The sequence below is a fragment of the Coleofasciculus sp. D1-CHI-01 genome (genome assembly GCF_040218875.1).
Taxonomy (GTDB): domain Bacteria; phylum Cyanobacteriota; class Cyanobacteriia; order Cyanobacteriales; family Coleofasciculaceae; genus Coleofasciculus.
In genome coordinates, this window is sequence record NZ_JAVJQP010000133.1 from 1 (window position 1) to 57,671 (window position 57,671).

General features: G+C 46.0%; 49 protein-coding genes, 2 tRNA genes, 1 pseudogene and 1 riboswitch (1 of these 53 running past the window's edge). Of the genes and pseudogenes, 22 read left to right on the plus strand and 30 right to left on the minus strand.

Annotation, left to right across the window (positions count from 1 at the left end):
• Window positions 1-105: 105 nt before the first annotated feature.
• From RIB93_RS23560 to RIB93_RS23585, 6 genes are all read right to left on the minus strand, one after another.
• The gene (locus RIB93_RS23560; RefSeq protein ID WP_446376211.1) at window positions 106-381 is read right to left on the minus strand and encodes a hypothetical protein; all 276 of its coding nucleotides are present in this window, start codon (window positions 379-381) and stop codon (window positions 106-108) included.
• Window positions 382-451: 70 nt separating this feature from the next.
• Window positions 452-790, minus strand: coding sequence for a hypothetical protein (locus tag RIB93_RS23565; protein WP_446376213.1), 339 nt, complete (start codon window positions 788-790; stop codon window positions 452-454).
• Complete coding sequence (locus tag RIB93_RS23570; RefSeq protein ID WP_446376215.1) at window positions 787-2,151, minus strand: AAA family ATPase; 1,365 nt, start codon at window positions 2,149-2,151, stop codon at window positions 787-789. Before RIB93_RS23570 ends, RIB93_RS23565 begins: the two co-directional genes overlap by 4 nt.
• A gap of 18 nt (window positions 2,152-2,169) precedes the next feature.
• Window positions 2,170-3,486 (minus strand): exonuclease subunit SbcD, encoded by a 1,317-nt coding sequence (gene sbcD / locus RIB93_RS23575; RefSeq protein WP_446376217.1) that lies wholly within the window; start codon window positions 3,484-3,486, stop codon window positions 2,170-2,172.
• Window positions 3,487-3,806: 320 nt separating this feature from the next.
• The gene (locus RIB93_RS23580; protein ID WP_446376219.1) at window positions 3,807-4,148 is read right to left on the minus strand and encodes a phage holin family protein; all 342 of its coding nucleotides are present in this window, start codon (window positions 4,146-4,148) and stop codon (window positions 3,807-3,809) included.
• Between the two features lie 30 nt (window positions 4,149-4,178).
• A complete protein-coding gene (locus RIB93_RS23585) occupies window positions 4,179-4,961 on the minus strand; it encodes an RNA polymerase sigma factor SigF (protein ID WP_446376221.1) in 783 nt (260 codons plus the stop codon).
• 544 nt (window positions 4,962-5,505) lie between these two features.
• A riboswitch (TPP riboswitch) is annotated at window positions 5,506-5,602 on the plus strand.
• 9 nt (window positions 5,603-5,611) lie between these two features.
• Here RIB93_RS23585 and thiC point away from each other — a divergent pair.
• Both thiC and RIB93_RS23595 read left to right on the plus strand, forming a co-directional pair.
• A complete protein-coding gene (thiC, locus tag RIB93_RS23590) occupies window positions 5,612-6,985 on the plus strand; it encodes a phosphomethylpyrimidine synthase (protein ID WP_446376223.1) in 1,374 nt (457 codons plus the stop codon).
• Between the two features lie 202 nt (window positions 6,986-7,187).
• Complete coding sequence (locus RIB93_RS23595) at window positions 7,188-8,903, plus strand: adenylate/guanylate cyclase domain-containing protein (protein WP_446376225.1); 1,716 nt, start codon at window positions 7,188-7,190, stop codon at window positions 8,901-8,903.
• A 58-nt stretch (window positions 8,904-8,961) separates the two neighbouring features.
• Here RIB93_RS23595 and RIB93_RS23600 read toward each other — a convergent pair whose 3' ends face one another.
• Window positions 8,962-9,261 (minus strand): hypothetical protein, encoded by a 300-nt coding sequence (locus tag RIB93_RS23600; protein ID WP_446376227.1) that lies wholly within the window; start codon window positions 9,259-9,261, stop codon window positions 8,962-8,964.
• A 730-nt stretch (window positions 9,262-9,991) separates the two neighbouring features.
• Between RIB93_RS23600 and RIB93_RS23605 the strand changes: the two genes are divergently transcribed.
• The 3 genes from RIB93_RS23605 to RIB93_RS23615 all read left to right on the plus strand — a co-directional run bounded on the left by RIB93_RS23605 (window position 9,992) and on the right by RIB93_RS23615 (window position 14,521).
• Entirely contained in the window at window positions 9,992-10,828 is an 837-nt protein-coding gene (locus RIB93_RS23605) for a hypothetical protein (protein WP_446376229.1), read from the plus strand.
• Window positions 10,829-10,986: 158 nt separating this feature from the next.
• Window positions 10,987-11,808, plus strand: coding sequence for a tetratricopeptide repeat protein (locus RIB93_RS23610; RefSeq protein ID WP_446376231.1), 822 nt, complete (start codon window positions 10,987-10,989; stop codon window positions 11,806-11,808).
• Window positions 11,809-11,908: 100 nt separating this feature from the next.
• The gene (locus RIB93_RS23615) at window positions 11,909-14,521 is read left to right on the plus strand and encodes a CHAT domain-containing protein (RefSeq protein WP_446376233.1); all 2,613 of its coding nucleotides are present in this window, start codon (window positions 11,909-11,911) and stop codon (window positions 14,519-14,521) included.
• 271 nt (window positions 14,522-14,792) lie between these two features.
• On the opposite strand, the gene pyrE is transcribed toward RIB93_RS23615, so the two are convergent.
• Complete coding sequence (gene pyrE, locus RIB93_RS23620) at window positions 14,793-15,407, minus strand: orotate phosphoribosyltransferase (RefSeq protein WP_446376235.1); 615 nt, start codon at window positions 15,405-15,407, stop codon at window positions 14,793-14,795.
• 141 nt (window positions 15,408-15,548) lie between these two features.
• Between pyrE and RIB93_RS23625 the strand changes: the two genes are divergently transcribed.
• On the plus strand, window positions 15,549-15,953 hold the full coding sequence (locus tag RIB93_RS23625; protein WP_446376237.1) for a hypothetical protein: 405 nt from the start codon (window positions 15,549-15,551) through the stop codon (window positions 15,951-15,953).
• Between the two features lie 46 nt (window positions 15,954-15,999).
• On the opposite strand, the gene RIB93_RS23630 is transcribed toward RIB93_RS23625, so the two are convergent.
• A tRNA-Ile gene (locus RIB93_RS23630) sits at window positions 16,000-16,072 on the minus strand.
• Window positions 16,073-16,614: 542 nt separating this feature from the next.
• On the opposite strand from RIB93_RS23630, the gene RIB93_RS23635 reads away from it, so the two are divergent.
• From RIB93_RS23635 to RIB93_RS23645, 3 genes and pseudogenes are all read left to right on the plus strand, one after another.
• Window positions 16,615-17,382, plus strand: a complete 768-nt coding sequence (locus tag RIB93_RS23635) for a hypothetical protein (RefSeq protein WP_446376239.1) — start codon at window positions 16,615-16,617, stop codon at window positions 17,380-17,382.
• Window positions 17,383-17,760: 378 nt separating this feature from the next.
• Window positions 17,761-19,254, plus strand: coding sequence for a hemolysin family protein (locus tag RIB93_RS23640; RefSeq protein WP_446376241.1), 1,494 nt, complete (start codon window positions 17,761-17,763; stop codon window positions 19,252-19,254).
• Window positions 19,255-19,305: 51 nt separating this feature from the next.
• Window positions 19,306-19,428 (plus strand): annotated as a pseudogene (locus tag RIB93_RS23645) (element excision factor XisI family protein); the annotation flags it as partial.
• A gap of 169 nt (window positions 19,429-19,597) precedes the next feature.
• Here the strand turns inward: RIB93_RS23645 and RIB93_RS23650 are convergent.
• On the minus strand, window positions 19,598-21,259 hold the full coding sequence (locus RIB93_RS23650; RefSeq protein WP_446376243.1) for a DUF6930 domain-containing protein: 1,662 nt from the start codon (window positions 21,257-21,259) through the stop codon (window positions 19,598-19,600).
• Window positions 21,260-22,087: 828 nt separating this feature from the next.
• On the opposite strand from RIB93_RS23650, the gene RIB93_RS23655 reads away from it, so the two are divergent.
• From RIB93_RS23655 to RIB93_RS23670, 4 genes are all read left to right on the plus strand, one after another.
• A complete protein-coding gene (locus RIB93_RS23655) occupies window positions 22,088-22,441 on the plus strand; it encodes a HesB/IscA family protein (RefSeq protein WP_446357802.1) in 354 nt (117 codons plus the stop codon).
• 93 nt (window positions 22,442-22,534) lie between these two features.
• Complete coding sequence (locus tag RIB93_RS23660; RefSeq protein ID WP_446376245.1) at window positions 22,535-22,957, plus strand: tetratricopeptide repeat protein; 423 nt, start codon at window positions 22,535-22,537, stop codon at window positions 22,955-22,957.
• 240 nt (window positions 22,958-23,197) lie between these two features.
• The gene (locus RIB93_RS23665) at window positions 23,198-24,067 is read left to right on the plus strand and encodes a M48 family metallopeptidase (RefSeq protein WP_446376247.1); all 870 of its coding nucleotides are present in this window, start codon (window positions 23,198-23,200) and stop codon (window positions 24,065-24,067) included.
• Window positions 24,046-24,128 (plus strand) — tRNA-Leu (locus RIB93_RS23670). Before RIB93_RS23665 ends, RIB93_RS23670 begins: the two co-directional genes overlap by 22 nt.
• A gap of 156 nt (window positions 24,129-24,284) precedes the next feature.
• Here the strand turns inward: RIB93_RS23670 and tnpA are convergent.
• Window positions 24,285-24,689, minus strand: coding sequence for an IS200/IS605 family transposase (gene tnpA / locus RIB93_RS23675; protein WP_446376249.1), 405 nt, complete (start codon window positions 24,687-24,689; stop codon window positions 24,285-24,287).
• A 76-nt stretch (window positions 24,690-24,765) separates the two neighbouring features.
• Between tnpA and RIB93_RS23680 the strand changes: the two genes are divergently transcribed.
• Entirely contained in the window at window positions 24,766-26,196 is a 1,431-nt protein-coding gene (locus tag RIB93_RS23680) for an RNA-guided endonuclease InsQ/TnpB family protein (RefSeq protein ID WP_446376251.1), read from the plus strand.
• Between the two features lie 491 nt (window positions 26,197-26,687).
• Here RIB93_RS23680 and RIB93_RS23685 read toward each other — a convergent pair whose 3' ends face one another.
• From RIB93_RS23685 to RIB93_RS23695, 3 genes are all read right to left on the minus strand, one after another.
• A complete protein-coding gene (locus tag RIB93_RS23685; protein ID WP_446376253.1) occupies window positions 26,688-27,848 on the minus strand; it encodes a serine/threonine protein kinase in 1,161 nt (386 codons plus the stop codon).
• Between the two features lie 30 nt (window positions 27,849-27,878).
• On the minus strand, window positions 27,879-28,802 hold the full coding sequence (locus RIB93_RS23690; RefSeq protein ID WP_446376255.1) for a metallophosphoesterase: 924 nt from the start codon (window positions 28,800-28,802) through the stop codon (window positions 27,879-27,881).
• Window positions 28,803-28,903: 101 nt separating this feature from the next.
• Window positions 28,904-29,968 (minus strand): two pore domain potassium channel family protein, encoded by a 1,065-nt coding sequence (locus RIB93_RS23695; protein WP_446376257.1) that lies wholly within the window; start codon window positions 29,966-29,968, stop codon window positions 28,904-28,906.
• A 312-nt stretch (window positions 29,969-30,280) separates the two neighbouring features.
• Here RIB93_RS23695 and RIB93_RS23700 point away from each other — a divergent pair, with 312 nt between their 5' ends.
• Window positions 30,281-30,691 carry a hypothetical protein gene (locus RIB93_RS23700; RefSeq protein WP_446376259.1) on the plus strand — a complete coding sequence of 137 codons (411 nt, stop codon included), beginning with the start codon at window positions 30,281-30,283 and terminating at the stop codon, window positions 30,689-30,691.
• Between the two features lie 281 nt (window positions 30,692-30,972).
• Here RIB93_RS23700 and RIB93_RS23705 read toward each other — a convergent pair whose 3' ends face one another.
• The 3 genes from RIB93_RS23705 to RIB93_RS23715 form a co-directional block, all read right to left on the minus strand.
• Entirely contained in the window at window positions 30,973-31,758 is a 786-nt protein-coding gene (locus RIB93_RS23705) for a DUF4058 family protein (RefSeq protein ID WP_446376261.1), read from the minus strand.
• 185 nt (window positions 31,759-31,943) lie between these two features.
• A complete protein-coding gene (locus RIB93_RS23710) occupies window positions 31,944-35,111 on the minus strand; it encodes a PAS domain S-box protein (RefSeq protein WP_446376263.1) in 3,168 nt (1,055 codons plus the stop codon).
• A gap of 9 nt (window positions 35,112-35,120) precedes the next feature.
• Window positions 35,121-39,317 carry a PAS domain-containing protein gene (locus tag RIB93_RS23715; protein WP_446376265.1) on the minus strand — a complete coding sequence of 1,399 codons (4,197 nt, stop codon included), beginning with the start codon at window positions 39,315-39,317 and terminating at the stop codon, window positions 35,121-35,123.
• 249 nt (window positions 39,318-39,566) lie between these two features.
• Here RIB93_RS23715 and RIB93_RS23720 point away from each other — a divergent pair, with 249 nt between their 5' ends.
• From RIB93_RS23720 to RIB93_RS23735, 4 genes are all read left to right on the plus strand, one after another.
• Window positions 39,567-40,310 carry a Uma2 family endonuclease gene (locus RIB93_RS23720; RefSeq protein ID WP_446376267.1) on the plus strand — a complete coding sequence of 248 codons (744 nt, stop codon included), beginning with the start codon at window positions 39,567-39,569 and terminating at the stop codon, window positions 40,308-40,310.
• A 113-nt stretch (window positions 40,311-40,423) separates the two neighbouring features.
• On the plus strand, window positions 40,424-40,606 hold the full coding sequence (locus RIB93_RS23725) for a type II toxin-antitoxin system VapB family antitoxin (RefSeq protein WP_446376269.1): 183 nt from the start codon (window positions 40,424-40,426) through the stop codon (window positions 40,604-40,606).
• Window positions 40,607-40,961: 355 nt separating this feature from the next.
• Window positions 40,962-41,168 carry a hypothetical protein gene (locus tag RIB93_RS23730; protein WP_446376271.1) on the plus strand — a complete coding sequence of 69 codons (207 nt, stop codon included), beginning with the start codon at window positions 40,962-40,964 and terminating at the stop codon, window positions 41,166-41,168.
• Between the two features lie 2 nt (window positions 41,169-41,170).
• The gene (locus tag RIB93_RS23735; RefSeq protein ID WP_446376273.1) at window positions 41,171-41,437 is read left to right on the plus strand and encodes a type II toxin-antitoxin system RelE/ParE family toxin; all 267 of its coding nucleotides are present in this window, start codon (window positions 41,171-41,173) and stop codon (window positions 41,435-41,437) included.
• Between the two features lie 21 nt (window positions 41,438-41,458).
• Here RIB93_RS23735 and RIB93_RS23740 read toward each other — a convergent pair whose 3' ends face one another.
• The 5 genes from RIB93_RS23740 to RIB93_RS23760 all read right to left on the minus strand — a co-directional run bounded on the left by RIB93_RS23740 (window position 41,459) and on the right by RIB93_RS23760 (window position 46,867).
• Window positions 41,459-41,887, minus strand: coding sequence for a type II toxin-antitoxin system VapC family toxin (locus RIB93_RS23740; RefSeq protein WP_446376307.1), 429 nt, complete (start codon window positions 41,885-41,887; stop codon window positions 41,459-41,461).
• A gap of 277 nt (window positions 41,888-42,164) precedes the next feature.
• The gene (locus RIB93_RS23745) at window positions 42,165-43,484 is read right to left on the minus strand and encodes an NB-ARC domain-containing protein (RefSeq protein ID WP_446376275.1); all 1,320 of its coding nucleotides are present in this window, start codon (window positions 43,482-43,484) and stop codon (window positions 42,165-42,167) included.
• Between the two features lie 241 nt (window positions 43,485-43,725).
• On the minus strand, window positions 43,726-45,069 hold the full coding sequence (locus tag RIB93_RS23750) for a TIGR03279 family radical SAM protein (protein ID WP_446376277.1): 1,344 nt from the start codon (window positions 45,067-45,069) through the stop codon (window positions 43,726-43,728).
• 40 nt (window positions 45,070-45,109) lie between these two features.
• Window positions 45,110-45,658 carry a hypothetical protein gene (locus RIB93_RS23755; RefSeq protein ID WP_446376279.1) on the minus strand — a complete coding sequence of 183 codons (549 nt, stop codon included), beginning with the start codon at window positions 45,656-45,658 and terminating at the stop codon, window positions 45,110-45,112.
• Between the two features lie 114 nt (window positions 45,659-45,772).
• Entirely contained in the window at window positions 45,773-46,867 is a 1,095-nt protein-coding gene (locus RIB93_RS23760; protein WP_446376281.1) for an ABC transporter ATP-binding protein, read from the minus strand.
• 12 nt (window positions 46,868-46,879) lie between these two features.
• Here RIB93_RS23760 and RIB93_RS23765 point away from each other — a divergent pair, with 12 nt between their 5' ends.
• The gene (locus RIB93_RS23765; protein WP_446376283.1) at window positions 46,880-47,032 is read left to right on the plus strand and encodes a hypothetical protein; all 153 of its coding nucleotides are present in this window, start codon (window positions 46,880-46,882) and stop codon (window positions 47,030-47,032) included.
• Between the two features lie 148 nt (window positions 47,033-47,180).
• Here the strand turns inward: RIB93_RS23765 and RIB93_RS23770 are convergent, their stop codons facing one another.
• The 3 genes from RIB93_RS23770 to RIB93_RS23780 form a co-directional block, all read right to left on the minus strand.
• Window positions 47,181-48,053, minus strand: a complete 873-nt coding sequence (locus RIB93_RS23770; RefSeq protein WP_446376285.1) for a carbohydrate ABC transporter permease — start codon at window positions 48,051-48,053, stop codon at window positions 47,181-47,183.
• Between the two features lie 111 nt (window positions 48,054-48,164).
• Window positions 48,165-49,070, minus strand: coding sequence for a carbohydrate ABC transporter permease (locus tag RIB93_RS23775; RefSeq protein ID WP_446376287.1), 906 nt, complete (start codon window positions 49,068-49,070; stop codon window positions 48,165-48,167).
• Between the two features lie 44 nt (window positions 49,071-49,114).
• A complete protein-coding gene (locus RIB93_RS23780; protein ID WP_446376289.1) occupies window positions 49,115-50,419 on the minus strand; it encodes an ABC transporter substrate-binding protein in 1,305 nt (434 codons plus the stop codon).
• Between the two features lie 705 nt (window positions 50,420-51,124).
• Between RIB93_RS23780 and RIB93_RS23785 the strand changes: the two genes are divergently transcribed.
• Window positions 51,125-51,844 (plus strand): tetratricopeptide repeat protein, encoded by a 720-nt coding sequence (locus RIB93_RS23785; RefSeq protein WP_446376291.1) that lies wholly within the window; start codon window positions 51,125-51,127, stop codon window positions 51,842-51,844.
• Window positions 51,845-51,944: 100 nt separating this feature from the next.
• Window positions 51,945-52,091, plus strand: coding sequence for a tetratricopeptide repeat protein (locus RIB93_RS23790; protein ID WP_446376293.1), 147 nt, complete (start codon window positions 51,945-51,947; stop codon window positions 52,089-52,091).
• A 113-nt stretch (window positions 52,092-52,204) separates the two neighbouring features.
• On the opposite strand, the gene nadE is transcribed toward RIB93_RS23790, so the two are convergent.
• The 5 genes from nadE to RIB93_RS23815 form a co-directional block, all read right to left on the minus strand.
• Entirely contained in the window at window positions 52,205-53,206 is a 1,002-nt protein-coding gene (gene nadE / locus RIB93_RS23795) for an NAD(+) synthase (RefSeq protein WP_446376295.1), read from the minus strand.
• A gap of 238 nt (window positions 53,207-53,444) precedes the next feature.
• A complete protein-coding gene (gene asnB / locus RIB93_RS23800) occupies window positions 53,445-55,424 on the minus strand; it encodes an asparagine synthase (glutamine-hydrolyzing) (RefSeq protein ID WP_446376297.1) in 1,980 nt (659 codons plus the stop codon).
• Between the two features lie 135 nt (window positions 55,425-55,559).
• A complete protein-coding gene (locus tag RIB93_RS23805; protein ID WP_446376299.1) occupies window positions 55,560-57,083 on the minus strand; it encodes a class I adenylate-forming enzyme family protein in 1,524 nt (507 codons plus the stop codon).
• Between the two features lie 14 nt (window positions 57,084-57,097).
• A complete protein-coding gene (locus RIB93_RS23810) occupies window positions 57,098-57,361 on the minus strand; it encodes a phosphopantetheine-binding protein (RefSeq protein ID WP_446376301.1) in 264 nt (87 codons plus the stop codon).
• A gap of 47 nt (window positions 57,362-57,408) precedes the next feature.
• Window positions 57,409-57,671 carry the end of a condensation domain-containing protein gene (locus RIB93_RS23815; RefSeq protein ID WP_446376303.1) on the minus strand. It continues 2,434 nt past the right edge of the window, so the window shows 263 of its 2,697 coding nt (coding positions 2,435-2,697); its start codon lies off the right edge, out of view; its stop codon occupies window positions 57,409-57,411.

Sequence of the window (57,671 nt, forward strand, 5' to 3'; positions counted from 1 at the left end):
CCCTTAAGTAGCAAAGGCTCTAACAGAATCAAAAGCCTGTTTTATTAGAATTGCTTTTTTTAATCTCCATGATTCTTGCGTAGCAAGGATTATGGAGATTATTTTTTAGTATTTTATCATAGCTAGTCTAAAAGAGCCAACAGTCTTAATCAGTTGACCCGTATCAATTACTAAGGTGGATTTGTCAATAAATTTACTAAAACTTAAGCCTTCAAACTTCAGAGATATATTTTCTTTCAATGAAACCCATCGTAAATATCCAATCCTTTTCCCCCTTTCCAGCAACGTTAAACGGATATCTTGACCAAACTTATTTATCTTGTCCTCTGAACCACGTTCGGACATAAATTTTTCCAAAGCCAGTGATTTAATCAGCATCATTTCCAGATCATGCTCATCAGTTACAGCGCTTTGCGCTGTAATAAAGTACAGTAGATCAAAGTCCCCCTTTTTAAGGGGGATTTAGGGGGATCGACAATGTACCGCATAGCAGAGAAAACTGCTGTAAGAGTAAGTTGGAACTAGAAGGTAAATTCCCCTCTAGTCTGCAAAAGTCTGCATCTACAATGGCGAGAACACCCGCAAAATTATCTTGTTCAAGAATCCTTATGGCAGAAACAGCATTCTCTTTGCCACTAGCGATAGAAAATTCACAGTTTGTATCATCTATAAAACGTTCATACACGAGCTTATCACTGCGCCCCTCAACGATTAGAAAACAACCTTTGTGACTACTACGCCGCATCCGAATTTGATTCGCAATCCGATCCGGGGTAATAAATTCTCTCATTCGGCTGGTCCTTTTAACTCAACTGTTAAATCCCAGCGATCGTGGATAATGTCGGGCGAATGCGTTGCAATTAAAACATTAATATTAGATAGTTTAGTTATTTCTTGTAAATCTTTAAGGAATTGCACTTGCCACTCGACGTGTAATGACAATTCTGGTTCATCAATGAGAATTAAGGAATTTGGTTTCACTTTAAATAATAACTCATAAAGAAGAACCAGTTCATGCTGTTCTCCAGACGACAAGTTTGTCGGAGATAATGATTTACCATCATCAGTGGTAAAAGTAAACCCCTTGTCTTTACTAATGTTGATCTGCTTGTAAGAAAATTTATCATTAATAATCCTTTTAATCAAATCAGTTTTTCTGGCTATCTCATTAAATACACTGAGTTTTTTATCGACATCTTCGATATAAACTGACAAAATTTTCTTGGTACTTTCGTCTATATCTCCTTGAATTTGAAAATTTGGATCTTCATCTCTGTTTAAAAGTCCAGCTTCTATTAATTTAGAACGTTTTTCCTCAAGATCATTGAGTTTCTGTCTTAATTCTTCGTCCGTTAGTTCAGGTAGTTTTTTTTGTTGAACTACTCTTGCTGGAAAAGTTCTATCAAGTGACTGAGACAAAGTACCGTATTCAGTCAGCTTAGCTTGGATATTTTCGGCAAGTTCTTTGGCATAACTTGCAACAGAAGGTGACATTAATGGGGGACGGTTATTGAATAGTTGTGATCGTTTATTATATGCTGAATTTAACAAACGCTGGTATTCTATAAAACGAACATTGATAGAATTGGTTAATTCTTTTAACCAATCTTCGGTGGGTGTGATAAAAGTTTCTCCTGCTCCAGGAATACCTTCACCGAAACGATCTAAAACTTCTATCAAAGATAGTTCTTCACTAGTAGGCATATAGAACCACCGACTCCCTCCTATTCTTTCAAGTCCAGGTATAATATCTTCGATTACTCTGACAGCATTCAAAGCTCTACGCTTTTCTTCTTTAATGATAAAGTCTGTGGAAAATTCCTTGGTATTATTATGGCTTTGGTTTTCAAAATAGAACGTTAGTCTATTTCTCTCATCAGAATCAGAGTTTCCTTTTTTAATGTTTTTTTTATTTGCCTTATTTACTTTGATATAATCATCATTGTCAAAGTTTATTTTTAGATGACTAAATGGGATAGCACGAAGCTCTGAATACCGCAATTTAAAAAAGCCATTAATCAGCTTTAGTAATGTGGTTTTTTCTACTCCATTTTTACCATGAATAATGGTGATATGTTCTTCCATATTTAGAGGGATAACATATTCAAAAACACCGAATAAATCAGTGACTGAAATTTCCTTAATTCTCATACGTGTTTCTCCAAACCCCTAAAGTAAACGCAATTGAGTCTTTTGATTTCCTTTTCCCCCCTGACTCGCTGACTGCTTATCGTCTCCAGACTCCTCTACCTCTAACCAACTATCTCCTTGCCCATCCAATAAATATTGCGCCGCTTCTAACATATCTGCGGCAATATCTTTTAAATTATCTTGACTGTCTAAATACGTCTTCAGCGCATCCATAGGATTCATGCTGCTACCCACGCCCAATTCGGGTAAACGTGGACGGGCTAACTGACTGGCTAATTCGGGGCGAATCGTATAACTGTGCGCTTCACTCAAGGCTTGGTGAATTGTACTATTATCAATTAAATCCAACTGATCAGAACGGACTTTATAAATCAGCCGAACCACAGCATCATCAATCGCTTTTTTCTTAATCGTTTTAAGTAATGCCGCTTCTGGATCAGCTTCCTCAGCCAGATTCACGTTAATCGTGCAGAATGGACGCACAGGTAAGGGACAAAACTGCCACTCAGCCTTACCTTTCTCTAGCTCAATTAACACATAACCCTTATCTTCCTTCTCTTCACTAAAATCAACCCGTTCAATACTACCCGGATAAATCACTGGTGGGTTATTGGATGGATTCAGATTTTGATGGCGGTGAACATGACCTAATGCTACATAATCAAAACACGATCGCGCCATCAGCGACAGGGGAATGGTAAAGCCTTTACCCACCGCTAAAAAACGCTCTGCCCCAAAACTAGCACGGTCTGCCATTAAATGGGCTAAGAGTATGGTTGGTGCTTGGGAATCCAGCCGCCGAATTTCTCCTTCTAAAATCGGTTCAAGGCGTTGAATTAATAACTCATTCACCTCGCCTAAAGCTAACCCTTCAGTTTCTGGGCGTGTCAGTAAACTGGAACGAGTTAACCAAGGTAAAGTAATCACTTGGACTAAACCATTCCGGGTTTGAATTTGATGAGTCGCCAAAGTATCACCAACAATAAATCCTGGCACACCTAGGGTACGATAAAGACATAAACTCGCCCCGCCATTTCCTTGGGAATGTTGGTCATGATTCCCGACTAGCAATACCGTGGGAATTTCTGCATCGACTAAGCGGCGAAATTGAGTAGCAAAGGCTTCTTGCACATAAGGTGCGGGTGTGGCGTCAGGAAACGCATCGCCGCCAAATAAGACTAAATCCACGGCTTCAGCAATGGCGCGATCAATACATTGAGATAAAGTATTGACAAAATCTTCCAGTCGTGTGTTTAAACCCGTTTCTGGGTTAGTTCGCCCATGGGAGAAGCCACTACCCAGATGGATATCTGATAGGTGAAGAATTTTAATCATCAGCGGAAACCATTTTGACGTTGTAGGGGCAAGTTTATCTAGTTTTGTCTCCCGATCAGAGATAACATTAATACAAAACCCGTCCTGTCTCAATGTAGGGACGGATTGATATATTTTCGTTTCCCTATTGATGATAACGTTAATTCAAAACCCTGATCGACTGTAGGGGCGGGTTTCACGATTAACATTTTTTTGTCACCCCGATGTTACTAAAACCGCCCCATCCAAGGGCAAATTTCACAACTACCATTTTTTGTCACCTCGATGTCACTAAACCCGCCCCCACAAAGGACGAATGACCAATGACAAATGACAAATGACTAATCCGCAAATTGGTTAAGAATACTTGCAACGACAGACAACACAATTGAACCAATCAAGGCGTCAAGAGGTCCACTAATGGTAAACATAGCACCCGTTAGGTAGGCGACTAAGGACAAGGATATGGCATTAATCACTAACAGAAATAGTCCCAATGTCACAATCGTCAAGGGTAGAGTCAGCATGATCAGAATCGGTCTGACAATAGCATTGACAATCCCTAAGATAACCGCCGCGATCGCAGCCGTGGCAAAACTCCCGATCGCAATACCCGGTACGATGTAGGCAGTGATGATTAATGCCAGTGCCGTAAATAGCCACGTTAAGAGAAAATGTTTCATGGGTTTTGTCGAATATCACACATCCGAATTCTAACTGGCGAGACGTTCTGGTGTTTGCGGCTGTAGTAAGGATACCAATTCATTAATCCCCCGTTGTAGGTGTCGGCTGACTGTCATCGGACTCACGCCAATGTGTTTAGCGGCTTCTTTACGGGGGAGATCCCGGAAAAAGACGAACTCAATCGCCGCTTGGGTTTTGGTTTCCAGTTGCGCGATCGCACCTTGTAACTGTTGTCGGTCTTCTTCCCAGTGTTGCAAGGTTTGGTCATAACTATCCGCTAGCATATCACCCAACGTGACCGGATGATCGACATTATGACCCACCGTTAAATCTAAACTCAGGGGTAAGCGATTTTTCGAGGCTAATTTACTCTCCTGCCATTCTTGCATAGAAATATTCAGCGCTTGGGCAATTTCCGCCTCTTTTGGCGGACGTCCCAATGTAGCGGTTAACCGTTTACTGACGCGCTGTCCTTCCTGCTGAAGTTCTTGCCAACGGCGAGGAATCTTGACAATATTTCCTTTATCTCTAAGAAAATGTAGCATCTCGCCGCGAATAAATGGCACAGCAAAGGAACTAAACGCATACCCTTGATCCGGCTTAAACCGTTCAATCGCCCGAATCAAACCCAGATAGCCAAGTTGTACCAAATCGTCATACGGTTCGCTACATTGCTGGCTGACGCGATAGGCTATTTTCTTCACCAATCCACTATTTAACCGGACAAGCTGATTACGTAACTCAATGGAAGGACTTTGGGAGTACGCCATCAATAATTCCATTCCGCGAACATTAATTGATTGAGTTGTCATGATGAATAAACCAACACCTGCGCTAAGGTGTCCTCTAACAGGGCTTGAATATTTAGTCGGTAATCTTGACCCTATTGTCGAAACAGATGAACAATTCAACCATCGTTGTTTTACGGAAATTTAAAGGAGGGGTGGTGGGCGTCTCCGCAAAAATACTTAGGGTCTGCTGAATAAGTATTGTGGGGGGTAGGGAGCAGGGGAAGCAGGGGAAGCAGGGGAAGCAGGGGAAGCAGGGGAAGCAGGGGAAGCTAGGGAAGCAGGGGAAGCAGGGGAACCAGCTTATGAGTTTAAGTTTGGTAAACCTCTAGTGTTCTCAGCCGCAGAGGATGTTATTCGTGAACTTCAACTTGCTGTAGAAGAACACGCGAACTATTCGACAAGGAGATGGAGCGATTTGAACTTTGAATTCGTTCGTAGTAAGGGCTTTAGCCCTAGATTGTGTTAGGTAACATACATCAACCCCACCGACGTGCGCCCAATTTAATCCAAACGTAAACTTTTATAACGCTTTATCCTCTCACCCAAGCCTAGTGGTACGATGAACAACTAAAGCTAGGGGTGCCTGAGCAACCAGGCTGAGATTACACCCTGAGAACCTGAGACTGGTTAAGACCAGCGGAGGGAAGCGGTTTATTAAAAGGAATCTAAATATGAGATCAGAATGGGTCGCCAAGCGGCGCGGACAGGGTAATGTTACACAAATGCACTACGCCCGCCAAGGTGTGATTACCGAGGAAATGCAGTATGTCGCCAAGCGGGAAAACCTTTCCCCAGAACTGATTCGGGATGAAGTGGCGCGGGGACGTATGATTATTCCTGCCAATATTAACCATACCAACTTAGAACCGATGGCGATCGGCATCGCCTCTAAGTGTAAAGTTAATGCCAATATTGGGGCGTCTCCTAATTCGTCCAATATTGACGAAGAAGTCGCCAAGTTGAACCTGGCGGTTAAATATGGCGCGGATACCGTGATGGATTTATCCACGGGGGGTGGAAACCTGGATGAAATCCGCACGGCGATTATCAACGCTTCTCCTGTACCGATTGGTACGGTACCCGTGTACCAAGCCCTGGAAAGCGTTCACGGTACAATCGAAAACCTGACAGCGGATGATTTTCTCCACATTATTGAGAAACACGCCCAGCAGGGAGTTGATTACCAAACCATCCACGCCGGACTTCTGATTGAACATCTACCCTTGGTGAGAAATCGCCTCACCGGGATTGTCTCTCGCGGTGGCGGTATCCTAGCGAAGTGGATGCTGCACCACCATAAGCAGAATCCTCTCTATACCCACTTCGACGATATTATCGAGATTTTCAAGAAGTACGATGTCTCGTTCAGTTTAGGCGATTCCCTGCGTCCAGGTTGTACCCATGACGCCTCTGACGAAGCGCAATTGGCAGAACTGAAAACCTTGGGACAACTAACTCGCCGCGCTTGGGAACATGATGTACAAGTGATGGTGGAAGGTCCGGGTCATGTGCCGATGGATCAAATTGAGTTTAATGTCAAGAAGCAGATGGAAGAGTGTTCCGAAGCACCGTTCTATGTGTTAGGACCTTTGGTCACCGATATTGCTCCCGGTTATGACCATATCACGTCCGCGATCGGGGCAGCTATGGCAGGGTGGTATGGGACAGCGATGCTGTGCTATGTGACGCCGAAAGAACACTTAGGATTGCCCGATGCTGAAGACGTGCGAAATGGCTTAATTGCTTATAAAATAGCTGCCCATGCTGCCGATATTGGACGCCAGCGTCCCGGCGCACGAGACCGAGATGATGAACTCTCCCGCGCCCGTTATAACTTCGACTGGAATCGCCAGTTTGAGTTGTCACTAGACCCCGACCGAGCAAAAGAATATCACGACGAAACGTTGCCAGCAGATATCTATAAAACGGCTGAATTCTGTTCAATGTGTGGACCCAAGTTCTGCCCAATGCAAACCAAGGTTGATGCGGATGCGTTGACCGAATTGGAAAAGTTCTTAGCCAAGGAACCAGTTAAGCAAAGCTAACTTTATATTATAACACATAGAAAAAAAGGGTGGGTAATACCCACCTTTTTTTCTTTTTTATTAGTCGGAATTGATTCTTGGGACTTATGCATGTTTTCGCGGTTTGAGTCAAAATAGTTATCAGTAAGTCATGAATCTTCATCCTTCAAGTCATCTGGCTATTATTTATATAAATTGTGCAGCGTCTTAAGACCGTTAACCCTTGTTTAAATCGAATCGTCAACGTAGAAGGTTAAAAAAAAATCTGATTAGAGGAATTGTCAGTATCATCAGATGGCTGGCAAAACTCGGTAAAGGTTTATATAACACGATAGCATCGCTGCGATCGCATCAGCCGCATCAGCGTTCCTCTGCCCAACCTCCAATGCAAGCTGCACCCGTACCCCCCAACGAAGCCGAGCGGATCGAGGCTCTTCAAGGGTACAACATTCTTGATACTCTACCCGAACAAGATTTTGATGACCTGACGACGTTAGCCTCGCACATCTGTGGGACTCCCATCGCCCTGATTAGCCTGATTGATCAAAATCGCCAGTGGTTTAAATCCAAAGTTGGTATCGATGCGACACAAACACCCAGAGACCAGGCATTTTGCGCTCATGCTATTCTTAATCCGGAAGATATCATGGTTGTACCCAACGCCTTAGAAGATGAGCGGTTTGCGGGGAACCCTCTGGTAACGTCTGATCCCAATATCCGATTCTATGCTGGCGCTCCCTTGGTGACAAAAGATGGTTTTCCCCTGGGAACCCTCTGTGTGATTGATCAGATTCCTCACGATCTCACACCGCAACAGATCAACGCCCTACAAGCCCTCAGCCGTCAGGTGATTAACCAAATGGAACTACGGTTGAATATAACTCGGTTAAATCGCCAAATTGCTAGGCGCAGAGAAGTCGAAGCCAAACAGCGAGTCTCAGATCAGCAAGTCGTCGAACTCCTGGAAAGCATGACTGATGGGTTTTTTGCCTTGGATAGGCAATGGCGGTTTACCTATATTAACCAAGTCGGCGCTCAAATTTTACAGCGCCAACCTGAAGAATTACTGCGCCAGAATTTCTGGGATGCTTTTCCCGATGCGGTGGGTTCAAAATTTGATCGGCAATATCACAAAGCAATGGATCAACAGACTCCTGTCACGTTTGAAGCCTTCTACCCACCGATCAGATGTTGGTTTGAAGTGCGAGCTTTTCCCTCCTATGAAGGACTCTCGGTTTTCTTTCATGACATTACCCAACGCAAGCAAACCGATGCGGCTTTAAAACGGGAAAAGCAAAAAGTTGAGAACTTGTTACTGAATATTCTGCCCCAACCCATTGCCAAGCAGTTGCAACATGAGCCAGGATTAATCGCCCAGAAACATGAGGATGTGACAATTTTATTTGCCGACTTGGTAAAGTTCACTCAACTAGCGGGTCAAATTTCTCCCCAAGAGCTAGTTAGCTTGCTCAATATGATCGTTTCGGCGTTTGATCGATTAGCCCAAAAGCATGGCTTGGAAAAAATTAAGACCATTGGTGATGCTTATATGGTGGTTGGCGGACTGCCTACCCCTCAGATCAACCATGTCGATGCGATCGCGCAAATGGCACTGGATATGCAACAAAGCCTTGAACAAATCAACACCTCAACGGGTAAGAATTTTCGTTTGCGGATTGGGATTAATACCGGAGTCGTTATTGCTGGCGTCATTGGCACGACTAAGTTTAGCTATGACATTTGGGGTGACGCGGTGAATATCGCTAGTCGCATGGAATCTCGCGGTAAACCGGACAAAATTCAGGTGACTGAGACAACGTACCAACGTTTGCGAGACAAGTATGAGTTAGTCGAACGGGGGTTTATCCGGGTTAAAGGTAAGGGTAAGATGAAAACCTATTGGTTAATGGGTAAAAAGCCGTCAATTGTGCAACCGTAAGAAGTAGGCGAACCGCTCGCACTCCTATTCCCTTCTACCTTCTACCTTCTGCCTTCTACTATAAATCATGACCAATTTGAGGGTTAATGGATGTCTCACAATCTACAGAGGAAGCAGGAAAACTGAATGATATCGCTAACGCCATACCAGAAATAATTAAGAACATGAGCAAGGATTTGCGGCGTTGGCGTTCATCAGATTGCGTCTTCTCATCCATTAGCCAATTCCACAGCAGAAAGCAAAGACTCACTCCCGGTTCCAGGTTGGATTTGAACAACCAGCCGATGAGATTAGGAATTAGGAATTCGGCTAATAGCCAGAGTTTCTTTTTCCAGGTTTTGGATGTTGAGAATTTCATGGCTTGACCTCGTTAATTTTGGGGTTATAAGGTCTAGTGTGGCGATGGGAAAAATAGATTGAAAACTGCAAGTAGATAGTTAGAAAAAATTATTTGATTGGTGTGGCGCTAAATTACAGATAATCATCTACAAATAGGGCGCAACGGTTTATAAATAGAGGGAAATAATCGGAAATAGCTGGAAATAGTAGGTTTTATTTTTTAGGGTATTTCTACTGACAAGTTACATCGGTTTTGCTACGTTAAATGGAGGGGCGCAAGGCTTGCTATCTAGGTCAAGTTAAGCCAGCCCTCACCCCCAGCCCCTCTCCCAACCCCCCTCATTCCCCCCTGCGAGGGGGGAGGACTAAGGATGTTTTACTTGTATGGCACGGGAGAGGGGAGCAAGAGGGGAGCAAGAGGGGAACAAAAAGGGAGCAAGCAGCTAACTTTTCACGGTATGTGAGACAACGAAGGGAGGTAAGTTTTGATCCTTTGCTTCGTTCAAGGAAACCTGGTTTTGAGTGAGAGATTGTGTAGGGGCGGGTTTCACTACTATCTTTTGGGTTGCATCCAGATGTGACTAAACCCGCCCCGACTCAGGTTTCTAGACTTCTCCTAAAAAGTTAGGCGCTGAAGGGAGACGGGAGGGGGATAAAAGCGGGTTAGGGGATGAGGGTGAAACTGTCAAAAATATAGGGTTAACACTATGAATTAAAATCAAAACTTTCTGGACGATATCAACCAGCAGTTGTTTCCACAAAACTTTACTGATAAACATCTTAGAGAACGCATCTTCTTTCCGCTGCGGTTTCAGCGTCGGGAGTCTCAGCCGTCTCATCGGGAAATCGCTAAACAAATGAGTCAGACAGAACCGTTACAGGGGGTTAATTGTCAAACCTCAATTAATACAACCGTACAAAATGTAATTCGGCGGCTGGTGGAGGTGTTTGGTGAAGAAATGGCACAAGATGGCGTGAATACAGCGCCGTTAATTCAGCGACAACGGGGTAAAAAAGGCGCGTGGGAGGTGGTTTATCAGTGGTTGTGGGAGGATAAGTTTCCCCGATGGCAATTGGATTGGATTTGGCAGGGGTTGGTAAAGCAGGCGGATTCTCCAGCAGATTGGATTCGATTTACTCCGGTTAATCCGGGGGATAGAAAATTAGTGGTTCCTGTGGGGAAGACGCGAGAACAACCTGTGATTGGGGTAAATATTCCCTCAATGATGCATATTGATTTAGAGGGTGATGCGGGACATTTATTATTACTGAATCGCGGCAGTGAGAGTCAGTATGTAATGTGTCCATCAGCCGCGTTTGCGCCACAGAATCGACTCACGGGAGAAACAATTCTTGTGCCTCAGCTTGGGGCAATGTGTGAAGATATGACATTCGATAGTCTAGGCAAAGAGGAGTTTCTGGGGATTGTGGTGAATCGCTGGTTAGAGTTTCCCTGGTTAAAACCGAATCAGGAGGAACCTGCACCGATTTGGGATACTGAACGGTTGTATCAATTGTGGGTTAACTTGGAAGCAGAGGAAAATTGGCGGGGGTTTTATCAGGCGTTTAAGGTGGTGGAGGTGTAGATATGCCTCTAATCCTTCTAACAAATGGGAATTCAATTTCTCCCCCCTTTTGAAGCAGCAGGGGAGATAAACGACTAAAACTTAATCATTTCTGTTCAATCTTTTGTTTATGTAAACGTTCTGAATACCGAGGATAAATACTAATGGACGAACAACGAATGACTGCCTATATTAATCTGATTCAATCCCTGTTAACTTGTCCCGATGGGGAAGAATTATCATTATTGCAGGTGAACTCCGAATTAGTGAATGAGGAGTTCGTGCAGGTAATGGTAGTATTTGCGGCACAAATGGCAGAGGCGGGAAATGAGAATGCCGCGAATTGGTTACTAGCGTTAGCAGCAAAATTAGCGGAAATGTTGGGGATTTATTCAACCTCTCCCCCTGCCCCTCTCCTGCAAGGAGAGGGGAGAAATACTCCCCGCTTTCCTAGTGATGAAGGGGGGTTGGGAGGGTTGGGTTCAACCTCGGTAACACCTCAAGATTATCTCAAATTCTTGAGGTCTGTATTAGAGGCAGTCGCAACTGATGATAGTCCTCAGTCAATCTACCCTCTGCTACACAATAATCTGGATAAGCTGGATGATAACTTCGTCCAGATATTGGCAGCGTGGGTAAAGAAAACCTTGACTGAAGTTGAACCAGGCGCGGCTAAATTTATCGCTGCGACTATTGGCAATTTCAGTATTTTGATTCAAGAGTTTCCTTTAGGGAATATCGCGAGTAACAAAGAAATTGCTATTGCTGGATATCAAGCCGTTGCTACTGTTTTTACCCAGTCAGACTTTCCCCAGCAATGGGCAACCACTCAAAACAATCTGGCGATTGCCTATAGAAATAGAATACGCGGGGATAGGGCTGACAATATAGAAACGGCGATCGCACATTATCATCAGGCTTTACTTATCCGTACCCAGTCAGACTTTCCCACAAAATGGGGCAGCTACTCAAAACAATCTGGGGATTGCCTACAATTATAGAATACGCGGGGATAGGGCTGAGAATCTAGAAGAAGCGATCGCCCATTTTAAGAACGCTTTACTTGTCCTTACCCAGTCAGACTTTCCCCAAGATTGGGCAATGACTCAAAACAATCTGGCGGCTGCCTATAGTGATAGAATACGCGGGAATAGGGTACAGAATCTAGAAGCCGCGATCGCACATTATCATCAAGCTTTACTTGTCCGTACCCAGTCAGACTTTCCCCAAGATTGGGCAATGACTCAAAACAATCTGGGGAATGCCTACAGTAATAGAATAGGCGGGGATAAGGCAGAGAATCTAGAAGCAGCGATCGCACATTATGATAACGCTTTACTTGTCTATACCCAGTCAGACTTTCCTCAATATTGGGCAATGACTCAAACCCATCTGGGGAATGCCTATAGAAATAGAATGGGCGGGGATATGACAGAGAATATAGAAGCAGCGATCGCACATTATCATAACGCCTTACTTGTCCGTACTCAGTCAGACTTTCCCCAAGATTGGGCAATGACTCAAAACAATCTGGCGGCTACCTACAGTTATAGAATACGCGGGGATAGGGCTGAGAATCTAGAAGCCGCGATCGCACATTGTAATAACGCTTTACTTGTCTATACCCAGTCAGACTTTCCCAAAAATTGGGCAATGACTCAACACAATCTGGGAAATGTCTATAGTAATAGAATACAGGGAGATAGGGCGGAAAATATAGAAGCCGCGATCGCACATTGTAAAAACGCTTTACTTGTCTATACTCCTAATAACTTCCCAATTGAGTGCTTCAGAACTAGCCTGAATTTAGGCAACCTCGCCTGGGATGATCACGATCTTATATTAGCGATTAAAAGCTATGAACTAGCCATCAAAGCTGTCGAACAAAGCCGTAACTGGATGATTGATGAAGAACGACGCCAAGAGATACTCGCGGATTCAATTTATGTGTACGAAAGAATCATCCAAGCTTATCTGAATATCGGTAAAATTGGCAAAGCTTTAGAATATACCGAACGCTTCCGTTGTCAACGCTTAGTTGACTTGATGGCGAGTGATGTGCTTAACCTAGGGGGAGAAATTACTCCAGAAGTCCAAGAATTGTTAATCGACTATGAGGAATTACACCAGCGGATTAATGCCCTACGGTTTAGTTCTCAAGCAGAAGCGACGCCAGTATTAACCGGGAGTCGTCGATTGCCCGATGGGAAAGCACTATCAGCAAACCAAGCAGAAATTCAGAGATTAGAGGCACAAAAACAACAGATTTGGCAACAACTACGCCGTTATGATCCGGTATTAGCGGGACAAATTCAGGTGGAACATCTGAATTTAGACCAGATGCAGGAGTTAATCCCAAATGATACTACTGCTTTGCTGAGTTTCTATACTACAGATGATGATACTCATATTTTTATCCTGCTTAAGGATCAGAGTCCACAAGTTTATACCTGTAAGGGACAGGGAATTGAAACATTCCAGAATTGGATACTTGAAAACTGGTTCGATTCCTATATTGGGGCAAATGCAGAATGGCGAGGAAACATGGGGGCATTTCTGCAAGAACTTGCCCAGCGTTTGCAGTTAAAGGATTTAATTTCTCAGTATCTCACCGGAATTGAGGAATTAATTATTGTGCCATATTTGTGGCTACATCAAATGCCCTTTGCCGCGTTACCGATTGATGGGATAGAGACGTTCTACCGGAAGGAGGAAAATTCAAAGCCTCTCTCCTTGCAGGAGAGAGGTTTGGAGAGAGGTTTTCTAAATCCCGTGAAAAGTAAGGAAAATGGAGAAACACGGGGGTTAGTGACTAGCAAAAAACCTCAACCCAAAGTAACCGTAACTCCCACCACCTATTTAGGCGATTTATTCCGGATTCGCATTGTACCAAGCTGCCAAATTCTCTATTATTGCCACCAACGCCCGCCAATCCCAAATCAGCCCACTATGGGTATCGTTGAAGATGCTACAGAAGACTTACTCTTCACCCGCTACGAGTGCGAAACCCTTGCCCAATCCTACGGCGTTTCTGCTGACAAACGCTTGCAAGGGCGCAAGGCGACAGTAACCGAATACAAAACCCTAGCGTCACAGGTGCAAGTTCTCCACTCTAGCCATCATGCCACATCGAATCCGATGCAACCCCTAGACTCTTATTTAGTATTAGGGGATGGTTCTCTAACCTTGAGTCAACTCATCAGCCCCGGTTGGCGAATGCCCAATTTATCAGATGTATTTGCCTGCTGCTGCGAAGTCAATTTTAGTGTTAACGAACTTACTGATGATTTACTCAGTTTAGCCACAGGATTTCTCTGTGCTGGAGCCAGGAGTGTGGTGAGTACGCAGTGGTCGGTAGAGGACTTAGCCAGCGCCCTATTAGCGATTTTTTACTACAATTTTCGTCAGGCGGGGATGAGCCGTTCTCAGGCGTTACAGCAGGGGCAGATTGAATTGCGGAATTTAACTGGAGAGGAGTTTGCCAGGAATTATCAAGGGGAGATGGGTCAGTCGTTGCAACAGCAGTATGATCAGGCGGTGACTCGGCGGAATGATGCCAAAATTAAGGGTGATGTGGCTGAGTGCCAGAAGTGGCAGGATTTAGCGGATAAGATTCAGGTACAACAGCAGCGTTTGCACTTGTTGGCAAAGGAGAAACAGCCTTTTTCTTATCCCTATTATTGGGCAGGTTTTGTCTCTCAGGGATTGGCTTGATGATTGTCATTTGTCATTTGTTCTGACTTTTCACGGGAAGTCTAGAAACTATTGTAGAGACGCGCCATGGCGCGTCTGGGCGGGTTTAGTCACATCTGGATGCAACCGAAAAGATAGTAGTGAAACCCGCCCCTACACACATTGCCCCAAATACCGTGGAAAGTCTGGTCATTTGTTTTACTCGCTCCCCCAGCTCCCAGACGTGCCATGGCACGTCTCTACACCGCTTCCCCAGCTCTCTACCCCCACCACCAGACTTATTCAGCAACCTCTACTGATGTAGACGATGCTGATAGCGTTGTTGGATATCCTGAATCGTAAACACCGCCTGAAACTCTAACCCAACCGACTGGTAAAATTCAGCACCGCCTTGCTGTCGATCAACTAAAGCCAGCACCTGATTCACCTGATACCCCGCCTCTCGCAGCCGCTCAACGGCTTTCATTGCCGATTGTCCTGTGGTTACCACATCTTCTAACACCACAACCTTAGCGCCGACTGGCAAAGAAGGACCCTCAATATATGCCCTTGTCCCATGTCCTTTGGTTTCTTTACGGATAATTAAACCAGGAATAGGTCGATTTGCGATCGCGGACACCACACTCACAGCGCTGACAATCGGATCAGCGCCCAAGGTTAAACCTGCAACAGCTTGAGTATCTTGGGGAAGGAGAGACAGTAGCAATTGTCCAATTGCTAATCCTCCGTGAGGATGCAGCGTAACCTGTTTGCCATTAATGTAATAGGAACTGGGCTGTCCCGACGAGAGAACGAAGTCTCCCTCTTTGTAAGCCAGTTGACAAAATAAATCCAGCAGTAACTGACGTTGAGAGGTTAATTGGGGTGAAGTATCCAGAGAAAGCAATGGTTTACTGTTGTCAGCCATGATAGTCAGATGGTGAAAATCCAATCACTACTATACTGAATTCAAATATCAGAATATGATTGAGGAAAAGTGAGGCGAAGAATTATGCATAAGGGGTTGAGGATATTGCTCAGGGGGTTGGTTGTTGCGGCTTCCACGATAATGGCAAGCACAGCACTGGCACAAACTGAACCCTCAGACTTTGAGCCAGTCCGCCTAGAAACGATTCCCGATACCTTTGAGCGAGCTTTTTTCAACGAATCGGGAACGTTTTACGAAAACCGCAGTCTCGGACGTCAGCTCAACTATATTATTGGTCCAGGTGGAATAGGGAATGCGGGGTTTCCAGATTTGGAACTGGAGCGAGATGCCGAATTGATTAATATCCTCTACGAGGACATGTTAAACCAACAGTTTGCCAGTGATCCAGTGATTCGCACACCGGATTTACCGAATCCTTTTGACACCTCAGTACGCTTATTGCCTGTCTCTGATCGCTTTAGACCCCAAGGCAGCCCCCGAATTGAAGGGACTGAGTTTTTCTTTGAAGCTCCATTGCCACGGTAGCGGCTAGATATAAGCCACTTGAGCGGGGGAGGATGTCAAAATAAAATCCAGGGTGCAGGAGTTGAACCTGCCTAGGGCGAATTATGAGTTCGCTGCCTCAACCGCTCGGCCAACCCTGGTGAATCTGTCTCTTTACTATATTATAGTAATCGGAGTTGGATATCCTGTAGCAACAGTTGAGTGATATTCCCTTGCCGCCCATTCTAGAAGGATTCTCCTAGTAGAGGCTCTAGGGCAAACAGCAGCCGGCTGACAAGTTTTATGTTATCGGCTTTGTCGCCTCTTGTTAAGGGGTGGGTATTTGAAGCTAAACTCCACTAGGAGAATAATGGTGATGTTGGCAGATTCACATAGCGATCGCGCCGCCGATCCAGCGTCTTAATTAAATGCAACATTTGCCATCAACTTTTTTTACATCAACGCGGCGACAAAAACTAAAATGGAGAGGACTACTCCGTGGAGTAATCTAGTCCTGAGATTTATGATAATGCTGTATAAAGGTCTGTGAGCTGTCATCTGGCTTTATGCTATTCTTGACAAATCTTGCCCACCTGATGATGGCTTCGGGGGTATTACCTTCAGCGTTAGTGTAATCTGTCACTTATCTCGATGCGCTATAACCATAAGTCGTGTTACTCTTCTTCTATAACTTGAATCAGTAATGAAATTCAACTCGACTGTAGCACTCACTCTGATTCTGCTGGCAATGATGTTAGGTGCCGGCTTTGTGAGTGCCATGTGGGGATTTTCCCTAGGTCATGAAGCTCTTAAAGGTGTGACTCAGCCCGATGTTCGCCCGACGAAGAAGCTGGCAAATAACCAGGAGGTTGAGCCGGGTGACAAAGAGGTTGCGCTGTTGAGCGAACGGGAGATCCTGGTCAACGTTCACGCCTATATCCATGACCAAGATAAGGATGAAGATTCTAATTCCGATAATAACGACTCTGAGTCAAAGAGCCAGACTGAGACGGATAAGCCAGACGAGTCAGCCGCAGAGAATCAGCAATCTGAACGTGAAGAAGAATCATCTGAATCGGATGTATTCGACACAGAGACATCGTTTACCAGTAATGGCTCGAATCAAAATTTACCGCTCAAAAGTCAGGATCGGGGGGTCACGTTGGAGGTTCGTTCCGCCAATCTTCAGGGAGGCTCGTTGTTGCTGGATGTTAGTTTGAAGAATGAGGGCGATAATCCGGTTCGGTTTCTTTATAGTTTTTTAAATGTTACCGACGACAAAGGTCGAGCCTTGAGTGCGATTACCGAAGGGTTACCGGGAGAATTGCCGTCCAATGGTGAGGAATTTTCGGGTACGGTGAGTATTCCTACAGCATTGCTGGATGACGCCAAAGCGCTTTCGTTAACCCTCACTGATTATCCCGATCAAAAACTTAAGCTGAAAATGTCCGAAATCCCTGTCGCCAGGTAAATGGTAACGGAGCAGGTTGGGATCATTAAGCATGAAAGCATATAAAATTCCAGTAGGTTGGGTAGAGCGATCGCCAAACCTAAACGGTTAACCCTAACATTGGGTTACTCTACCCTTCGAGTTCTCCTATTCGAGTTCTCCTAGGCGAGTACGAGAAGGTTCCGCCTACGTCTCTCAACTCAACTGACAAAGGTAATATGCTCCCAGCAGGTTTAGTGCAAATGTTTTTCTTACGTTCAGTTCTATTGCTCGCTGTATGTTAAACGGTATTTGTCAATCAATACAGTCCCCTAGAAAGAGGCTGTCTGTGAAGTACCGTTGTGGATCTGCTCAAAGAAGCAGTAGAACTGCTTTTGCTGGTTACCTGCTACCGTTCTTATGGTTGCCCACTTAATTTTTCTGACTGCGAGTGCTTCTACTCCCCTTACCAGCCGGGACATGCTGTTGCGATTATTATTAGTCCTGCTTTTGATTGCCATCAATGCCTTTTTTGTCACGGCTGAGTTTTCCATGGTTTCGGTGCGGCGATCGCGGATTAACCAATTGGTTGATGCGGGGGATGTGCAAGCTAAAACCGTTCAATCCTTACAACAGAGCATTGAGCGTCTACTCTCAACGACTCAGTTAGGCATTACTCTATCCAGTTTAGCCTTGGGCTGGATTGGCGAGAATACTGTCGCCGTTTTCGTTGCTGCTGTACTGACTAAATTGCCTTTACCCCCAGAGATGGTTCAAGGAATCGCTCATTCTCTGGCAATTCCGGTGGGATTTTTCCTGATTGCTTATCTGCAAATTGTTCTCGGTGAACTCTGTCCGAAATCTGTGGCGTTGCTGTATTCTGAAGAGTTGGCTCGGTTTTTGGGTCCTCCGAGTCTGGTGATTGCCCGATTTTTCAATCCGTTTATTTGGATTTTGAACCAATCAACGCGCTGTTTATTACGGCTGGTTGGTGTGCAATATACGGGAGGATGGTGGAATAACCAAGTGACCCCCGAAGAGTTACAGTTAATTATTACCACCGAGCGGGAATCCACGGGTTTAGAAGCCGAAGAACGAGAGTTACTGAATAATGTTTTTGAATTTGGCGAAGTTTTGGCAACTGAGGTGATGGTTCCGCGCACCAGCATTGATGCCATTTCCAGCACAGCAACGGTGCAAATGGTGTTAGAAGAAATTGCCAATACCAACCATTCTCGCTATCCGGTAACAGGGGAATCTCTGGATGATATTCGCGGGATTATCCATTTTAAAGAGTTAGCTAAACCCTTATCGGAGCGAAAATTAACCTTAGATACACCGATTGAACCCTGGATTCGTCCCGCCCGATTTGTCCCGGAATTTACCCCCTTGAGCGAACTCCTACCCTTGATGCAGCGATCGCACTTGGCAATGGTGATGGTGGTGGATGAGTTTGGCGGTACGGCTGGCTTAGTGACGCTGAAGGATTTGGTGGCAGAAATTATTGGTGATAACCCGGAACCGGAAAGCCCTGAAGAAATACCGATCCAACTTGTGGATGAACAAACCTTTTTAGTTCAAGCTCAAATGGATTTAGAAGAGGTTAACGAACTTTTGGATTTAAATTTACCAGTAACCGATGAATATCAAACCTTGGCGGGTTTTTTATTATATCAGTTCCAAAAAATTCCGCTGCAAGGGGAAGTTTTAAATTATGAGAATCTAGAGTTAAAAGTTATCTCCGCCGCAGGCCCCCGCCTGAACCGAATTTGCATTCATCGGTATGAACCTCCAACTGTTCCGGTTGAAGATTTGTCTGAAAGCGATGTAACGTCAGACATTACGGCAACTGAGAATACAGCGAATGAAACGCAAGATGATACGCCAGATGCTTCTACCAATGATTTAGAGTAAAGGGTGACCCGATCCAATTAGGGGCTGCTGAATAGCGCGTCTGAATCATTAGAGGGTATTGCCAACCGATTAGTCAAAATGGGAGTACCGAAACAAGATATCGTTTTAGCCTTCCATGAACCCGAAGTGCGTCAGTTTACAGATTTTGGTACAGGTGATGCGATCGCACATTAATCCAACAGGACTTACGCAGCTACACCACATATCGTGGCAAAGGTGGGTTAGGCTACGCTCTCCCCACCCTACACATAGAGGCTTTGCGTAAGTGTGATGCCTTTACTCCCCCGTGCTGGATTTATCTGAGCAGGGGGTTTGGGGGAGTTGTCAGACCCACGCTGTAATTTTAAAATTCAAACACAGGCATAAGCTGTAACAGCCCTAATCCTAACTCTTTAACCGAGAGCGATCGCGCTTCAAAGAATGCCATCATATCCTTGGGTTGAGGATTACCACGGGAAGCACCTTTGAGTCCTCTGGCGATAATTAACCCACAGTAGCCCTTCGTTTTTAGACACCGTTTTTCCCAATGCTCACGATTCGCCGTATGAGTCGGATCAGCTTCAGGAAACTCACCAAATAGGTATAGATAATTATCTCCTGTTTGCAAAATGCCCAAATCGTAGCGATCGCCAACTAGAGGATCTTCTCCAGGGTTAAAGCCAATCCCCTTGAGTCCCCCGGCTGTTTGAATTTGCTCGATTAACACTTTGGCTTTTGGGCGAGTGGTTTGAATTAACACCACAGGTAAGCCTTCTCCTAGGGGCGGGGCGTCTTGAGACTGATAAAAATCAATATCCTCCTGTAGCAGTGCTATACTCTCCCAGGGCATCATCCCCAAACTCAGGTAGGAATCTTTCGGGATTAAGTCATCCCGTAGCGGAAGTTCCAGTTCCTCCTCATCCTCATCCTCATCCCAGTCCTCGTCATCCATATCATCATCAATCGCCATCTCCCATAACTCAGAGGCTACCTCTGGTCGTGTAGACACTTTAATAGACGCGATTGATTTTGACTCCGTATCTTCCTCTTCCGTATCTATAGGGATAGGGATGCGGAAGCGCTTGTTCATCGCCGGAAAATCATCCGCCGCTAATTTTCGGGATGATCCTTGGAAAAATCGATGCAGGGCTTCCAGCGCCATATAGACAAGTAGGGCTTCTTCCTCATCCAGGAAGGGGCGCATTCCCTCTAATGGATGCACCGCACCAAAACTCGGTAAAATCTCTTCAACGGATAAATCGGCTAAATCTACATCCTCATCATCTTCAAAGTCCTCATCCGCCGCTTGATAGGTAATAAACAAGCAATCTTGTCCCAAAAATGCCTGTTCCATCGCCTCGACCGATTCCTGATTGACGACCGACTCCCGAAACCGTTGCAGTGAATCCAAGGAACGATAGAGCAGAATTCCATACTCCACACCCAGCATCCCCATAACCGAGACGTAAAACTCACCCACATCCCAGCGATTTAATTCCACACTCAGGATCTGATGGTCAGCCAAGATATCCCAAGGCGCATCTTTCCATAAGTCATACGCCTTACCAATCAATAGATCCGCATACTTCGGGGGTAATGGCGGCTGGCGCTGGAGGGCAATTTCCTCAAACCCGCGAAATAACTCATCAATCAGGGGTAAATCGGGGACATAATCGATCGCAATCTCCAACTCTTGCAGCACCCCGCGCAATAAAAACTGAACTTCGCGATCGCGTACCACAATTTTAGAGGGACGGGCGGGTCGAGCCGGACTTTGGGGATGTTCCATGGCTCGTAATAACGTGCGAACAATCGCTTCAGGTCCCATTTCTGAGGAGACGATATCCATCGCCCGGACAATTCCTTCTGAGCCATCCACCCAAAGAATGCACTCATTATTACCCTCAGCATCAAAATCACCCTGATCGGATACAGTCACTAAAGAACGGCGATCCCCTTCCCAGACGCTGGGTATTTGGGGTAACCGTTTGAGCCGACGACGAGTATTGCGATTGAGAGCAGACATAGGGTATTTGGCAATAAGTGCAAAAATCATGGCAGGTCAGCCATGATTAATAATAGATTAATAATAGATACTCCTAGTGAAGTACTCCGGCAAGATCCGCTGAAGCCGCAGCTTCATTGAAACAACCATCATCGCTTCCTGTCTCGCTTGCCGTTGCTAATTTGTAGCAATACAAATTGGTCTTACACAGCATCTCTAACTCAAAGGAGTCTTTATCACCTCAACAAAGGGTGAACCCAGGCAGCAACCCGCCTTCCGCAGGTCGTTATTCTTTGTTCGTACAACATGGCTTGGCTTTTCTTTTACCCCTGAGCGTAGTCGAAGGGAACCAGTGGTCATATTCTTTCCTTGGCTGCGATGTTTCTGCGGCAAGCATATTACTGCTACTTCGGAATTAGCCTGTCTGATGTCCATACGCCCAAGGGGGTCAGCAACCAATATACATGATAGTATTAGCGTGCTAATAGTTGCAACGCAAAATAATAGGGTTACTCAACTGATTGAAGACTGAATTGATAGACTGCCGTTGCCAGATGTATTGGAAACTTCCGTTCCTCCGGTTTCTCGCTAGTCATCCCCACCCTACAGCCGTTCATTCTCGCCTGACGGCTACGAAAATCCGTCTGTTGAGGGTGGAGACTTCCGCGATACGCTAAACCGCAATACCTTCCGGGCTGCGCTTCATTGTTTAGAGAAAGGAGTTCCCCAGAAAATTTTTATGGGGTAAATACACGTTAAGGGGTCAGTCTCGATAAACTTGATCCATAAGCGTCGAACATCAGTCGTTCATCATCCAAGTTTAACCTAACCAGGAGTTACAACATACTCATGACACAAGCAACAACACAGCAACGAGGTATCCAACTGACCGAACAAGCCCTCAAGCATATTGTGGCGCTGCGAGACCAACAAGGACAAGACCTATACTTGCGGGTTGGTGTCCGTCAGGGGGGCTGTTCCGGGATGTCTTACATGATGGATTTTGAAGATCCGAGTAAGGTACGGGATAACGATGAAGTGTTTGACTACGAGGGCTTCAAAATAATATGTGATCCCAAAAGCATCCTGTACCTGTACGGTTTGGTCTTAGATTACAGCAATGCCATGATTGGGGGAGGCTTCCAATTCACCAACCCCAACGCTAATCAAACCTGTGGCTGTGGTAAATCCTTTGGCGTTTAGTTAAAAACGGGGGAATAGGACGGGAGTAGGGGTTTGGTAACCAAACCCCTACTGCATTTAAAATCAGATCGCGGTAAACCTAAAATTGAATCTATGACCGAAACTGTTAATTCTCTGTTCGAGAGTGGCTTAGAACGCTACAACGCGGGTGAGGGACCTGATTCCCTGATTCCTGTATTTAAACAACTGTGCGATCGCTTCCCGAAAAACGCCGCTGCTTGGAGTTGTCTGGCTTGGTTGTATTTGCTGGATGACCAAGCGGAACGGGCATATAAAGTAGCGCTTAAGGGGACGAAAATTGATGCCAATGCGCCCCAAGCGCGAGTAAACCTAGCGGTAGCGATGTTGGAAACCGGGCAAACTGGGGTGCGTAAACACATCGACATCGTTAAGCAGATGATGGCGACGGATTCTCAAGTTCGTCAGGATGTCTTTGAGAGTATTGAGGATGGACTGAATAGGAAGCCTGACTGGGACAGTTTAAAGCGGGTTAAACAATGGCTATCTGAAGGGTGATACCTTGCACTTGCAGATAAGGGAAGCTGGGGGAGCTGGGGGAGCTGGGGGAGCGATCGCTTATCGATCAAATCGGAGGGAATTTTGTATCTGAGATGACCGTTTTTTCGTAATTTCCGAAGATGATTCGACAACTGAACCGATGTTTTAGGCTCAGCTTCTCGATACACTAGAGATTAGACGTCATTGGAGCAACCAATGACTTCAGACATAAGATCCATGACCCACGACCAATAACCTATGACCCAAACACTGTTAGTTGGTCTAAAGGCAGACCAGTTCCGTCATCCCCTTGATTTCCAAGCCACCCAAGCCTTGAAGCAGTTCCCTGGACTGGACTTGATGGTGCGAAATCTCCTCGGACCCTTGGCGGAACAATTCTTTTACCTGAATAATATTGCTGCCAGTGTTTTGGTAGGCGAAAATCAGCTACCACACCTGCATAATTTACTGCTAGACGCCTGCAAAACCCTGGACTTAGAACCCCCTCAACTATACGTGCAGCAGCATCCCGTGCCAAATGCTTATACCTTTGCCATGCGGGGTAAGCAGCCATTTATCGTCCTGCACACCGCTTTAATCGATATGCTGACCCCCGAAGAAATTCAGGCGGTGATTGCTCACGAATTGGGACATCTCAAGTGTGAGCATGGGGTTTATCTGACACCGCTTAACATTATGATTTTAGCGGCGTCTTTACTGCCAACTTGGGGCGCTGTAATTGCCCAAAGCCTTCAGGAACAGATGCTGGAATGGTTAAGGTGTGCGGAATTTTCCTGCGATCGCGCAGCGCTGCTGGCAACTCAGAATCCCAGAGTGGTGATGTCGGTGCTGATGAAACTCGCTGGCGGTTCACCAACCCTAGCTCCCCAACTAAACCTCGACGCCTTTATCGCCCAAGCCAGAGCCTATGATGATATCAGTAACTCGGAATTGGGAGAACTGCTCAAATCCGCTCAAACTGCCCAATTAAGCCACCCCGTCCCCGTGTTAAGGGCGCGGGAAATTGATCAATGGGCAAGTTCTCAAGCTTATCAGTCCTTGCTACAACCGACATCTATTGGCTATAATGAAAAGGTTGCATCCAAGGGCGGATGGCGAAATTGGTAGACGCACCACACTCAAAATGTGGCGACCTCTGGTCGTGAGAGTTCGAGTCTCTCTCCGCCCATTCAGATTCAGAGCCCATTTAGATTCAGAGCCCATTTAGATTCAGAGCCCATTTAGATTCAGAGGTGGTGATCATAGGAAATCTTCCGTTGCGTTCCTCCCCGGTCTAAAGACACGGGGAGGAACGCACGGTAGTGGCTTTAGCCACCTATTGTGCTTAGGCGTGGTGCGGGTCATTGATATATCTTTGAATGGTTGTTGCACTAACATTACCTGCGGTAGAGAAAAAGTAACTGTTTGTCCACAAGGAGGGTAGTTTCTTGAGTTCAGGGAATTCCTTTCTCAGGTAATTAGCACTGCGTCCTTTGAATGCTCTCGCCACCTGATATATTGCATCTGTCGGATGAATCTCAACAAACAGATGAATATGGTCTGGTGCTACTTCAAGCGCTCTGATATGCCAACCTTTTTCTGTAGCTAACTCGCTAAATATCTCAAATATTCTATCACTAATCTTGCCTATTAGCACTTTCTTGCGCCGTTTGGGTACCCAGACTAAGTGGACTACACACAAGCCGATGGCATGGTTATAGTGCCTATACTCGTATGACTTTTTCCGCATTTTATCTCTCCGGATTGACAGTTGATTTAATTGTAGATTACAATAGTGCAAACAACAAAAGTCAATTGCCAATATAATGGCTAAGACCGAAAAGCCTAGGGGAGTACAGCAAATGCTGCTACATCCCGACAAAGAGACAAAAGCGATTTTAGAGTACCTGTGTGAACAGTCAGGAAAACTCTACAACATGGGCGTATACTTTGCTCGTCAGGTCTTTTTCAAGAGAGCCTTGCTCCTAACGGGAAAGTTTGATTTAATCTATGAGCCAAGTATAGGTAAAAGCCAGATTGCTCAGTCTCTACCCTCAACACCAGCCCAACAAACACTATTAAGTGTCGCTGAAGCGTTCAAATCCTACAAAGGATTACGTCAGGCTTGGTTTAAAGGGCGATTGCCAAATAGACCTAAACCACCTGGTTATCTCAAAGGGTCAAAGTTGTTTAAGATAGCTTATCCGAATTCAGGGGGACAAAAGCCCAAGCTAATTGGTGGTCAACTTCAGTTTTCTCTGGGGGTGACTGTTAGACGTTGGTTTGGAATTGATAGCTTTAGACTACCTGTTCCGACTAACTTAGATGTTACTAAAGTTAAAGAGTGGACTATTCTACCTAAAAACGGTGTATTCTATTTGGAAGCTTCCTATGAAATACCCAAGCAGAAGACATTCGTAGGTATTGATGACCAAGCCTTAGCAATTGACCTAGGTACAACCGATAATCTAGCAGCTTGCGTTGACACCTTGGGCAATTCTTTCCTGATTGATGCCCGTGCAATGAAAGCATTCAATCAATACTGGAACAAACAGGTTTCAACCAGGAAAGAAGGAAAGCCACAGGGATACTGGGATGGCTGGCTTGACCGAGTGACCCGCAAGCGTAATCATCGGCTCAAAGACGGTATCAACAAAGCGGCAAGGTTAATTATCAATCACTGCCTTAAATACGGCATAAGTAAGATTGTTTTAGGCTGGAATGAAGGGTTTAAGAACAACGCCAATATAGGTAGATTGAACAATCAGAAATTTGTTCAAATACCCCTAGGCAAACTTAAAGACCGATTGCAGCAACTGTGTGAAATTCATGGTATTCACTTAGAAGTAACAGAAGAAGCCTACACCAGCAAAGCTAGCTATCTTGATGGAGACTCCCTGCCTAAGTTTGGCGAAAAGCCAGACGGGTGGAAAGCATCAGGAAGACGAGTAAAGCGTGGTTTGTATCGTAATAGGAATGGCTCGATTGTAAATGCCGATTTAAATGGCAGTGCCAATATTTTAAGAAAAGTAGCCAGAAAGTTAGGCATTGACCTAAACCGACTGGGTAGACGGTGTTTGACTACCGTAGCGAGAGTTAGATTGTGGGAATTACCACAATCTACTCTGTCAGCAGAATCCCCGCGTATGCGAGACCGGGGAGTGTCAAGACACAACGACTCAAGAGTTGGGAGTCTCCTCGCCGTCAAGGGCGAAATGACAAAGGCAAAGGCGGTTCCGCCAGAGCTAGACAACTGAAGAAGCAACGGCAAATGTTGCTCAAGAAGTTGAAAGAAAGCGGAAAAGCCAAACAACAGAATCAGCAAGGGGGCAGAGAAAAAGACACTCTTCCCTCTTTTTTTTAGGTTCGTAGTTGCGCTTTCATATCAAGTCCGGTTAATTAGGGCTGGCTGCACAAGTCGAAAACCCTTATATTTGAAGGACCCTCAGGAGTTTTCCGGCTGAGGGAGTGCAAGAAAATAAGATAGGATTTGTGAAAAACCTAGCATCACTAGCGAGCGAGACGCTCGCACTACCGTTTTGTTCTTTCCTCCTGAACTCCTGAACTCCTGAACTCCTTTCCTCCTACTCCCTACTCAAATACTTATTCAGCAGACCCTAATTAAATTAGGGTCTGCTGAATAAGTGTTGTGATGGGGAAAGGCAATAGGGAATAGGCAATAGGCAAAAGAAAACGGCTCTGTATTATAGCAGTCGCCAGGGTGATTAGGACATCGGATGAATTTCTTTCAACTTCTCTGCATGAACAGAACATTCCCTTGAGGAGATAACTGCCGCTGGTGCTGTTGGTAGGCTTGTAACCAGAGGACTCCGGATACTAATAAAATTGAGAAAATGACAAGATTGAGAATCATTAACCCTAGGGGAAGTGGAGACGTTTTGGGTATATCTGGATGAGGGAGGGGTTGTTTCTGGAAATGCTGCAAAATAAACGCCGCATTTGGCGGTCTACGATGGACAAATGGAGCCATAAAATAGTTAAGCCAATCGACTAAGGGTTCAGAGATTTTGTGCGTATGCTTGCGCCACATTAATTCACCTGTTTTATGGTTGGTTTCTAGTTCTAAAGGATGTTTACCCGTCAGTAAATGGACAAATGTACGTCCTAAGGCATAAAGATCCGATTGAGGAACCGCATTACCGTTGATTTGCTCAGGAGGGGTATAACCGGGTGAAAAAACTCCTTCTCCGGTTACATCTTTTCCCATCAGCCGTTGGACAACTGTACCGCTCATTTGGCAAACTGTCCCAAAATCAATTAGCACCAGTTGACCATTAGGTCGCAGCATAATATTCGAGGGTTTAATATCCCGATGGAAATATTGTTGTTGGTGCAACGTATCTAAGATATCGAGCAACTGTTTTAGCCATTCAATGGCTTTGGCTTCGGAAATGGGTTGATTATGTTTGAGCCATTGTCGTAAATTTGTCCCCTCCACTTTTTCCATCACCACACAATGTAAAGGTCTGGCACGGCGGGAGACAGAAACGGTAAAATAATTGTCTTCAGGTTGAACTTTAGGAATACCCGGATGGTTAAGTTTCTTTAAAATTTCTGATTCTTGTCTGAACAGGCGAACTAAGGTGGAATTGTTCCGGGTTAAAACTTTCAGTACTTTATGTTTTGTCCCTTTGATTGCCGCCTCTGCTGCCAAATCCTGGACTTCAAAGATTTTGGTGGGATTGGGTGCGTCTAGGGGTCGAAGGGGTTTCAACAGCCGATATCGACTGTTGATGGTTAATGGAGTGTCACAGCCTTGGCAGTATTCCAGATACTCCGGGTTTTCCCGTTGGTCGCACTTGGGGTTGATACAGTAGCTCATCGGATTTCCAGGGGTGGGTTGAGGTGACTTCTTAAAATTCACATCTACCTCCCGGAATAAATTCATCGTAGTTCCCTGTTCCCTGTTCCCTGTTCCCTAGTCCCTGTTCCCTGTTCCCTGTAGTGTAAATAAAGTGACCTCTGGAGGACAGTTGAGTCGTATGGGCAGATCACTAAAACCAATCCCACGATTAACATACAGTTTATTACCTGAAGCGCCGTAGCCGTCACTCCAACCATCGACATGTTCCCAGCCTTTAGCTAATGCTAACCAAGACCATTGGGGTGTGAAGGGTAAGCGAATTTGCCCGCCATGAGTGTGTCCAGCAACGGCTACGGGTGCAGTATTGGCAGGTAAAGCCGGAAAGGATTTGGGATTGTGCATCATCACAATTCTGGGATTCGTGGATGGCACTTGCGCGATCGCCTCTTTGGGTCGATCGTTGTTTGCCAGATGGGAACCTATGCCTACCAAATAAAAGGAGTCGGTATTTCCATCACTGAGATTTTCTTCAGATTGTCCCGGTGGAGATAATTTGACGGCTTGGTTTTCCAGAACCTCTATACCAATGTCTTCTAACGCCGTCTCCAACCGCGCTGCTAAGTTCTCTTTGGGTGGAGTATCCAGGCTAATCATACCGTAGTCATGATTCCCTAATACGGCATAGGTGGGAATATTGGCTTCGGGTAAGGGACGGACTAAATCAACGATGTTAGCAATTTCTGGGTCTGTGCCTTTAAAGGCATGGTAAATAAAGTCACCGCTAATCAGGACGACACTAGGGCGTTCTTCAACCAGTTTGCTGATACTACGACGGACAGTAGCGGTATTATCTAGCCACATTCCGTATTGAAAATCGGAAATTAATCCAATTCGTTGGTTTTGCCAAGCTGTAGGAAGATTGGGAATGACGGCAACTTCTTCTTCTGTGTCGAGGATATAAGGCTCAACCAAGCCCCAAATTATCAGGAAACAGAATAGTCCGACTAAGCCTAAGAGAATGTACTTGATTTTTTTCATGGTTCATTGTTGATTGTTCATGGTTCATTGGTAATCTTCTCCCCCAGCTCCCAGACGCGCCATGGCGCGTCTCTACAAGTTCCCCTTCCTGTTTTCCCTAATCAATGCAATATTACTTGGTCAATCGTCGTCTGGTCATCTAAGGGGGTAGCCCGATTGGTGGTTTGGCTGGAGCCGATCGCATCCCAAACCCAGCCATCATTGTGAATCAGCGCCAACAGCAGCCGTCGGCGTTTGGTGACGTGTTTGGTGGCGTCCCAAAATTGGCGATCGCTAACCGTGGGAATCCCGTGTTTCCTGAGTCGTTCTAGGGGTGGAAGCGGTGGGTTTTCCGAGGCGGGTTCTAAGTAAGCGGATTTGAGGGTTTTCAAATAAGCCGCACTAGCCCGACGTGCTGCACCTAGCGCCGCCGGATCAGGTTGATGTGACTTTTTGATGCCATATTCCAAGATAGTTAGTGCTTCATCAAGAGCCACTAAACTCAGCTTGATCGAGCGAGAACGTTCTATGCTGTGGAAATAATGAAGAATCGGGTAAGTTAGATGGCGTTCTCCCTGTTGGGCTAGCATTGGCGTCAGCGCAATTAAATGCTGGTCAAACTGCCCAAAATCTTTGCCATTCCAGGCTCTGACCAGAATTTCGTCAGCCGTACCACCAAGAGCGGAAATATAAACCGCCAGTTGGCGTTGCTGAGTCGCGGCTGAAACCACAGGTAAGAGATAGGCGATTGCCAAAGTCACTAAAAAGAAACCATTCACCGAAGCAATTGCTGTAGCAATTTGCCAAACTGCACCTTGAGGGTTATAACTCCCCATGCCTAGGGTTGAGATAGTATAACCGACAAAATAAATTCTTTCTAACGTAGTGGCGGGCAGTTTGTTCGGTGTCACCACAGCCGTCTCATAAGCGCTAAACAATAATGTCCATCCCACCCACGTTAAGGCAAACCAAAGCACAGTTACACTCACCACAACTATCCACCCTGTAACTAGCAATAAGCGGTGATGGGAACGCCAGCGATGAATCTGAAGCGCGATTTTCCACAGCCAAGCCGAGAGTCTGCTGGTTAGAGGTCCTCCTCCCCCTACTGTCAGGGTTGTGATCAGGACATCAATGGAGACAACGATGAGAATGAGCAGTCCGGAAATGACTAGCAGAATTGACATAAGGGAAACTAAAACAGTCCATGCGATCGCAGATTACCTCACCACGAGGCAAAAAACCTGCATCTGAGGGAATAGGTAGGGCTTGCTGAATAAGTGTTGTAGCAGGGGGAGCTGGGGGAGCTGGGGGAGCTGGGGGAGCTGGGGGAGCTGGGGAAGCTGGGGAAGCTGGGGGAGCTGGGGAAGCAAATCTAAGCCTAGAGAGAGGGGATTCCTGACTAGGGATATGTCTAAGCTGAGATAGGTAATGCTATCGGAATTGCAGTCATTGAGAGGTCAACGTAATGGTTCGGGAGTTTTAGGGAAGGGAAAACTATGGCAAATCAGAATTTCCGTGTAGTCGGCTACATTAGTCCAGTCACATACGGCAAACTCAAGGAGTTTATGGAGGCTCAGACGTTAACTGAAGCCGAAGCGATCGATAAGATTTTATCAACCTATTGGGGGACAGCTCCCCTACCTAAACCCCCTAATGGCTTTGATACAAGCGAAGGTGGCGACTCAACAGCCGAATTATCCCCACCTGTTTCCCCATCAGCGATTCCTAAAGACAAAAGCCTGACTCAGAACCAATTAGCCGAACGCCTCAAGTGCGATACGAAGAAGTTAACCGACATCCGAGGCTATCCTGTGGTTTTATCGGACTACACCAGAACTCGTGATCCACAGGGAATCGCGTGGGAGTATGAAGCTGAATTTGATCGCTATTTTCCTCTCGATCAATGAATAATTAAGTAGTTGGACAAAACTAAAGTTAACGGTTGAGATGAGGGAACAGGGAACAGGGAACAGTAAGGGGTTTTAGGCTGGTTAACATTTCTTAGTAAGCTTTCATGCATTTCAATGGGGAATGGGTAGCGAGCAAGATGCTCCATGTAGCGAGCAAGATGCTCCATGTAGCGAGCAAGATGCTCCATGTAGCGAGCAAGATGCTCCATGTAGCGAGCAAGATGCTCGCACTACTACGGCAAAAATTTCGGCATTATTGACAGCTTCCCCTGCTAGCATTATCGCAGTTGTTGCTCGGTTAATAATGTATTTACCCAAACGTGATCATCCGCTAATAATGGCGGTATGGGTTCTTGAGTATAATCGATCGCTAAATCATAACTGGCTTGGTCGTATACATTATTCAACAATACCTGTAAGTCTACGAAGGGTTCGCGATCGCCCGACTTCAAGGGTAAGGGAAATGAGGGAATCGCATCTCGTAGATTAAAGGCATACAAATCAGCTTGAGGACGACGGTCTCCTCGACTGACTAAAATTCGATAATGAGTTTGACTATTGCTATGATACATTGGCAAAGGTTTTCCCTTACGCAGTAAATCAATTTCCACTAAATGAGTTGAACTGCCAAAGATTTTATTGCGTTTAGTTTCATAGTCTTGGCGACCTTCTCCCGAACGTTTATTAATTGGAGAGAGGATTTCAATGACGGTTACGACTTCACCTGTGGCGACTTCTCGTACTTCTAAATAACCTTGTTTAATTGTTTCAGGTACGGGAACTTGTACTGTCTGGGGTTGAGGTGGGGACGGGGCGACAGCAACATTGGTCATTGGCTGTTCAATTGTCGCCTGTGAACCTTTGACTGTTAAATCGGGAATACCAACCAGGAGTGATTTTTCGCCCATGGTTTCATACAGACGCACTTCAACCGCAACTCTGTATTTGGGACGCAGTTGAGGAGACAGAAACTTAGTCAGTTCACTAATTAGTAATAAATGTATTCCGGGCCAGATTTCTGGGTGTTCTAGGTAAGGGTTCATCCCAGGAAAAGGGTTTGGCATAAAAATCCTTCCTCGGCGTTCGATTCTCGTTACTTAGATTTTAACGGTGAAAACTTGGGAGCATGTCACCTTTGTAGGTTGGACTTTTGGAACGAAACCCAACGAGAGTAGGCTAACTTGGACATTGTGTGCTTTCCTTGACATGCTCCCGAAAACTTGACCAAATAGCGAGCGAGACGCTCGCTCTACGGCGATTCTCTTTTGCCTCTTTCCTCCTGTCCCCTGCCTTCTGCCTTCTGCCTTCTGCCTTGAGGAAAGATGGGAAAACGCACGGTGAATGTGGCACCCTGACCTGATCCGGGACTTTCTGCCCACACTGTACCGCCTTGTAGTTCCACTAGGTAACGCACGATCGCTAATCCCATCCCTATACCACCATGCGATCGCGTCAGTGAACCGTCTCCCTGACGGAAGCGATCAAATACATAGGGGAGAAACTCGGCATGAATCCCAATCCCGGTATCACTCACCTGGATTTGTGCCTGATCCTCAATCTGTGCTAAGCAAACCTGTATTTGTCCCCCTTTAGGTGTGAATTTGACCGCATTGGAGAGTAAGTTCCAGACAATTTGTTGTAAGCGGCTGGCATCCCCTAGTATGGGAGCAACTTCAGTATCTAACTGAGTTTCGATTTGCAGTGTCTTTGCCTTAGCCGCCACCCGGATGGAGGCAATTGCCCGTTCGATAATCGGCAGTAGTTCCACAGGCGAGACATCCAATGTCAATTCTCCGCTGATAATATCCGACATATCCAGGACATCTTCAATCAGTTGCGCTAAGGATTGAGTATTGCGAGAAATCGTCTCCAGCGCCCGCGCCATCTTCTCTTCATTCAAGCGGCGCATGGGTAGAAGCTTGGCTAAACCTAGGATTGAGTTGAGGGGAGTGCGGAGTTCGTGGGAAAGGGTAGCGAGAAACTCATCTTTGAGGCGGTTGGCTTGGGCTAATTCCTGGGATTGTCGCTTTAAAGTGGCTTCAGATTGTTTGCGATCGCTAATATCGAGAATAAACGCTACGGCTTCATCCCGCGCCTTACCCAGCAACACATAACCCACCAATACCCAAACGCGAGTCCCATCTTGGCGAATATACTCTTTTTCATAAGGGGTACACCGTCCTTTTTCCTTTGCCTGGGCAATGTTCACCTCATCTAAGGGCAGATACTCCGGTGGCGTGATGTCACGCCAACTCAATCGCCCTGCTTGCAGATCCTCGCGGCTGTAGCCGACAATATCCAAGAAGGTATCATTGGCGTCTTGGATTCCCCCATACACGTCGCCAAAGAGAATCCCAATCAAATCCGATTCCGCAAATCGCCGCAACCGTTCTTGGCTAGCTTTCAGCGCTTGCTTTGCTTGAGATGATTCGATGGCAATCTCGGCTAAATGCGTGAATTGGTCGATTAAATTCCAATCCTGGGTGCTGGGATGGCGGGGCGTGGGATAATACAGGGCGAAGGTACCCAAAACGTCACCATTGCTCGAGTGCAGGGGAATCGACCAACAGGCTGCCAGATTCTGGGCTAGGGCAATGTCTTTGTAGTCTGCCCAAAGTGGGCTGCTGGCAATGTCACAGACAATTACCGGTTCGTCACGATAAGCGGCTGTGCCACAACTTCCCGCACAAGAACCGATCGCTAAACCGTGAGTGACCTGCTGGAAACGTTCGGGTAAACGACTCGCACAACCATAGTATAATCTCTTCTTTTGCTCATCTAACAGCAACACCGCACAAATTGACTCATCTGCGTGAGACTCAATCCGTTGGGTGATCGTATCAAGGATATCAGACAGGGGAACATTTGTGGCAATCGCTTCCAGAATCTGCTTTTGTCCCCGGAGTAACTCTTCTGCCAATATGCGATCGCTAATATCGGTGGCGATGGATATGACAGTACGCCTGCCATCGGGTAGTTGTCCGAGGGGGGCGGAACTAAAATCCCAAATCCTCTGGCTACCCTGTTTTGTGGCGATCGCGAATTCTCCCTCATGGAATTTATCATTCAACGCATATAACTGATCAATCCGCTCTCGCACAACCTCTCGGCGTTCACCATACGCTTTTTCCGTCCAATCTGCCATGGTGGGAATATCATCATGAGTATATCCCGTCAATTCCGCCCACATTTGGTTAACTTGCAACACTTCCCCATCTTCGGCGTGAATAATCAGCGGATAAGGGGCATTAATTACCGCTTGTCGGAATCGTTGTTCACTGTGTCGCAGCGCTTCCTGCATCTGCTGGCGTTCGGTGATATCCATGGACATCCCGGCTAACCAGCGTTGTCCAGAGGCGGTTTTTAGAGGAAACTTATAGGAAAGCCAGTAGTGAGTGCCATCATCATTTTCTGTGGTTTCTAGCCGTTCAATCGCGTGATCACCCGCTAATGCCTTGAGATCATTATCGCGGATTTGCTGCGCGATCGCATCCGAAAAGAAGTCAAAATCGGTTTTTCCCAGCCAATCCATTAAAGGACGATGGCAGGTTTTTTCCACCATCCTGTTCACAAAAATATACTGTCCTGATTCCTCTTTAATGTAGGCGGCGACTGGGCTATAGTCCATAAAACTTTGGAACAGTTCCTGGCTTTCCCGCAGTTGGGCTTCTGTTTGCTTCTGCTGGTGAATCTCCGTCGCTGTGCCAAACCATTTGATAATTTTACCGTGGCTATCTCGGAGGGGAAAAGCGCGACTCAAATGCCAACGGAATTCCCCATCGGCGCGTCTGAGTCGATGCTCACATTCGTATAACTCACCCATTTCTACAGCGTGATTCCAGGTGTCGATTGTCTTTTGTTCATCGTCGGGATGGAGGACAGGTTTCCAGCCCCAACCTTGACCCTGCTGTTGAGAAATGCCACTATATTCCGCCCAGCGTTGATTATAATAATCTACTGAAGCATCGGATTTAGCTGTCCAGACAATTTGAGGTAGGCTTTCTGCCACCAAGCGAAATTTTTCTTCGCTTTCTCTTAACGCCTCTTGTCCGGATGCAACTTGCTCTCTAGCAACGGTTAAACCGGAGATTGTGCTACTAATAAATAACCCTTCTAGGACAAACAAAAATAACCGCAGGGTTTGTCCTGCACTATCCACTACACAAGAATAGGTTGGCGATAAAACCAGATACCCGCCACTTAACGCCGCCAAAACCGTTGCCAAGATTCCCGGTCCCCTGCCACCATACCAGGCACTCACCATCACGGCGGCTAAAAATAGCAAAAATGGGCTTTCTAGTTCCCATAAGGGTGTCAGGAATAGCTGAAGGGAAAGAGTGATCGCTATGGCAAGTATAGAAACACTGTAACGCCACCCAAGGTGACAAAGCGGTTTAATTCTGATCGTCCTATTCATCGAATCCGTTCAGGAGATCTCCAGTAGCCGAACAATGACCTTCAGTAAATGCCTCGGTTCAACCGGCTTAGGAATGTGCATCTGGAAGCCTGCTGATAGGGCTTCAATGCGGTCTTCTTCTCTAGCATAAGCGGTAACAGCCACCGCTGGGATTTGTCCCCCTTGGGCTGACGGTAATGCCCTGATTCGGCGCATCAGACTGTAGCCATTTTCACCGGGCATACCAATATCACTGAGTAGCAAATCATAGTTCATTTGTTGCAGCCGTTCCAGGGCTTCAGTTGCCGATGCTGTGGCAGTTGCCATCGCCCCGTACTGTTCCAGGATGGCGATTAAGAAATCACGGGCATCGGCATCATCATCGACCACTAAAACTCTTATCCGACTTAAGATAGATGCATCAAAGGTCAAGGATGAATTGATTCCATCGTCGGCAGTTATTGTTTTGCCGTCATCGTCCAAAAGGGGTACCTTAACAATAAACGTCGCCCCTTGTCCTTCTCCGGGGCTTTCGGCGTGAATTGTACCGCCTTGCAATTGCACCAGATTTTGCGCGATCGCTAATCCTAATCCTAAACCGATTTGTTTTCTGACGGTGGTGCTATCGGCTTGGCGGAAGCTTTCAAAAATATGAGGTAGAAACTCTGGATTAATTCCTTTCCCTGTATCCTTAACCCGGATTTGGGCAAAGTGATCCACGGGTTCTAAATAAATCTCCACTCGTCCCCCGGCTGGGGTAAACTTGACCGCATTGGAGAGGAGATTCCAAATCACTTGCTGTAAGCGATTGGCGTCACCCGAAACCCAAGCCACAGCATCTAACCGGGAGTCCATTTGAATCTGTTTATCCGTCGCTGTGGGGCGCACCGTATCCAGCGCCGCTTCAATCACAGAAACTAGATTCGTGGGACAGATATTCAGGCGAATGTTACCGCGAATAATCCGGGAAATATCCAGTAAATCGTCAATCAGTTGGGCTTGGGCTTTGGCGTTGCGTTCAATTGTCTCTAGGGCGCGATTCGTCTTTTGTTCATCCAACTGGCGGATGCGGAGTAACTTTGCCCAACCCAAAATCGCATTGAGGGGCGATCGCAATTCATGGGAGACTATGGCTAAAAACTCATCCTTGGTGCGACTCGCCGCTTCCGCCACCGCACGGGCTTCCTGTTCCCGCACCAGTAGCTGATTGCGTTCAGCTTCTGCAAGTTTTAAATCAGTGATATCCCGGGCGATACCCAAGACTGATTCGATGGTGCCATCTTCAGCCAATTCCGGCACGATTCGGGCTTGATAGTATCGAGTTGTATTATCGGGGGTGAGGAAATCGAACTCCGTAATTCGCTCTTTCCCAGTCGAAAATATTTCTCTCAAAGTGGTTTGCCACTGGGTACTTATGGGTTCGGGAATGCCTAACTCCCGATGAGTTTTACCCAAAAAAGCTTGAGGTGATAATCCGGTTGCTGCTTCTATGGCTGGGTTGACATAAACGTGACGTAACTCTTGATCAAGTCGGGAAATAATATCTGGCGAATTTTCCACCAAGGCTTGGAATTCCTGTTGGCGACGATACAGTTCAGCTTGGGTTTGCTGGCGTTCGGTTACGTCTCTCCAAGTGGCAATAAACCCATCGCGAAAGGGAGTAATGGAAATATCAAAGACTCGACTCAGGCGTTGCTGATCATAGATATCGGTATACGCAACCGATTCTTTCACGAACGGTTGTCGGGTTTCCACCGCCTGACAGTATTCGGCAAATAGCCCTGTTTCTCGATGGGCGGGGAGGATTTCACACAGTCTTTTACCGATTTGCTTGTCCTGGTTTAAACAGTTATTTTTACAGACAGCTGCATTAACATAGTCGATGCGAAAATCAATAATTTGACCTGATTCATCACGCAGGGCGGAGTAAATGCCAAAACAGTCCAACATCGTCTCAATTGAGGTGCGGAATAATTCCTCCCGTTCTTGGAGTTGGACTTCAGCTTGAGTCAAATCCGTGATATCCCGCGCTATCCATAATACCGATGGAATTGAGCCATCTTGCGCCAACTCTGGAACTAAACGCGCCTCATAGTAACGAGTGACATCATTTTGGTCGAGAAAATCAAATTTAATTGTTGTTGATTCTCCCGTAGCGAAAACCGTTTTCAGGGCGCTATCCCAGACGTCACACTGCTGGTGAGGCATCCCTAACTCCCGGTTCGTTTTGCCAATAAACTCCGCCGCCGCCCGCCCCGTAACCGATTCTACGGCTGGGCTAACGTAAAGATGGCGCAATTGACGGTCAAATCGAGCGATAATATCGGGTAAATTCTCAATCAGGGTTTGATACTCCTGTTGACGGCGATAGAGTTCTGCCTGAACCTGCTTACGTTCTGTAATATCTCTCACTGTAGCCACCACTGTCTCAATCGTACCCTCAGCATTAGCAACGGGTGAGAGAATATATTCATACTGCCGAATTCCCTGCACTGTTGGGAAGCTGATTTCATCCGTCAAGGTTTGTCCGGTTTCAAATACCCGTTGGCGTTGAGCATCAAAGGATGCCATCAGGGGTGCTGGTAAACCTAAGTCTCGCCAGGTTTTCCCCACCATATCACTCGGCTGTCGTCCTAACGCCCTAGCTGCTGATACACTAACGTAGAGGTATTTCCCGTGACGGTCATACAGGTAAATGTGATCCACAGACGCACTCAGAATACCCTGTAACAGTCCCACCTGCTGCTGTACCTGGTTTGCCAGGTGTTGCCGTTCGGCTTCAATCTGCTTACATTCTGTGATATCCCGCCAAGTAGCGATAAAGCCATCTCCTAACTTCGTCGCCCGGATATCATAAGCGCGACACAGGCGTTGCTGACCAAAATTATCCTCGTAAATCAGGGATTCTTTAACTAAGGGTTCACCCGTTTCCACCACTTGACAGTAGTCGGCAAATAGCCCAGTTTCCCGGTGAGCCGGGAAGAGTTGGCATAACGACTGACCAATTTGCTCTTGTTTACTTAAAAAGTTATCACGGCAAGCGGCAGCATTAACATAATCGATGCGAAAATCCACAATCTCACCCGATTCATCGCGGATTGCGGTATAAATACCAAAACAATCCAGCATATTTTCCACAGAGGTACGAAATCGTTCTTCACTCTGGCGCAATTTTTGGTTAAATTCTTGTAAGCGAGTATAGGCTTTGGTTAATAAAGTATTCAGTTGAGCGCGAGTGGGAGAGTCGCTATCTGCCGCAGGTTTGGTGGTAAGGGTTTCCGGTTGTGCGATCGCCGCTCCCAGGAGTAAACTGACAATACCTTGCATCAGTAGACTCAGTTGGTGCAGCGATAAAATGTCGGCGGAAATGGGTAATGGGGACAGGGAGAGGGCGCTAGGATAAAAAATTAGGTAGTCTAATAGCGTCACCCCGATAGAAAAGCTAACCAAAAGCATTCCACCCATCGCACCAAAGCGGATAGCAGCCCAGAGAATCGGCAGAAAACCAATAAACAATAATCGCTCGAATGTCAAGCCTAAATCAAGAGTTGCCCAAACGGTGAGGGTAGCGATACAGGTACTCAAGAATCCCAGTGCTAGGATTTCTAGCCATTGATGCAGCGAGAGGTTCCAAACCGAGGAATTTTCTTGGTCTGAAATGGCAAGCCAACCTTGATTTTGCCAGAATCGGGTGAGAAATAAAAGAGCCGTTGGCGCTACGGCGAGGATACCAATCGCCTGCCCTAACCAGTTGTAGGATAAGTGTGGGAGTAAAGTAGATGGCGTTATTTTACCCCAAGCCAGCAAACCGAGACTGTCAACCGTGGCGGTAGTGCAAGAGGCGGCGATGATAGCACTGGCAATAAAGACAACCGCATCAGCTCGGCGTTTAAGTGACAGCGAACCTTGCCAGAGTTGGCGATAGAGAAGCCAAGTGATTAGGGGGACTATTATATCAGTGAATCTCAGTAATCCCGTCCAATCACCACTTCCCCAAAACGGGGCGATGACGAGTGAGGTGATTGCGGTTAAGATAATTCCTATCCATTCAAACCAGAGCGTCAGTGCGATCGCGACTCCAGAAGGGACAAAGCACAGCGATAGTCCTGGTTGCACCTGATAGAGAAGTGCCAACCCATGAGCTAAAATTAGGGCGAATCCAGATAAGACAATGACAAGCCACCAGCGCTGGCGAGTCAAGGGCGTAGAGTTGGGAGCAAAACGCATAGAGAAACTTTCCTCAGACTTGCCATAATCTGTTTATTTTAATCCTAAAATCGATCTTAAGGGATGAGGGAGATATCCCCTAGCCAATCGCTGATATCATATCCGGTGGAATACCATCCTCTAGGGTAGAGGGTTAGAGGTTAAAGAGAAAGGTTATAAGGTTACAAAAAGGGATTTGGCAGCAACGTGCGATCGCTCATCAGCGAATCTGACCATTAAACTAAAGATAGCCGTTTATCGTCTCTCCCAATGACCCTTGCCAAGGATTCACAACCAACCGATCAAATTACTTCCCTTAACGACACAGAGGATATTATTATTCCTCCATGTGATTTGTTGAGTGATGAACCTCCCTGGGAAAGTGACCTACATCGAGATCAAATAGAACTTCTACTAGCTTGCCTCAAGTGGTGGTGGCGAGAACGCACCGACTTCTATGCCACTGGCAATCTTACCATCTACTTTAGCCCAGAACACATCACCACACGAGACTTTAGAGGACCCGATTTTTTTGTCGTGTTAGGAACAGAAAATCGACCCCGCAAAAGCTGGATATTATGGGCAGAACAGGGAAAATACCCGAATGTAATTGTGGAACTGCTTTCTGACAGCACCGCTACAGCTGATAAAAACTTTAAGAAAAAACTTTACCAGGACACCTTCCGCACTCCCGAATATTTTTGGTTTCATCCAGATACGTTGGAATTCCAAGGGTTTATACTTATGGCGGGTGAATACCAACCGATAGAACCCACTTCTCAAGGGTGGTTATGGAGTTGTCAGTTGGAACTGTTTTTAGGAATTTATGAGTCAAAACTGCGTTTTTTCAGCCCAGAGGGTCAACTCGTCGCCACACCAGAGGAGAGGGCAGAAGTTGCCCAGAAACAAGCGGAGATAGAACGACAGCAGCGGGAACTTGCACAACAGCAGGTAACAGAATTACGAGCTAGACTCAAAGCGTTAGGTGTTGAAACCGATTTGCCAGAATCGTAAGCGTTTGTCAATGAATAGCCGCACATCGGTGATCAGAGTTGAAAACTTTCTCAAACTGTCCTCTGGCTTAAAATTGAATATATTGTCATACCTTAATTGTACTAGATAAATCCATGGCAACCAATCTTGAAATTGACGAAAAGCTTCTTGAAGAAGCACTTTCATTGTGCGAGCATTCAACAGCAGATCGGTTGATTAAAGCAGCTTTGCGAGAATACATTCAACGTCGCAAACAACTGAAAGTTTTGGAGTTATTTGGAACGATAGACTATGAAGAAGATTATAATTACAAGTAACAAAGACAAACAAGATGAGCGTTACAGGGGGTAACGGCTGTATTAACACATCCTGCTACCGTTAAAGTCCCCCTTTTTAAGGGGGATTTAGGGGGATCAAACGTATCCCATAAGAGCGGAAAGTGCTGTATTGTTGACAAGGGAGGGTTCATAGGGGGAGAAGGTAGGAAGGGTGACGAGAGGTGCGTCAGTGATCAGGTAGATTGTATTGTACTGTCGAAGCAAGTGATGGTATCGAGAAAGGTTAGTTTTGCTGAGTAGAGGAAAGCAGGAGTTGGGTGAGGTTGAGGATTGAGGTATGAGTATGCCATAGTTAATGTAAAGAATAGGTCAGTATGATGAGGTATGATAAATTATGACTTTTAATGATGTCGTTGAGGCGATCCAGAGTCTTTCCACAGATGAAAAGCTGGAAATTCAACTGTTGTTGGAGCAATACATCCGTGAAGAACGCCGTGGCGAGATATATAGGAACTTCAAGTCAGCGCAGGTTGAACAACAAAAAGGGGAACTAAAGTTTTCCGCCAATATTAACGAACTAAGACAACTGATAGAGGAATAATCGTGGAAGTCAGTTTCAGTTCTTCGTTTAAACGTGCATTCAAAAAACGCATTAAGGGTAATCCAGATTTAGAAACAAGGTTTTGGCAAAAATTGGAACAGTTTACGGTAGATCCCTTCGACCCAAGTTTGAAAACACACAAATTATCAGGCAAGCTTAAAGATTTATGGAGTTTCAGTGTAGATTACGATGAGAGGGTATTGTTCTACTTTACAGAAGATGGAAAGGCTGTTTTTGTAGATATTGGCAGCCATGATGAAGTGTATTAATGCATTAAATAGTGTCTATGTTCAAATATGACGGGGATCTATGACTTCAATTTGAGAACACCAAGAAAAATCATTTACATTAAACGTGTAAATACTAGTGACATGATGAGCTAACATAATGGCAATATGAAGTAAGTCGAAAATTCCCCCATTAGTCACGGGTCGTTCTTCCAGTAAAATCAGCCAACGTTCAAATAGATCGAGAGGAGTTGGGAGCAAACAGACGTGAGGCATTTGGCAAATCCGTTTAATCCGGATCATGGCTTCTGTTGGCTCTAGGGGTTTGGCTAAGATGGTAGGATTTGTGATATAAGAGTAAAATTCTGCTAAAACTTGCGATGAGACGCATAAAATTTCTGTTTCACTGGGTCTAAATATCTCTAATGCTGCTCTGTGTAAAGGTGCTTTAGTATTGACAACGTAGGCGAGTACATTGGTGTCGATATAAATTCATTTAGGCTCTGTTTCCATAGAGCATACGGCGACTAAAGGATTGTAGGATTTCGCTTTCAAAGAATAACGGAGTGGGATCGAATTCTGACAGTTGAGCCTCTGTTAATGGATTCTGATATCTATTTATAGCTCTAAATGTATCTATCATTCCATGGATCTGCTCGATTTGTTCAGGAGTGAGTCCGGTAACATCAAGAGTTGTAGTCATTTTGGGTTACGATTAGGGGTTATAGATATTTTAGCTGAACTAGGCGGACTGGCTCAATTGCTATCGTTAATCTTCTAACGGAGTCATTAATTGCAGCGTCACTTCCCGAACGGCTGGTGGTAAAATAAATCGACCCTCCGATTTTTCCACCAGCGATCGCTGACTCAGAGAACCCAGCGCCCGAATCACTTCTTGGGGTGATGTATCACTAAAATGCTGTTGCAATGCTTTAAACGAAATCGCCTCTTTTTGATGGGCAAGATAAACCAATAGTCTTTCTTCTAATTCCGATAAGCGGTCTAAAACTTCCTCAATAAAATCACTAACATCATGAGTAAACAACGTCGTTGATAAAAAATCCGTCACGTCACCATCAAAAACTTCCTTAATTGTCGTCGCCACCAGTTTGAGCATAAACGGATTACCGCGATACCCTTGAATTAACGGTTGCCATTTTTTCTCGCCCGATAATCCTTTTTCCTTTAAGATTAATCTAGCCGCGTCTCCCAACCCCTCTAACTTAAAGGAACGAACTGGTGATGTCTCACCTTCTAATAAGGAAATTTCATTCAGTTTTTCCTGAGAGGTAATTAATACACAGCTTTGGTGCGGTTCTTCTCCTAAACGTCGGAAAAAATCACCATATTCTTCATAGCCTTCTCGGTAAATCCCAGCTAGCTTCCCACTCTGCAAAATCGACTCGACACCATCCAAAATAACCAAACAACGATGCTGTCGAAAATAGTCAATCAGCCAAGAGATGCGCTGATCAGGGGTTTTGGGTATTACCGTTTCCGGTTGCTGGGACAAGTCTGGAATTAAAGCGGCGAGAAGATCAGACACAGAAGGGGATTGACGTAGCGATCGCCACAGGACAACCTCAAATTTATCCTGTAACTGTTTCGCCAACTTCACCGATAACGCTGTTTTACCAATACCACTCATCCCCAACAGCGCCACCAAGCGACAACGTTCCTGACTAATCCAGTGTTCCAGGGTTTTCAGTTCATCGCCACGCCCGTAGAATACAGAAACATCGGGTGCTTCCCCCCAATCGCGGCGATTTTGCGGCTGGGGTGAGGTAGGGGGGGGACTCGGCGAAACAGGGGAACGGTTTGGGGTATTCTTTTGCTGCTGGAGATACTCTTGATAGCGGTTAACCAGGATTTGTTGCAATTTGGTCAGCTTAACCGGACCTCTACCCGGAATTTTAAACTTTTGGTAGACTTCGCTAAGCCGCTTACGCACAGCATCTCCACTAATCTGAAGGTGAGACGCGATCGCAGCCGTTCCATGACCCTCCATCGCCAGGGACAACACCTCTAATTCCGATTTGGACAGATTGCGTTCAGTCGCAATGGTTTTGAGAAAATCCTGAGAAATCACCGTCTGATGCTCACACTTATAACCTATTTCATCCTTCAGGTTAACTCATATTCATGAGGAGAAATAGATTTTGCTCACATCAGTCACTTGAGTACGCACCAACTGGGGTAGTGGCGTGACCCAGCTAAAATGGTGGGATAGGTTGTAGGTTGGGTTTCGACTTCGCTCAACCCAACGGAGTCTAGGGCTGAAGCCCTTACTACAAGCCAAAGATGACAAAATTTAGGTCAGTCCTGATCAATTAACTTAATTGTTTTGCCACACAACGTTCAAGCAATTCCTCAATACCACTAACCACCCAAATTGGTGTTTCTAACTGACGACTTACCTCAGCCACCGTCATATCATCTAAAAATCGCGTATCATCATGTTTAAGCATGACTGAAGGCAGTAAAATCCCGTCACCGAAGTCTTTTCCTGACAATGACCCAAGCAAATCTTGTCCAGTTAACAACCCCGTAACGGTAATTTCTTGTCCCCAATACTCACTCCGTAGCGCTGCTAGTTTGACCTCCAATCCCTCAACCTTATTCAACTGCTGCACTAGGGGCATAAACGCCGTTTCCACCGCATTACCGACCACCCAGGTTAATTCTCGCTCAGGTTCTACACGAGTGGGTAATATCCGCGTAGCCGTATCTTTAAATTGTTTAATAAACTGGCGAATTGAACCCACACCATTACCAATTTGCGGATAATCTTCGTAATGGGATTCTGGCGGTAATTCTTGTTGAGCAATTAAAAACCACTCATCGGCTAACCAAGCAAAAGTAGAGCCGAATTGTTGACGAAATTTTGTTTGCAGGGATTGAACTTGCTGGATAACCTCTGCGGCTTTTTCTCGACTAACAGGAATTAATTCATCTTCTGCGGGGCGAAAGCGAGTTAATCCCACAGGAACGACAGCGACTGAAGCAACAGCCGGGACTTCATTCTGTTGGAATTGGGCTAAATCTATGAGGGTTCGTTCTAAGTGGACGCCATCATTAATACCAGGACAAACCACAACTTGAGCATGAATTTGCAATCGTCGTTCCTGAAACCATTGCAACTGGTCTAAAATCTGCCCAGCACGAGGATTTTTGAGGAGTCGGCTGCGAACCTCCGGTTCGGTGGCGTGGACAGACACATACAACGGAGATAGACGTAGGCGTTCGATGCGATTCCATTCGCTTTGAGTGAGGTTGGTCAGAGTTAAGTATGAGCCATAGAGGAAACTGAGGCGATAGTCATCATCTTTAAGATATAAACTCTGTCGTTTTCCGGGAGGTTGTTGGTCAATGAAGCAAAAGGGACAGCGATTATTACACTGAATTAAGCCATCAAATAAAGCGGTTGCAAATTCTAAGCCTAAATCCTCGTCGTAGTCTTTTTCAATTTCTACAGAATGGGTTTTTCCCGCCGCATCTCGGACTTGTAATTCCAATAGTTCATCGGCACAGAGAAATTGATAGTCAATTAAGTCACGGGGAGGTGTACCATTAATTGAGACAATGGCGTCACCGGGTTCAAACCCCACCTCAGCCGCGATGGAGTTGGGAATGACGTTGTTAATTAAAGCTGGACGGATAGAAGTTTCACTCATTGGAAAGGGAACAGGGAACAGGGAACAGGGAACAGGGAATTCAAAATTCTAGTTCTTGAACGCCATTGGGTGTAATTTCATACCCCCATTCTGGATGCTGGGAAATTGCCCGTTCGATTTCGGGTCGAAGAATGGGATCTGCCATGAATTGGGCAATGGTGGTGGGATCAGGTCGTTGACCATAGAGGCGCAGACGGCGCAGGGGTTTCAGTCCGGTGGATGGTCTGGAGGAATGGCAAGAATGTTTCACCAAGTCACACAATCGGCGGTAGTTCTCTTGTCGTTGTTCTGGAGTATGTCCAGTATCAAAATCAGCCGCCGTGAATACAGGTAATTCGGGGGGATTTGAAATATTTCGCGGTTTCCAACCGTAGCGTAGGGCTTTGATTAGATAATCATTTGGCTTCTCAAGGAGTCCCTTGGCACAATACTCGATGAAAGCTTGAATTGAGGGTTCTAAGTTGTGGGCATAGTTGTAGATTGTTTCTTTTAGATGTTCATCATTGAGTTTAACACCTAGCTTTTCTAACTTAGCTTTGTATTGGAGAATGATATCGACGTGACCGGGATCAAGTTCTAGAAAGTCCATCTGATGATTTTTCGACTAGACGCCCACTTCTAATCATAAAGGTATAGGGAAAACCTGACTCCACCGTGTAGAGACGTTGCATGCAACGTCTCTACGGATAGATGATAGGGTTGGTTAGGAATGATGCGTTAAGCGATCGCCTGATTCGACATCAAACCAGTGCATCGTTTTCTCCGGTAGGGTGAGAGTCACCGTATCTTCTTCACCATCCCAGTAGTTATCAGCGGCTAACAACGCCCGAATCGTCTTACCTTCTGACCCGTCTGAACCCTGCACTCGCACGCTAATCAGTTTTTCTTTACCCATATCTTCGACCAAAAACACGTTACCCTTGATGGTCTGTTCATCTCCTTGCTTGGCAATCCGCACATTTTCGGGACGAACACCCATGATAATTTGGCGCGGTTTGTTCCGCAGGTCGGGCAGTTTCAGTTTAAAGTTACCCAGAATGGCATAATTCTCCTGACAGCTAAGGGTTAGCAGGTTCATTTGCGGACTGCCCATGAAACTGGCAACAAAACTATTGGCGGGGTAGGTATAAATCTGATAGGGGGTGTCAAGCTGTTGCAAGACGCCCTCATACAGCAAGGCAATGCGAGTTGAGAGGGTCATTGCCTCGGTTTGGTCGTGGGTAACATAGACGACGGGCTTGTTTTGGGATTTAAACAGTTGCTTGAGTTCCGCCCGAACTTGTTCTCGCAGTAAGGCATCTAAGTTACTCAAGGGTTCATCTAATAGAAAGACTTCCGGTTCCCTAACTAAGGCGCGGGCAACCGCCACCCGTTGCCGTTGTCCACCGGAGAGTTGACCGGGTTTACGTTCGAGTAAGGAACGGTTTAAATCTAGCTTGATAATCACATCATCAATGCGCTTACGGATTTCCTCGCTAGGAGTGTTACGGATTCTCAGCGAGGCGCTGATATTTTCCTCCACCGTCATGTGAGGATAGAGGGCGTAACTTTGGAAGACCATGGCAATATTGCGATCGCCTGGGGGAACGCCGTTAACTGTTTGTCCACTGATCACTACTCGACCCTTGGTTGGCGTCTCCAATCCGGCAATTAATCGCAGCAATGTGGATTTACCACAGCCAGAGGGTCCAATAAATGTCATGAACTCGCCATCTTCGACATCTAGGCTAATGTCTTTAATCGGTACCGTTTTGGGATTGTATTCTTTGCGTAGATTCTGGAGTTCGAGTTTTGCCATGATTTTTACCTATTGAGTTTTGAAGAAAAACCTGTCAAAAAAGGGGTAAAAGGTGACCCGCTTGGTGATAAACAGTCTGAAACCCTTAAAAATGAAGCTTTGAGTGACATTAGTATCTCCAAAGATGAAGCCTTATTGACAGATTTAGACCACCAGATGAGATAGTCACAAGCGAAGCGTTGCGCAGGGGGTATGGGGGAGGCGCTCGTCCCCCATCGGGGGGTCTGGGGGGCTGGTCCCCCAGATAAAAACCTATCTGTGACCCTATCTGTGACAAGAAGAAATGGGTTAAAAGCAGGTCGCCCCTATAACCCTACCCTTTAACTGCCCCAGCCGTGATGCCCTGAACAATCCGACGCTGGAAGAACAGCACTAACAGAATCAGGGGCAACGTTCCCGCTACTGTCGCTGCCGCGATCGGACCATAAGGAATTTCAAAGACAGAGGTTCCACCAATTTGAGCCACGGCTACGGGAATGGTTTTCATTTCATCTCGTGTAATAAAGGTTAAGGCAAAGATAAATTCATTCCAAGCAAAGATAAACGTGAGAATCCCCGTCGTCACTAGGGCAGGTATAGTCATCGGCAGGACGATTTTCAACAGCATTTGTACTGTGTTATAGCCATCAACCTGGGCGGAATCTTCTAAATCCTTAGGAAGCTGTTGAAAGAAACTTCGCAGCACCAAAATAGTCAGCGGTAAATTAATTCCGGTATAGGGGACAATTAGGGCAATATAGTTATTCCCCAACCCTAACAGTTTTACCACCTCTAAGAGTCCCAGAAACAGGAGTACGTAGGGAAAGAGACTGACGATAAGAACGCAGGCTAAAACAATTCGCTCTCCGGGAATTCTTAACCGTGCTAATGCATAGGCAGCGGGCGCTCCGGCGATTAAACACAAGAATGTAGAGGTTAATGAAACAATGGCACTATTCAGGATATAACGCCAAAAGGGATACCGTTCAAATAACTGCGAGTAGTGCGTCCAAGTGAGTTGATCTGGCGTCGGTAAATAGACCGTAGGAATTGCCGAAATTGCATCATTTATCTTGAACGAGGTCAGCAGTTGCCAAAGGGCTGGCGCTAGGCAAAAGATTAGGGTTAATACCACACCAACCCAGAGGAGAATTTGCTTGCTATTGATTTTGAATTGTTTTTTTGATGAGTCTTGAGCGATTGCCATGGTGCATCTAAGTAGTCGGACTTGTATTAAAGGTAACGGTTGAGATTAGGAAACTGGGAATAGCAAGGATTTGAGAGGTTTTAACATGTCCTGGTATTTATGTCCAGGTACTTATTGATCTCCTAAAACATTAATCCGGGTTTTGGACAGCAAAAAGCCAATAATCGCCACAGCGATAACTAGCAAGAGGAAGGTGACGACAACTAAAGCTGCACCGTAACCAAAGTCTAGATAACGTCTCACTGTGTCGTAAATATACAGTGAAATCATTTCCGTGGCATTCGCTGGACCGCCCCCTGTCATTACCAGTATGAGGTCAAAAATCCCGAAGGCTTGAGCGAATCGAAACAGGAGGGCAATTAAGATTTGAGGGGTCAGTAGGGGTAATGTAATTTGTACAAAACTTTGGACTGGAGACGCCCCATCAATTGCATGGGCTTCGTAAAGATCCTTGGAAATGGATTGCAATCCCGCCAGCAGAATAATCGCGAAAAAAGGTGTTGTTTTCCAGACATCAGCGGCAATTAATGCAATCATGGCCGGAACGGGTTCACCTAACCAAGTGATCGGATCAACGGCGGGCAAGAATCGCAAAATATCATTAGCAACGCCAAACTGGTCATTAAAAATCCACGCCCATGCTAATCCCATGACGGCGGTTGGTAACGCCCAAGGGATTAGGGCGGCGGTGCGAACTAAACCGCGTCCGAAAAAGGCTTGATTGAGAACTAAGGCAATTGCCATTCCCAATACTAATTCAATCACAATCGAGGACAGGGTAAACACCGTTGTGTGCCACATACTTTGCCAAAAGCGTCCATCACCGACAAGCCGCACATAATTGGCAAAGCCAGCAAATTCTGGCTTTAACTCAGTTCCTAAATTTTGATTGAATAAACTTAACCAAAATGCCCGTCCAATGGGATAGGCAAACACCATGAGCAAGATCAGGATGGCGAGTAGGGTGAGTAACCAACCTGTTCGTATCTCTCGTTGCCGAATTGAAGCTTGTTTCATCGTAATCTGATTGACTTACACGCCGTTAAACGTACTACAGAATCTTAATTGCCTAAAAGTCTTCGCGTTTCCTGGGCGGCTCGATTCATCGCTTTTTCAGGCGTCAGTGTTTGCGTAATTGCCGCACTGAGATAACGCTGCAAAATATCTGAGGCTTGAGCGTATTGGGCGATAGGAGGACGCAGAACCGCCTGTTCTAAAACTTCGAGCATTTGGGGAAAGTAACTATATTCAGCTACCAGTTCGGGATCGGTATAGAGTGATTTTAGAGCGGGGGCATAACCGTTGGCGAGACTGAATTCTTTTTGTATGTCTGGACGGTTAAAAAATTCAATCACTTTCCAGGCTTCGTCAGGGTGCTTCGTGGATTTAGAAATCCCCAATCCCCATCCACCTTGGCAAGCGCCACTGCTATCTGCGGGTTGGTGTACCATCGGCTTAATCGCAAATTGACCCGCAATTTCTGAGTCGGCTGCCAATGTGTAAACGTAGGGCCAATTCCGTAAGAAAATAACTTCACCATTTTGGAATAAGCGACGGGTTTCTTCTTCGGCGTAGGTGGTAACACCGGGAGGAGAAACATCTTTTTCAATGGTATTCAGTAAAAATTCGACCGCTTGAATTGCTTCTGGCTGATCAAGTCCGACTTCTAGAGTATCTGGATTCACCCAAAATGCACCAAATCCTTCCAGGATTTCCACAAACATGGCAGATAAACCTTCGTACTGCTTTCCTTGCCATACATACCCCCATTTAACGCCTGTTTGCTGTTGCAGGGCTTGGGAGATTTGCATGAGTTCGGCAAAGGTTTCTGGAGGTTCGTATCCACCTTTGGCTAGTAAATCAGTACGGTAGTAGAGCATACCTCCGTCGGAACGGAAGGGCATCCGATACAGTTCACCGTTGTAGCGTCCTCCCTCTACATCTCCTTGCAAAAACTTTGATAATTCGTCTTCAGTAATTCTCTCAGATAGAGGCATTAACCATCCGGCGGCAGCAAATTTTGGTACCCAAACAATGTCTAGATAAACGAGATCGTAAGGTGAATCACCCAACAAAAAGGCAGAGGTATAGAGGTCTTCCACCAGGTTAGTTTCGTTAGGTCCTTCCAGGATTTCTAGATTAATATTGGGATTTTCTTCTTCAAAGTCATCGACAAATTCTTGCCACTGGGATGCTTCTAGGGCGCTCATCAACACCTTGACTGTGACAGGTTGTTGGGTCAAGGCGGGGAGAATGAGAAATTGAATCGTGGCAATTGTGGCTATCAGTAAGATGAAAAAACGAGGGATTTTTTTGATGCTGAAGATACCTCGTTTGAGTTTGCCCAATTGCTGATTAATGTTCATGGCATACTCTGATAATTCAATAGGGTTCAACTGTGTGATGACGATGATAGGCTGTCTCAAATAGGATCGCTGATAAGCTTCAGCCTAATTGTAGCTAACGCTGATCAAGTCCTTGACCTCATCGCTCGATTTGACGAGATGTTACTCTAGGTAAGGGTTAGATGTAAAGAAATGAAACTTAAGTTTATTTAAGTTAACATTTCCCGGAGGACAATCAGACAAGATTGGCTAGGTCAATCGATTGACGGGTGTAAAAGGATACTTGTAACATATTTTTGAACATAATTCATACCTCGATAGTTGGTTGACATTTTACCAAAAGAGTTATAAGCAGGTCATTTGTCATACTCGCCCAAGCGAGAAGCCAGCTACGTCATTCGTCATTCGCCATACTCACAGAGATTGATGATTATGCCCCATTAGAGGATGCATTATGGGGAGTGACTGAAACTCAGCATTAAACCAAAGTGGCATTGCTAAAATTCAATGGAATAAGTGACGATGCTTTTTTAGAATTTTACCTAATAAATTAGCCTAGCCAAAGCTTTGGGGGAAATGACTGATTTTTTCATACTTTTTCCCCAGTTGACCTTAATTAATCCAATTTTTTAGCCGACTCAACCTGCGATCGCATGAGACAGGATTGAGCCAACCCCGATGATCCAAGGATATACACTGGGACAATAACCCCTTTCCCACAAGCAGATGATCAAGCGGCTTTGGCAATGGCTAGTGCGGCTGATTTGGCGAATCGTACCACCTTTCCTCAAACCCAAACAACACAGGCGACGGCAAAAACGCCTGAGTGATGCAGATTATCATCAGTTATTTCGGCAATTGGTGATTGGGGTGAATCAGGGATGGAATCGGGAACAGATCCTGCAATATTTAGGATACCAGAGTAGCGATCGCGCTTTTAAGGTGTGGCTCTATGAGTATGGACAGCAGTTGCGCCAGTTACCCGAGGCGGATCATCAGTTCGCTTGGCAATTATTGCAGATGAGTGGTGTCGGCTGTGGAGAATTAGGGGAAATTGCGGCAGAAATTGGCAAGGATTTATTGGCGAAACCGGCGGGGAAAAGGGAAGCCTATCGGGAAGAAACGGGAGACACAGATCACAGCGAAACAGCCGAAAGTGATGCCGCCGAAACCTGGTTCAATCAAGGGAAACAGCAACTCGCCGACCAAGATTTTCTGGGTGCGATCGCGTCTTATGACGCAGCCATTCAACACCAACCCTCCTTAGCCGAAGCCTGGAATAATCGGGGATTAGCCTTGGGGAATTTGGGAGACTATCAAAGTGCGATCGCATCTTATGAGAAAGCGATTCAAATTAAACCGGATTACCAATTAGCCTGGTACAACTGGGGTGTAGCGATGGATAAATTAGGAGAAAAAGAAAAGGAATCAATAAACCCCTTGTAGCGACCCAATGATCAATATACTGTAGGGGCGACCCGCCTGCATCAATAAACACCACCCATCCACTCAATTGTATCGGGTCGCCCTTTACCTCAAACGGCGCATGAATTACAAACCCGCGATCGCGTCTTATGACGCAGCCATTCAACACCAACCCTCCTTAGCCGAAGCCTGGAATAATCGGGGATTAGCCTTGGGGAATTTGGGAGACTATCAAAGTGTCGTCTCATCGGGAGCATGTCAGGTTTGATATAATGTTGACGCTAACCTACTCTCGTTGGGTTTCGTTCCTCAACCCAACCTACAACGTTGACATGCATCCGTCTCATCGCCCATTGGCGGCGGCGTTAATCCATAACGTTTTTAATCAACGTTTTCCATACTAATAACAGGTATTCTCAGATACGAAGTTGTACGCTGTTTGCGGACAATATCGGCAACAACCCGCTCGACTTGCTCTACTGTCAAATCAAGTGCCTGGGCGATTTCATCGTTCTTAACACCCTGTTCATACCCGAACCAGATTGTATCCAGAATATCAAAGGGTAGGCGGAAGAAAAACTCTTCTTGTGAACTTCCACCCGGATACGTATCCGAAGTCGGCGTGCGTTGTTGGATTTCGTCTGGCACATCTAAGTAACGAGCAAGCTGGTAAACTTGTGTCTTGAACAAATGGGCAATCGGACTAACATCAATTCCGCCATCTCCGTACTTGACAAAAAAGCCTAATAAATGCTCATTCTTATTCGCTGTACCGATAACCGCATAATTATTTAATTCGGCGTGATAGTAGAGCATTGCCATGCGCGATCGCTGCTTAAAATTAGATGCGGCGACAATCTGATAATACTCTTGGGGCGGTAAGCGTTTGGTAAACTCCTCACCCTCTGGATTGGTTACAGTTAGGGAAAAGATATTCAGCGTTTCTTTTTCCAGCAAGTTTCCCGGTAAGGCAATTTTAGCCTGCCAACCCTCTCCGAATTCCGGAAACAACCGTGCGATCGCGTCGTTGCGGCGGCGGTAACAGCCAAACCCATCCAATACCCCGGAAATGTCTTCCGTAATGGTTTGAACGCCATAGTGATCAGCGACTAACTGTGCCAGTGTAGCACTCTCCGGACTGGATTCACCCTCCGGTAACAGCAAGGCGACGACAGGTTCGGAACCAAAGGCTTTAGCACATAAGCCCAGTACCACCGATGAGTCAATCCCCCCACTGATACCCAACACCGCCCCGCGACGGCGTAGGGTTTGATGGACACTTTGGCGTAACTGTTCGACAATGCGTTCCGTCTCGTTGGCTACATCTAAATTAAGGGAGTGCTTATTGAAGCCAATTGCATCCGTTTTGACTGGATCGTTCATGATAGAATCTCCTGAATAAGTCGGGTGGTGAGAGGGGTCATTTGTTTATGTCATACTCGCTATCGCGAGAAGCAAGCTACGTCATTTGTCACAGTTAAATCTCCTGTGGTTGATGAATTCCCATAGGTTCCGATTTGATATATTGACAAGTTCGGTGGTTTCATCTTATACTTACTTCATAATGGAAAAATGTGTCCGCCTATAGGGTCGAATTTTATACCCATTCAACTAAAGTTTGTTAGTGAATTCCCTCTAATTTGCGATCAATAACCTTAACTCGATCCGAAGAGTTCAATATCGATAACCGAGAGTTGAAGTCTTTAACGAACTGTTGCTCAACCAACTGCGTGGATAAAACGCCGGCGATCGCCATATCATCAACTTCACCCAAGGGTGATCCACTTTGGGCTTTGCGAACCAGTTGATTAACCGCTAAGGGATTAAATAAACCACTAGCGCGTACAGCATCTTCCGACAACAACTCCCAGACGTAATCCGGTGTATCTTGGTGAAAGAAACTGCGGTGAATCGGGGCGCGGTAGGGACGTTTACGGCGTTGCCAAATATCGGGGGGTAGTAATTTGCGGCTTAATTGTCGCAGCAGCCATTTCTCCCTTAACCCGCGCAGCTTCAGATTAGATGGCAGGCGATCGCCAAATTCCACAACTCGATAATCTAGAAAGGGGAAACGCCCTTCTACTGAATTCGCCATTGCCATGCGATCGCCTTGAGAGGACAGCAAATAGGGTGACATGAAGGTGACAATTTCCAGGTATTGCGCTTGGGCTAAAGGAGACCAACTGGAAAAATTGCTCTGGAGGGGAACCAATTGTTCTGCCCACTCTAGTAGTCCAACCTCTGGTTTAGAAACCAGCAAACGCTGGAGACGAGCCGTATTTGACCAACGAATAATATGGGAATAGAACGGTGATTCGGTATCGGTGAGATTCTTTTTAAAGAAAGCTTGGACAAAGGCTTCACTGGTACGACTCAAACGGGAAATTTCCGGGTACAGCCGTTTCAATAATAACGGTCGCCATTGGGAATCCGGCTGTTTTGCCCAGAATCGACGTATCGCCATTTCTTTGAAAATGTCATAGCCACCAAGGAATTCATCTGCCCCTTCCCCAGTAAGCACCACCTTTAAACTAGAATCCCGGACTAATCGAGATAGCATAAACATGGGTGCGGGTGCGGTGCGTAATGTGGGAGTTTCTGTGTGCCAAATTACCTCTGGAAACAGGCGACTAATATCGGTATGGGTACAATAAACAACCCGATGGTTAGTACCCAAAATATCTGCCATGCGCCGCTGGAACTCACTCTCATCAAACTCTGGATCTGAGAAGGCGATAGAGAAGGTTTCTAAGGAGTTCTGGGCGTATTGACGGATAATCGCGGTGGTTGTGGAAGAATCCAACCCCCCACTCAGGTAAGCGCCAACGGGTACATCAGCACGTAGGCGGATTAGGGTGGAGTCAATCAGCAGTTGCTCAAACTCATCCAGATAATCCTGGGGAGTACGCCGGGATGCTTCTGGGGTAAAGTCTAGTTCCCAGTAGGGTTGGATATTTAACTGTCCATCCTGAACGTGCAGATAATGACCGGGGGAGAGGCTATCAATGTCCTGGAAAATGGTGTGCGGTGTCAACACCGTCCAAAACGTGAACACCTGCGTCAGTGCGGCGGGATCAATTGTTGCACAAACCCTGGGATGCGCCAGAATGGTCTTGATTTCGGAACCAAAGATTAACTGACCCTGGCACAGAGTATAAAACAAGGGGCGAATCCCCAAGCGATCGCGTGCCAAAAATAGGCTACGTTGACGAGTATCCCAGATCGCGATCGCAAACTGACCATTCAGATAATTCAAGCAATCCGCACCATACTCTTCATACAGATGCAGGATCACCTCTGTGTCACAATTCGTAGAAAAGCGATGACCAAGAGCTTCTAATTGGGGGCGCAGTTCCACATAGTTAAAGATTTCACCGTTGAAGACAATCCACAATGTTTCATCTTCGTTACAAATCGGTTGCTGTCCACCGCTTAAATCAATAATGCTGAGACGAGCATTCCCCAAATTAACCCATTCATCCCGGTAAATCCCAAACTCATCAGGACCGCGATGACGAATCATGGCTAACATCTGCGGCAAAACCGTCTCCGGAATCGGCTGAGGTTCCTGCAAGTTGAGAACACCAACAATACCACACATAACTTACTCCTTTTGTTTGTAGTAAGCGCTTTAGCGCTGTTGCCACTTTGTGTAAGTTCTGTAAATAGTCCTCAAACCCTGACAAATGACAAATGACAAATGACAAATGACCAATGACCAATGACCAATGACTAATCACTTCAAATCGGTCTTTTTAATTTTGCCAGAGGAGGTTTTAGGCAATTGAACACACAACTCGACTAACTTCGGCACCATGAAATCTTCCAAATGGGCGCGGCAATACCGTAAGATATCGGCTGGGGTAAGTTCATCGCCCTCCTGTACGATAAACGCCTTGACCACCTGCCCCAATACCGGGTCAGCCACGCCAATCACCGCCGCTTCCCGAACACCTGGAAGACCATACAGCACGTTCTCCACCTCTTTCGGTGCCACTTTCTCGCCCCGGCTTTTGATCATGTCATCTTGTCGCGAGACAAAATACATAAACCCCTCTTCATCCATGCGAAATAGGTCACCGGTGTAGCACAGCCGCTCCCCTGGAATCAATCCAGGGCGGAAACGGGCAGCACTTGCCTGGGGATTACCCCAATAACCGCGCATGACATGGCGTCCCCGCACCACCAACTCACCCACTTGAGAGCAACCCAGCCGCTGACCCTGTTCATCTTCAATCCACACTTCGGTGCCAGGAATGGCGATGCCTACGGAATCGGGACGTTGCGAGAGTTGATCTGGGGGCAGATAGAGGGTGCGCTTGGTTTCGGTTAAACCGTACATCGAGAACAGCGTCGCCCAGGGAAACTTAGCCCGAATTTGGAGAATGTGGGAGGGAGGTAAGGCGGCGGCGGTGTTGGTCAAATAACGTAAACTGGATAAATCGTAGGCACTCAGATCCATTTTCAGTAGCATGGCGTAGATTGTCGGGACGCCTGGGAAGCCAGTGACCCGCTCTTGTTCCATGCGTTTGAGAATGGCGGCTGGATAGGTGAATCCTTTTTCCAGCACCAGAGTGCCGCCGAATTTAAACACCATCAAAAGTTGGTACAGTCCGTAATCGAAGGACAAAGGCAACAAGCCGATGATAATATCACTCTCGACATTGCCCAGATATTCGATAATCGAACTGGCAGCAAAGACAACATTGCTGTGGTCTGACATGACGCCTTTGGGGTCGCCAGTGCTACCGGAGGTGTAAATTAGGCAAGCTAGGTCGAGATCAATATTGACTTTTGGAGGGCGATGTGCTACGTAATCGCCCTGGATGGCGGTATAGTTGAGGACATTGCCCGTACTCGTCTCGGCGGGTGGCGAAGTCAGGATGATGGTTTTGAGGGAGGGAACCTGTTGGGTGAGCTGTTGAGCTAAATCGGCTTGTCGCCCACTGGTGAGGAAAACTCTGGCTTGACAATTGTTTAAGATATAGGCGCACTTATCGGACTTCGTGCTGGGGTTGAGTGGCACAAAAACGCCACCCGCTTTGAGGACAGCAAAAATTGCGATCGCCAACTCTAGGCAGTTAGGTAGAAATAATACGACGCGATCGCCCCGTTGTAAACCCTGTGCCAAGAGCGCATTTGCCAAGCGGTTTGCCTGTGCCTCGACTTCGGGATATGTTAGGCGTTGCCCATCGCCAATCAACGCCACCTTATCCGGTAATCGGTCAGCGCTAGACTCGATAAATTCCTGTACCAACATGACAATTTCTGCCTTTAAGAACTAACAAACAGGGACTGTTTTTGTCGGGCAAATGCCGCTAGATTGCTAACGGAATCAAAGTTTTCCGGGACAATCTCGACATCTTCCACCTGAATGCCCAATTTTTCTTCTAAAAACAGCACCAATTCCATCACGTTCATCGAGTCAATGATGCCGTTTTCCAGTAAGGAAGCGTCATCGGGATAAGCATAGCCTTGGCTACTGAACAGAATAGTTTCGGCAATGTGCTGGCGTAGCATTTCTTCAATGGGTTGCATAATTAAACCTCACTTTTTTGGTCTAGTCAATAAAAAAATGTGCAGAATTAACGGGAGTCTGTTTGACCAACCATCCTTTCCACTTCCGCCTGTGCCTCATCCAAACAAACCCGCAATTTTTCTGCCAGAACCTGTACATTAGGCTCTGACTTCAAGCTGCCATGATTGCCAGGAACACCGTGCAGCTTCAATCCTCCTCCAGCCACTGTGCCCCAGCCTGAACGATTATGGTAAGTTTTTAGAGGATGTCCGTCACCCATAGCCCAGAATACAGTGACCTGACCGGGATAGATTTGCAGTCGATACGCTT

Excerpts from the sequence above, each read along its gene's own strand:
- RIB93_RS23720 (WP_446376267.1), top strand. The coding sequence starts at position 39,567 with ATGACCCTTGCCAAGGATTCACAACCAACCGATCAAATTACTTCCCTT.
- nadE (WP_446376295.1), bottom strand. The coding sequence starts at position 53,206 with ATGAACGATCCAGTCAAAACGGATGCAATTGGCTTCAATAAGCACTCC.
- RIB93_RS23695 (WP_446376257.1), bottom strand. The coding sequence starts at position 29,968 with ATGTCAATTCTGCTAGTCATTTCCGGACTGCTCATTCTCATCGTTGTC.
- RIB93_RS23625 (WP_446376237.1), top strand. The coding sequence starts at position 15,549 with ATGGCAAGCACAGCACTGGCACAAACTGAACCCTCAGACTTTGAGCCA.
- RIB93_RS23715 (WP_446376265.1), bottom strand. The coding sequence starts at position 39,317 with ATGCGTTTTGCTCCCAACTCTACGCCCTTGACTCGCCAGCGCTGGTGG.
- RIB93_RS23700 (WP_446376259.1), top strand. The coding sequence starts at position 30,281 with ATGGCAAATCAGAATTTCCGTGTAGTCGGCTACATTAGTCCAGTCACA.
- RIB93_RS23760 (WP_446376281.1), bottom strand. The coding sequence starts at position 46,867 with ATGGCAAAACTCGAACTCCAGAATCTACGCAAAGAATACAATCCCAAA.
- RIB93_RS23585 (WP_446376221.1), bottom strand. The coding sequence starts at position 4,961 with ATGACAACTCAATCAATTAATGTTCGCGGAATGGAATTATTGATGGCG.
- RIB93_RS23755 (WP_446376279.1), bottom strand. The coding sequence starts at position 45,658 with ATGGACTTTCTAGAACTTGATCCCGGTCACGTCGATATCATTCTCCAA.
- RIB93_RS23660 (WP_446376245.1), top strand. The coding sequence starts at position 22,535 with ATGACCGAAACTGTTAATTCTCTGTTCGAGAGTGGCTTAGAACGCTAC.
- RIB93_RS23775 (WP_446376287.1), bottom strand. The coding sequence starts at position 49,070 with ATGAAACAAGCTTCAATTCGGCAACGAGAGATACGAACAGGTTGGTTA.
- RIB93_RS23725 (WP_446376269.1), top strand. The coding sequence starts at position 40,424 with ATGGCAACCAATCTTGAAATTGACGAAAAGCTTCTTGAAGAAGCACTT.
- RIB93_RS23790 (WP_446376293.1), top strand. The coding sequence starts at position 51,945 with ATGAATTACAAACCCGCGATCGCGTCTTATGACGCAGCCATTCAACAC.
- RIB93_RS23705 (WP_446376261.1), bottom strand. The coding sequence starts at position 31,758 with ATGCCAAACCCTTTTCCTGGGATGAACCCTTACCTAGAACACCCAGAA.
- RIB93_RS23600 (WP_446376227.1), bottom strand. The coding sequence starts at position 9,261 with ATGAAATTCTCAACATCCAAAACCTGGAAAAAGAAACTCTGGCTATTA.
- RIB93_RS23570 (WP_446376215.1), bottom strand. The coding sequence starts at position 2,151 with ATGAGAATTAAGGAAATTTCAGTCACTGATTTATTCGGTGTTTTTGAA.
- RIB93_RS23610 (WP_446376231.1), top strand. The coding sequence starts at position 10,987 with ATGACTGCCTATATTAATCTGATTCAATCCCTGTTAACTTGTCCCGAT.
- thiC (WP_446376223.1), top strand. The coding sequence starts at position 5,612 with ATGAGATCAGAATGGGTCGCCAAGCGGCGCGGACAGGGTAATGTTACA.
- RIB93_RS23680 (WP_446376251.1), top strand. The coding sequence starts at position 24,766 with ATGGCTAAGACCGAAAAGCCTAGGGGAGTACAGCAAATGCTGCTACAT.
- RIB93_RS23810 (WP_446376301.1), bottom strand. The coding sequence starts at position 57,361 with ATGCAACCCATTGAAGAAATGCTACGCCAGCACATTGCCGAAACTATT.
- RIB93_RS23780 (WP_446376289.1), bottom strand. The coding sequence starts at position 50,419 with ATGAACATTAATCAGCAATTGGGCAAACTCAAACGAGGTATCTTCAGC.
- RIB93_RS23565 (WP_446376213.1), bottom strand. The coding sequence starts at position 790 with ATGAGAGAATTTATTACCCCGGATCGGATTGCGAATCAAATTCGGATG.
- RIB93_RS23635 (WP_446376239.1), top strand. The coding sequence starts at position 16,615 with ATGAAATTCAACTCGACTGTAGCACTCACTCTGATTCTGCTGGCAATG.
- RIB93_RS23650 (WP_446376243.1), bottom strand. The coding sequence starts at position 21,259 with ATGTCTGCTCTCAATCGCAATACTCGTCGTCGGCTCAAACGGTTACCC.
- RIB93_RS23785 (WP_446376291.1), top strand. The coding sequence starts at position 51,125 with ATGATCAAGCGGCTTTGGCAATGGCTAGTGCGGCTGATTTGGCGAATC.
- asnB (WP_446376297.1), bottom strand. The coding sequence starts at position 55,424 with ATGTGTGGTATTGTTGGTGTTCTCAACTTGCAGGAACCTCAGCCGATT.
- RIB93_RS23580 (WP_446376219.1), bottom strand. The coding sequence starts at position 4,148 with ATGAAACATTTTCTCTTAACGTGGCTATTTACGGCACTGGCATTAATC.
- RIB93_RS23665 (WP_446376247.1), top strand. The coding sequence starts at position 23,198 with ATGACCCAAACACTGTTAGTTGGTCTAAAGGCAGACCAGTTCCGTCAT.
- RIB93_RS23750 (WP_446376277.1), bottom strand. The coding sequence starts at position 45,069 with ATGAGTGAAACTTCTATCCGTCCAGCTTTAATTAACAACGTCATTCCC.
- RIB93_RS23655 (WP_446357802.1), top strand. The coding sequence starts at position 22,088 with ATGACACAAGCAACAACACAGCAACGAGGTATCCAACTGACCGAACAA.
- RIB93_RS23690 (WP_446376255.1), bottom strand. The coding sequence starts at position 28,802 with ATGAAAAAAATCAAGTACATTCTCTTAGGCTTAGTCGGACTATTCTGT.
- RIB93_RS23685 (WP_446376253.1), bottom strand. The coding sequence starts at position 27,848 with ATGAATTTATTCCGGGAGGTAGATGTGAATTTTAAGAAGTCACCTCAA.
- RIB93_RS23640 (WP_446376241.1), top strand. The coding sequence starts at position 17,761 with ATGGTTGCCCACTTAATTTTTCTGACTGCGAGTGCTTCTACTCCCCTT.
- RIB93_RS23615 (WP_446376233.1), top strand. The coding sequence starts at position 11,909 with ATGACTCAAAACAATCTGGCGGCTGCCTATAGTGATAGAATACGCGGG.
- tnpA (WP_446376249.1), bottom strand. The coding sequence starts at position 24,689 with ATGCGGAAAAAGTCATACGAGTATAGGCACTATAACCATGCCATCGGC.
- pyrE (WP_446376235.1), bottom strand. The coding sequence starts at position 15,407 with ATGGCTGACAACAGTAAACCATTGCTTTCTCTGGATACTTCACCCCAA.
- RIB93_RS23730 (WP_446376271.1), top strand. The coding sequence starts at position 40,962 with ATGACTTTTAATGATGTCGTTGAGGCGATCCAGAGTCTTTCCACAGAT.
- RIB93_RS23805 (WP_446376299.1), bottom strand. The coding sequence starts at position 57,083 with ATGTTGGTACAGGAATTTATCGAGTCTAGCGCTGACCGATTACCGGAT.
- sbcD (WP_446376217.1), bottom strand. The coding sequence starts at position 3,486 with ATGATTAAAATTCTTCACCTATCAGATATCCATCTGGGTAGTGGCTTC.
- RIB93_RS23710 (WP_446376263.1), bottom strand. The coding sequence starts at position 35,111 with ATGAATAGGACGATCAGAATTAAACCGCTTTGTCACCTTGGGTGGCGT.
- RIB93_RS23770 (WP_446376285.1), bottom strand. The coding sequence starts at position 48,053 with ATGGCAATCGCTCAAGACTCATCAAAAAAACAATTCAAAATCAATAGC.
- RIB93_RS23560 (WP_446376211.1), bottom strand. The coding sequence starts at position 381 with ATGATGCTGATTAAATCACTGGCTTTGGAAAAATTTATGTCCGAACGT.